At 72.6% G+C, this 44363-nt stretch carries 44 protein-coding genes and 1 pseudogene; 29 read left to right on the top strand and 16 right to left on the bottom strand.

Annotated features, from left to right (window positions below):
- Positions 1-455 precede the first annotated feature (455 nt).
- Positions 456-1385, bottom strand: coding sequence for a mycothiol synthase (mshD, locus tag AC067U_RS14900; protein ID WP_478830059.1), 930 nt, complete (start codon positions 1383-1385; stop codon positions 456-458).
- Positions 1386-1621: 236 nt separating this feature from the next.
- On the opposite strand from mshD, the gene AC067U_RS14895 reads away from it, so the two are divergent.
- On the top strand, positions 1622-3442 hold the full coding sequence (locus tag AC067U_RS14895) for a bifunctional metallophosphatase/5'-nucleotidase (protein ID WP_478830058.1): 1821 nt from the start codon (positions 1622-1624) through the stop codon (positions 3440-3442).
- A 202-nt stretch (positions 3443-3644) separates the two neighbouring features.
- Here the strand turns inward: AC067U_RS14895 and AC067U_RS14890 are convergent, their stop codons facing one another.
- A complete protein-coding gene (locus AC067U_RS14890) occupies positions 3645-4511 on the bottom strand; it encodes an alpha/beta fold hydrolase (protein ID WP_478830057.1) in 867 nt (288 codons plus the stop codon).
- Positions 4512-4720: 209 nt separating this feature from the next.
- Between AC067U_RS14890 and AC067U_RS14885 the strand changes: the two genes are divergently transcribed.
- Positions 4721-5596, top strand: coding sequence for a phosphatidylinositol-specific phospholipase C (locus AC067U_RS14885; protein ID WP_478830056.1), 876 nt, complete (start codon positions 4721-4723; stop codon positions 5594-5596).
- Here AC067U_RS14885 and AC067U_RS14880 read toward each other — a convergent pair.
- The 4 genes from AC067U_RS14880 to AC067U_RS14865 all read right to left on the bottom strand — a co-directional run bounded on the left by AC067U_RS14880 (position 5576) and on the right by AC067U_RS14865 (position 10492).
- Positions 5576-7003, bottom strand: a complete 1428-nt coding sequence (locus tag AC067U_RS14880) for a sensor histidine kinase (RefSeq protein ID WP_478830055.1) — start codon at positions 7001-7003, stop codon at positions 5576-5578. The two genes, AC067U_RS14885 and AC067U_RS14880, sit on opposite strands and share 21 nt — an antisense overlap.
- A gap of 230 nt (positions 7004-7233) precedes the next feature.
- Positions 7234-7965: a response regulator transcription factor gene (locus tag AC067U_RS14875; RefSeq protein ID WP_478830054.1), complete on the bottom strand. Its 732-nt coding sequence runs from the start codon at positions 7963-7965 to the stop codon at positions 7234-7236.
- Positions 7966-8164: 199 nt separating this feature from the next.
- A complete protein-coding gene (locus tag AC067U_RS14870) occupies positions 8165-9382 on the bottom strand; it encodes a S1C family serine protease (protein WP_478830053.1) in 1218 nt (405 codons plus the stop codon).
- 261 nt (positions 9383-9643) lie between these two features.
- On the bottom strand, positions 9644-10492 hold the full coding sequence (locus tag AC067U_RS14865; RefSeq protein WP_478830052.1) for an SDR family oxidoreductase: 849 nt from the start codon (positions 10490-10492) through the stop codon (positions 9644-9646).
- A gap of 130 nt (positions 10493-10622) precedes the next feature.
- On the opposite strand from AC067U_RS14865, the gene AC067U_RS14860 reads away from it, so the two are divergent.
- On the top strand, positions 10623-11801 hold the full coding sequence (locus AC067U_RS14860) for a helix-turn-helix transcriptional regulator (RefSeq protein WP_478830051.1): 1179 nt from the start codon (positions 10623-10625) through the stop codon (positions 11799-11801).
- Between the two features lie 34 nt (positions 11802-11835).
- Here AC067U_RS14860 and AC067U_RS14855 read toward each other — a convergent pair whose 3' ends face one another.
- Together AC067U_RS14855 and AC067U_RS14850 are read right to left on the bottom strand one after the other, a co-directional pair.
- Positions 11836-12858 (bottom strand): LacI family DNA-binding transcriptional regulator, encoded by a 1023-nt coding sequence (locus tag AC067U_RS14855; RefSeq protein WP_478830050.1) that lies wholly within the window; start codon positions 12856-12858, stop codon positions 11836-11838.
- A gap of 288 nt (positions 12859-13146) precedes the next feature.
- Positions 13147-13980 (bottom strand): response regulator transcription factor, encoded by an 834-nt coding sequence (locus AC067U_RS14850; RefSeq protein WP_478830049.1) that lies wholly within the window; start codon positions 13978-13980, stop codon positions 13147-13149.
- Positions 13981-14552: 572 nt separating this feature from the next.
- Here AC067U_RS14850 and AC067U_RS14845 point away from each other — a divergent pair.
- The 10 genes from AC067U_RS14845 to ygfZ all read left to right on the top strand — a co-directional run bounded on the left by AC067U_RS14845 (position 14553) and on the right by ygfZ (position 23145).
- Complete coding sequence (locus AC067U_RS14845; protein ID WP_478830048.1) at positions 14553-14807, top strand: MoaD/ThiS family protein; 255 nt, start codon at positions 14553-14555, stop codon at positions 14805-14807.
- Between the two features lie 583 nt (positions 14808-15390).
- A complete protein-coding gene (locus AC067U_RS14840) occupies positions 15391-16812 on the top strand; it encodes a hypothetical protein (RefSeq protein ID WP_478830127.1) in 1422 nt (473 codons plus the stop codon).
- A gap of 292 nt (positions 16813-17104) precedes the next feature.
- Positions 17105-17806 (top strand): LmeA family phospholipid-binding protein, encoded by a 702-nt coding sequence (locus AC067U_RS14835; RefSeq protein ID WP_478830126.1) that lies wholly within the window; start codon positions 17105-17107, stop codon positions 17804-17806.
- Between the two features lie 925 nt (positions 17807-18731).
- Entirely contained in the window at positions 18732-18815 is an 84-nt protein-coding gene (locus AC067U_RS14830; RefSeq protein ID WP_389475332.1) for a putative leader peptide, read from the top strand.
- Between the two features lie 214 nt (positions 18816-19029).
- Positions 19030-19875 carry a sulfurtransferase gene (locus AC067U_RS14825; protein WP_478830047.1) on the top strand — a complete coding sequence of 282 codons (846 nt, stop codon included), beginning with the start codon at positions 19030-19032 and terminating at the stop codon, positions 19873-19875.
- A 54-nt stretch (positions 19876-19929) separates the two neighbouring features.
- Positions 19930-20220 (top strand): DUF1416 domain-containing protein, encoded by a 291-nt coding sequence (locus AC067U_RS14820; RefSeq protein ID WP_478830046.1) that lies wholly within the window; start codon positions 19930-19932, stop codon positions 20218-20220.
- A gap of 95 nt (positions 20221-20315) precedes the next feature.
- Positions 20316-20591, top strand: coding sequence for a DUF3099 domain-containing protein (locus AC067U_RS14815; protein WP_478830045.1), 276 nt, complete (start codon positions 20316-20318; stop codon positions 20589-20591).
- A 491-nt stretch (positions 20592-21082) separates the two neighbouring features.
- On the top strand, positions 21083-21655 hold the full coding sequence (locus AC067U_RS14810) for a heme-binding beta-barrel domain-containing protein (protein ID WP_478830044.1): 573 nt from the start codon (positions 21083-21085) through the stop codon (positions 21653-21655).
- 77 nt (positions 21656-21732) lie between these two features.
- Complete coding sequence (locus AC067U_RS14805; RefSeq protein WP_478830043.1) at positions 21733-22170, top strand: Fur family transcriptional regulator; 438 nt, start codon at positions 21733-21735, stop codon at positions 22168-22170.
- 9 nt (positions 22171-22179) lie between these two features.
- A complete protein-coding gene (gene ygfZ, locus AC067U_RS14800) occupies positions 22180-23145 on the top strand; it encodes a CAF17-like 4Fe-4S cluster assembly/insertion protein YgfZ (protein WP_478830042.1) in 966 nt (321 codons plus the stop codon).
- 41 nt (positions 23146-23186) lie between these two features.
- Here ygfZ and dtd read toward each other — a convergent pair whose 3' ends face one another.
- Positions 23187-23612 (bottom strand): D-aminoacyl-tRNA deacylase, encoded by a 426-nt coding sequence (dtd, locus tag AC067U_RS14795; RefSeq protein ID WP_478830041.1) that lies wholly within the window; start codon positions 23610-23612, stop codon positions 23187-23189.
- A 132-nt stretch (positions 23613-23744) separates the two neighbouring features.
- Between dtd and AC067U_RS14790 the strand changes: the two genes are divergently transcribed.
- The 3 genes from AC067U_RS14790 to AC067U_RS14780 all read left to right on the top strand — a co-directional run bounded on the left by AC067U_RS14790 (position 23745) and on the right by AC067U_RS14780 (position 26492).
- A complete protein-coding gene (locus tag AC067U_RS14790; protein WP_478830040.1) occupies positions 23745-24320 on the top strand; it encodes an RsiG family protein in 576 nt (191 codons plus the stop codon).
- Between the two features lie 73 nt (positions 24321-24393).
- Positions 24394-25656, top strand: coding sequence for a GNAT family N-acetyltransferase (locus AC067U_RS14785; protein ID WP_478830039.1), 1263 nt, complete (start codon positions 24394-24396; stop codon positions 25654-25656).
- A 65-nt stretch (positions 25657-25721) separates the two neighbouring features.
- Entirely contained in the window at positions 25722-26492 is a 771-nt protein-coding gene (locus AC067U_RS14780) for a putative protein N(5)-glutamine methyltransferase (protein ID WP_478830038.1), read from the top strand.
- Positions 26493-26539: 47 nt separating this feature from the next.
- Here AC067U_RS14780 and AC067U_RS14775 read toward each other — a convergent pair.
- Positions 26540-26992: pseudogene (locus AC067U_RS14775) on the bottom strand (contact-dependent growth inhibition system immunity protein); the annotation flags it as partial.
- Between the two features lie 238 nt (positions 26993-27230).
- Here AC067U_RS14775 and AC067U_RS14770 point away from each other — a divergent pair.
- The 3 genes from AC067U_RS14770 (at position 27231) to AC067U_RS14760 (ending at position 28705) form a co-directional block, all read left to right on the top strand.
- Positions 27231-27617: a helix-turn-helix domain-containing protein gene (locus AC067U_RS14770; protein WP_478830037.1), complete on the top strand. Its 387-nt coding sequence runs from the start codon at positions 27231-27233 to the stop codon at positions 27615-27617.
- A 26-nt stretch (positions 27618-27643) separates the two neighbouring features.
- Entirely contained in the window at positions 27644-28237 is a 594-nt protein-coding gene (locus tag AC067U_RS14765) for a hypothetical protein (RefSeq protein ID WP_478830036.1), read from the top strand.
- A 138-nt stretch (positions 28238-28375) separates the two neighbouring features.
- Entirely contained in the window at positions 28376-28705 is a 330-nt protein-coding gene (locus AC067U_RS14760; RefSeq protein WP_478830035.1) for a DUF2516 family protein, read from the top strand.
- A 50-nt stretch (positions 28706-28755) separates the two neighbouring features.
- Here AC067U_RS14760 and AC067U_RS14755 read toward each other — a convergent pair whose 3' ends face one another.
- The 3 genes from AC067U_RS14755 to AC067U_RS14745 form a co-directional block, all read right to left on the bottom strand.
- The gene (locus AC067U_RS14755) at positions 28756-30156 is read right to left on the bottom strand and encodes a PP2C family protein-serine/threonine phosphatase (protein WP_478830034.1); all 1401 of its coding nucleotides are present in this window, start codon (positions 30154-30156) and stop codon (positions 28756-28758) included.
- 329 nt (positions 30157-30485) lie between these two features.
- Positions 30486-31550: a C40 family peptidase gene (locus AC067U_RS14750; protein WP_478830033.1), complete on the bottom strand. Its 1065-nt coding sequence runs from the start codon at positions 31548-31550 to the stop codon at positions 30486-30488.
- 217 nt (positions 31551-31767) lie between these two features.
- Positions 31768-32577, bottom strand: a complete 810-nt coding sequence (locus AC067U_RS14745; protein WP_478830032.1) for a class I SAM-dependent methyltransferase — start codon at positions 32575-32577, stop codon at positions 31768-31770.
- 191 nt (positions 32578-32768) lie between these two features.
- Between AC067U_RS14745 and mshA the strand changes: the two genes are divergently transcribed.
- From mshA to AC067U_RS14730, 3 genes are all read left to right on the top strand, one after another.
- Positions 32769-34139, top strand: coding sequence for a D-inositol-3-phosphate glycosyltransferase (mshA, locus tag AC067U_RS14740; RefSeq protein WP_478830031.1), 1371 nt, complete (start codon positions 32769-32771; stop codon positions 34137-34139).
- Complete coding sequence (locus AC067U_RS14735) at positions 34132-34707, top strand: type III secretion system chaperone family protein (protein ID WP_478830030.1); 576 nt, start codon at positions 34132-34134, stop codon at positions 34705-34707. Before mshA ends, AC067U_RS14735 begins: the two co-directional genes overlap by 8 nt.
- A 63-nt stretch (positions 34708-34770) precedes the next feature.
- On the top strand, positions 34771-35670 hold the full coding sequence (locus AC067U_RS14730) for a DUF4396 domain-containing protein (RefSeq protein ID WP_478830029.1): 900 nt from the start codon (positions 34771-34773) through the stop codon (positions 35668-35670).
- 658 nt (positions 35671-36328) lie between these two features.
- Here the strand turns inward: AC067U_RS14730 and AC067U_RS14725 are convergent.
- The gene (locus AC067U_RS14725; RefSeq protein ID WP_478830028.1) at positions 36329-37675 is read right to left on the bottom strand and encodes an MDR family MFS transporter; all 1347 of its coding nucleotides are present in this window, start codon (positions 37673-37675) and stop codon (positions 36329-36331) included.
- A gap of 228 nt (positions 37676-37903) precedes the next feature.
- Between AC067U_RS14725 and AC067U_RS14720 the strand changes: the two genes are divergently transcribed.
- From AC067U_RS14720 to AC067U_RS14700, 5 genes are all read left to right on the top strand, one after another.
- Positions 37904-38665, top strand: coding sequence for a phosphoglyceromutase (locus AC067U_RS14720; protein ID WP_478830027.1), 762 nt, complete (start codon positions 37904-37906; stop codon positions 38663-38665).
- A 235-nt stretch (positions 38666-38900) separates the two neighbouring features.
- Positions 38901-39110, top strand: coding sequence for a hypothetical protein (locus tag AC067U_RS14715; protein WP_478830026.1), 210 nt, complete (start codon positions 38901-38903; stop codon positions 39108-39110).
- Positions 39111-39363: 253 nt separating this feature from the next.
- Positions 39364-39807, top strand: a complete 444-nt coding sequence (locus AC067U_RS14710) for a hypothetical protein (RefSeq protein WP_478830025.1) — start codon at positions 39364-39366, stop codon at positions 39805-39807.
- Between the two features lie 167 nt (positions 39808-39974).
- The gene (locus tag AC067U_RS14705; RefSeq protein ID WP_478830024.1) at positions 39975-40442 is read left to right on the top strand and encodes a GNAT family N-acetyltransferase; all 468 of its coding nucleotides are present in this window, start codon (positions 39975-39977) and stop codon (positions 40440-40442) included.
- Positions 40435-40884, top strand: a complete 450-nt coding sequence (locus AC067U_RS14700) for a hypothetical protein (RefSeq protein ID WP_478830023.1) — start codon at positions 40435-40437, stop codon at positions 40882-40884. The genes AC067U_RS14705 and AC067U_RS14700 overlap by 8 nt, the downstream gene beginning before the upstream one ends.
- 138 nt (positions 40885-41022) lie before the next feature.
- Here AC067U_RS14700 and AC067U_RS14695 read toward each other — a convergent pair whose 3' ends face one another.
- Both AC067U_RS14695 and phoU read right to left on the bottom strand, forming a co-directional pair.
- On the bottom strand, positions 41023-41175 hold the full coding sequence (locus AC067U_RS14695) for a hypothetical protein (RefSeq protein ID WP_478830022.1): 153 nt from the start codon (positions 41173-41175) through the stop codon (positions 41023-41025).
- Positions 41176-41304: 129 nt separating this feature from the next.
- On the bottom strand, positions 41305-41982 hold the full coding sequence (gene phoU / locus AC067U_RS14690; RefSeq protein WP_478830021.1) for a phosphate signaling complex protein PhoU: 678 nt from the start codon (positions 41980-41982) through the stop codon (positions 41305-41307).
- Between the two features lie 207 nt (positions 41983-42189).
- On the opposite strand from phoU, the gene phoR reads away from it, so the two are divergent.
- Together phoR and phoP are read left to right on the top strand one after the other, a co-directional pair.
- Positions 42190-43407 carry a two-component system sensor histidine kinase PhoR gene (gene phoR, locus AC067U_RS14685; RefSeq protein ID WP_478830020.1) on the top strand — a complete coding sequence of 406 codons (1218 nt, stop codon included), beginning with the start codon at positions 42190-42192 and terminating at the stop codon, positions 43405-43407.
- A 5-nt stretch (positions 43408-43412) separates the two neighbouring features.
- The gene (phoP, locus tag AC067U_RS14680) at positions 43413-44084 is read left to right on the top strand and encodes a two-component system response regulator PhoP (RefSeq protein ID WP_466527820.1); all 672 of its coding nucleotides are present in this window, start codon (positions 43413-43415) and stop codon (positions 44082-44084) included.
- Positions 44085-44363: the final 279 nt, after the last annotated feature.

Below are 44363 nucleotides of genomic sequence, written 5' to 3'. Positions count from 1 at the left end.
CGTTCCGGGGCTCCGCCCCAGCCGCCGTCCCGGGGCTCCGCCCCAGACCCCGTCTCGGGCCCTGCCCAGCCGCCGTTCCGGGGCTCTGCCCCAGCCCCCGTTCCGGGGCTCCGCCCCCGGCCCCTTCCGGCCCCTTCCGCTCCCGCTCCGGCCCCCCGTCCCGCAGCTCCGCCCCCGGCCCCCTCCCCGGGCTCCGCCCCCGCCACCTCCCCCGCCTCGCCCGGTGCAGTTCGCGGGAACGGGCGGGATGCCCGGCGGTGGCCGGTTCGGATGACGGGTCGGGCGCGGTGCGGCGGTGGTTGGCTCAGGTCGCGGCCGGTTGGGCGCCGGTGGCGAGGGGGCGGCCACTGGGGGTTCGGGATCCGTGACGCCCTGTACGGGTGAGCGGGTGGGCGGGTGGGCAACCGCCGCGCGCAGCGCAAGCCCCCCCCGAGCCGGGCCCGCCCGCTGCCCCGTCAGCTCTCCGTGCGGTACATCAGGTCCACCTCGTGCGTGACGAACCCCAGGCCCTCGTAGACGGCCAGCGCCGCCGTGTTGTCCGCGTCCACGTACAGCATCGCGGTCGGCAGGCCCGCTGCGGCGAGGTGGCGGAGGCCGATCGCCGTCAGGGCCTTGCCGAGGCCGCCGCCCTGGGCGCCGGGGAGGACGCCGACCACGTAGACCTCGCCGAGCCGTTCCGCCTGGTGGACCTTCGTCCAGTGGAAGCCGGCGAGAGTGCCCTCGCGCTCCGCCAGGAAGAAGCCCTTCGGGTCGAACCACGGCTGCGCCATGCGGTCGTCCAGGTCGCGCTGGGTCAGGGCGCCCTGCTCGGGGTGGTGGGCGAAGGCCGCCGCGTTGGCCGCGAGCCAGGCCGCGTCGTCCGCGCCCGGGACGAACGTACGGACCGTTACGCCCTCGGGCAGCGTCGGTTCGGGGAGCTCGGGCGCGTCCGGGCCGAGCGGGCGGCGCAGCTGGCGGAGCTCGCGGAAGAGGGTGAGCCCGAGCACCTGGGCGAGGTGGCGTGCGGCGGACTTGCCGCCGTGGGCCCACACGCGGATCCGCTTGCCGGTCTCGGCCAGCAGGGCCGAGCCGAGGGCGCGGCCGTGGCCGCGGCCGCGCAGCGCGGGGTGTACGACGAGTTCCGCCGCCGGCGCCTCCACCGGGTCGGTGTCCTCGAGTTGGGCGTAACCGGCCAGCCGGCCGCTCTCGGTCAACAGGAAGTGCTTGATGCCGGGGCGGGGGCCGCCCCGGAGCTGGAGCCGGCCCTGCTCCGAGACCGCGGACGTGCCGTCCGCCCGGGCGGCCTCCTCCAGCAGGCCGAGCACCGCTTCGACCTGCTCCTCCGTCAGTTCGTCGCACGTCAGGATCTGCCGTCCCGGCTCAACGGCCGCTGCTGCGTCAGTCATGCGACGAGCCTACGGCGGTGACCTCGTGCAGGGGTGTCGTCCTCGGCCGGGGTTCGCTCGTGCTCGGCGAGCCGCGGCATCGAAATGGATCCCATTGGCATGAATTGGGGTGGACACGACGAGGGATCTACTCGTGCGTAACCACCTCGCAACCCGCTACCCCCTGTCGCGCTACGCGCGTTGACCATAGTCTTCGGGCACCTCCCATACCGTTCGCTGTCCGCAAAGGGGAACTGATGTCAGCGACACCACAACGGCACCGCCGAGCCCGCCGGTTGACCTTCGCCGCTCTCGCCGCCACGGCGGGTGCCGGCGCACTGGTCGCCGTTGCCCTGCCGGCCGGCGCCGCCAGTGGTGGCGGTCAGGGCAGCAGCAGCCGCACCGTCGACGTGCAGCTGCTGTCCTTCAACGACCTCCACGGCACCCTGGAGCCGCCGCAGGGCTCCTCCGGCACCGTGACCGAGCTCCAGGCCGACGGGACCACCAAGGCGATACCCGCCGGTGGCGTCGAGTACCTGGCCACCAGCCTGCGCGAGGCGCGCAAGGACAAGCCGTTCAGCATCACCGCGGCCGCCGGTGACATGATCGGCGGCAGCCCGATGCTGTCCGGTCTGTTCCACGACGAGCCGGCCATCGAGGCCATGAACAAGATGGGGCTCGACGTCACCAGCGTCGGCAACCACGAGTTCGACGAGGGCCGCACCGAGCTGCGCCGCATGCAGTACGGCGGCTGTCACCCCACCGAGGGCTGCTTCGAGTACGGCAAGACCTTCGAGGGCGCCAACTTCCCGTACCTCGCCGCCAACGTGACGGACGTGAAGACCAAGCGTCCGATGCTTTCGCCCACCTTCGTGTGGAAGAAGGACGGCGTCAAGATCGGCTTCATCGGCGTGACCCTGGAGGGCACCCCGGACGTCGTCACCGCCGAGGGCGTCAAGGGCCTGAAGTTCGGCGACGAGGTCGAGACGATCAACAAGTACGCCGCCGAGCTGAACAAGCAGGGCGTGAAGTCGATCGTCGCGCTCATCCACGAGGGCGGCCTGCCCGCCTCCGGCGCCTACAACTACGACTGCAACGTGCCCGGCGCCGGTGCCGGAATCTCCGGTGCCATCGTCGACATCGCGAAGAACGTCGACCCGAAGGTCGACGCCCTCGTGACCGGCCACACCCACCAGGCGTACGCCTGCAACATCCCGGACCCGGCCGGCAACCCGCGGACCGTGACCTCGGCGGCCTCCCTCGGTCGGCTCTTCACCGAGACCACGCTGACGTACGACCGCGCGACCAAGGACATCGTCCGGACCGCGGTGAAGTCGCCGGTCGCGGCCAACCACGTGGTGCACCGCAACCAGCCCAAGGCCACGGACATGACCGACCTGATCGCGCGCTGGAACACGCTGGCCGCGCCGATCGCCAACCGTCCGCAGGGCCACATCTCGGCCGACATCCAGGGCCGCGGCTCCTCGGCGTACGAGAAGCCGCTCGGTGACCTGATCGCCGACGCGCAGCTGGAGGCGCTGGCCCCGGCCGACAAGGGCGGCGCGCAGCTGGCCATCATGAACCCGGGCGGCATCCGCGCGGACCTGGCCTACAAGGCGGCCGGTGACGAGGGCGACGGCGTCGTGACCTACGGCGAGGCGTTCACCGTCCAGCCGTTCACCAACATGATGAACACGGTGGACCTGACCGGCGCCCAGCTGATCACGGCGCTCCAGCAGCAGGTGACGGGCCCGGTCAACGGCCCGAACCCGAAGATCCTGCAGGTCTCGAAGGGCTTCACGTACACCCTCGACATGACCAAGACCGGTGCCGACCGCATCGTCGTGGACTCCGTCAAGCTGAACGGCCAGGCGATCGACCCGGCGAAGACCTACCGCGTCGCGATGAACGAGTTCCTCGCGGGCGGCGGTGACGGCTTCACCGTCCTGAAGGAGCACAAGAACAAGCTGGTGGGCGTGTCCGACCTGGACGTCTTCAACGCCTACCTGGGCAAGCACTCCTCGGCGGCGAACCCGATCGCGCCGCCGGCGGCCGACCGGATCACCGTCATCAAGTAGCGGTTCCGGTTCCCCGGGTGGGGGCGGTCGGTCGCTTCGGCGGCCGGCCGCCCCTTTCGTTTGCCCGGGGTGTGGGGTGTGGGTGTGGGTGTGGGTGTGGGTGTGGGTGTCGGTGTGGCTGGGTCTTTTGGGTGCCGTGCCCAAGGCCTTTTGGGTGCCGGTCCCCTTCGGGTGCCTGGGCCCTGCCGTCTGCCGAGGTCGATCACAGTGTGGCGAGGAAGGCCGTGACCGCGGCCGTGAAGCCCTCGGGGTCGCGGAGCTGGACGAAGTGGTCGGTGTCCAGGGCGGCGTACGAGGTGTGCGGGCGCCGGGCCACCATGGCGTCGGCGTGCAGCGCCGTGAGGACCTGGCTGTCGCGGCCGTGGACGAGCAGGGCGGGGCAGGAGGTCACGAGCCACTGCTGCCAGTGGTCGGCGTGCACGGCGGTCTCGGAGGTGACGGTGTCCTGCGGGTGGAAGGGCAGCCGCCAGCCGCTGCCGTCGGCGAGCGGCCGCAGGGCGGAACCGATCATCGAGGCCAGCGGTCCGCAGGCGGCGAGGAGGTCCTCCCGGGTGGGCGCCGTGTAGGGGAGGCCCAGCAGGAAGGTGAGCGGGCTCTCGCCCTGGCCGGACAGGTCGACGGCGGTGTCGATGTTGACCAGGGCGTCGACGAGACCGGGGTTTTCCGCGGCGAGGTGGTACCCGTTGATCGCGCCGAGGGAGTGGCCGACCACGGTCACCCGGTCCAGGCCGAGGTGGGCCAGGAGGGCGCGGAGGTCGGCGAGATAGCCGGCCCGGCCGTACTCGGGGGCGCGGTCGGAGTCGCCGTGGCCCCGCTGGTCGGGGGCGATGACGCGCCACTCGTCGCCGAGGGCGGCGGCGAGGCCGGCGAAGGAGGCGCCCTCGGAGACGTGGCCGTGCAGGGCGAGCAGGGTGCGCCGGCCGGTGCCGCTCGCGGGCTCCGCCGCCGGGGAGTTCCAGTCCAGGTAGGAGAGGGTGCGGCCGTCGACGGTCAGGGTTCCGCGGGTGGCGGTGCGGGCGGCGGTGGTGGTGGCGGTGCCGGTGGCGGTGCCGGTGGCGGTGCTGGTCATGGCGTGGTGTCCCCTCGTTGCGGCGGTCCGCGCGGTGCTGCGCTGCTTGCCTGCCGGTGAGCCCGACTATACGAGCGTATAGATCGACCGTGCAATACGTTTGTGTAATACGCCCGTATGGACGCGCTCGTGCACTGCCGATGGGTGGTCTTCTTGAGGTGTCCACGCCATAATCCGGCCGACGTCAACGGTGACCGGAGGGCCACGGCATGAGCCTGGATCGGCGTACTTTTCTGGTCGGCGCGATGGCGGCGGCAACGGCCGCCGGACTCGGTGCCGCCACCGCCGCGCCCGCCGGCGCACGGACCCTCGGCACCCAGGACTGGATGGCCGGACTCCCGGACAGCACCCCGCTCCCGCGGATGACCATCCCCGGAACACACGATTCCGGCGCCCGCTACGGCGGCCTCTACGTCGCCTGCCAGAACATCACCGTCGCGCAGCAGCTGGACGCCGGCATCCGCTTCCTGGACGTCCGCTGCCGGGTCACGGGCGGCTCCTTCGCCATCCACCACGGGTCCTTCTACCAGAACCTCATGTTCGGCGACGTCCTCGTCGCCTGCGGGAACTTCCTCGCGGCACACCCCTCCGAGACCGTTCTCATGCGGCTCAAGCAGGAGTACTCCGGCGAGAGCGACGCCACCTTCCGCGCGGTCTTCGACGACTACCTCGACCACCGCGGCTGGCGCCCGCTGTTCCGCATCGACCCCGCGCTGCCGAACCTCGGGCAGGCCCGCGGCAAGGTGGTCCTGCTCGCCGACAACGGCGGCCTGCCCGGCATCCGCTACGGGGACGGCACCTGGTTCGACATCCAGGACGACTGGAACGCCGAGCCCTTCGCCAAACGCGGCCTGATCGAGAACCACTTCCGCAAGGCCGTGTCCCAGCCGGGCAGGCTGTTCGTCAACCACGTCTCCACGGCCGCCTACATGCCCCCGCGCTGGAACGCCGACCGCCTCAACCCGCAGATCCATTCCTTCGTCACGGGCGCAGAGATGGCCGGCCGGACCGGCCTCGGGGTAGTCCCCGTGGACTTCCCCAACACCCGCGGCGGCTTCATCGATTCACTGATCGCCCACAACTGACGGATTCCCCGGCGGCGGCGGAGCCGGTGATCCCTGCGGCGGAGTCGGCGCGCCTGGTGGCGGCGTCGGCGCGCCCGGCACCCGGAGCACCGCCTCCGTGCCCGGGCCGCCGTCGGCCGGGGCCCGCAGTTCGGCCGTACCGCCGGCGCGCTGCACCGTACGGGCCACTATCGACAGCCCCAGGCCGCTGCCGGGCAGCGCACGGGCCGTCGGCGACCGCCAGAACCGGTCGAACACGTGCGGGAGCTCCTCGGCGGGCACGCCCGGCCCGTGGTCCCGTACGGTCAGCTCGCCCGCCCGCAGCGCCACCTCGACCGAGCCGCCCGCCGGGCTGAACTTCACCGCGTTGTCCAGCACGTTCATGACGGCCCGCTCCAGCGCGGCCGCCTCGCCGCGCACGTACCAGGGCCGGATGTCGGAACCGAAGGACAGTTCCGGGCCGCGCAACCGGGCCCGCGACAGCGCCGACTCGGCGATCTCGTGCAGCGGCACCACCTGCAGCGGGCCGGGCAGGGCCGCGTCCGGCCGGGACAGCTCCTGCAGATCGCCGATCAGCGAGGCCAGCTCGGTCATCTGGGCCTTGACCGACTCCAGCAGCTCCCGGCGGTCCTCGGGCGGAATGGCCCGCCCGGTCCGCTCGCTCCGCGCCAGCAGCTCGATGTTCGTACGGAGCGAGGTCAGCGGGGTGCGCAGCTCGTGCCCGGCGTCCGCGATGAGCTGGGCCTGCCGGTCCCGGGAGGAGGCGAGGGCGGCGGTCATCGCGTTGAAGGAACGGGAGAGGCGGGCGATCTCGTCCTCGCCCTCGTCGGGGATGCGGATGGCCAGGTCCTCGGTCCGGGCGACGTGCTCGACGGCCTCGGCCAGCCGGTCCACGGGGGCCAGTCCGGCCCGGGCGACGACCAGGCCGGCCGCCCCCGCCCCGACCACGCCGATGCCGCCGGCCAGCAGCAGCACCCAGGCCAGGGTGGAGAGCGGCTTGTCGATGTCGGCCAGCGGCTTGGCGATGGAGATCGCGAAGTGCGGATTGGTGCCGGACGGGATGGTGTACACCCGCATGGCGGTGCCGTCGCCGGTCGTCGCGTCGTGCAGGACCGCGGTACCGCCGGCCGCGACCTCCCGGTCGGCGGTGGTCACCGGCAGGTCGGTCAGGCCGGCCACCCAGCAGTGGTCGCCGTCGGCGGTGACGATCTGCACGGTCGCGTTCAGGCTGCTCGCGAGCTGCTGGTTGGGCTGCGGCCGGGGCTTCGCGGGCGCGGTGGTGCAGCCTTCGCGCAGCGCGCGCACCACCTGCGCGTTGGGGTTGGTCTCCTGGAGGGAGGTGTCCAGCTGGTCGCGGAGCTGGGCCCGGACCATGAACCAGCAGACGGTGGCCACCGCGGCGACCGCCGCCGCCACGGCCACGGCCACCAGCAGGGCGAGCCGGGAGCGGAGCGGGAGGGCGCGGAACCGGGCGACGGGGCCGGCCGGGCCGGCCCGGCCGGCCGGGCTGCCTGTGGAGGGGCCCGTTGCCGTCCTCGTGTTCGTCGAGGGGCCTGTCGGCGTCCCTGTGTTCGCGGAGGGGCCTGTCGGCGTCCTCGTGTTCGCGGAGGGGTCTGCCCCCGTGCTCGCGGAGGGGCCTGCCCCCGTGCTCGCCGACGTCACTCGGGACCGCCGTTTTCGCCCGCGCGCAGTACGTAGCCCACGCCGCGCACGGTGTGCACCAGGCGGGGCTCCCCGGCGGCTTCGGTCTTCCGGCGCAGGTACATCACGTACACGTCGAGGGAATTGGAGCTGGGCTCGAAGTCGAAGCCCCAGACGGTCTTCAGGATCTGTTCTCGGGTGAGGACCTGGCGGGGGTGCGCGAGGAACATCTCCAGCAGGGTGAACTCGGTGCGGGTCAGCTCCACCGGGCGGCCGGCCCGGGTGACCTCGCGCGTGGTCAGGTCCATCCGGAGATCGCCGAAGGAGAGCACGTCCTCGGGGGCCGCCCGGTCCGGCGCACCGGAGGTGGCGTACGCGCTGCGCCGCAGCAGGGCGCGGACCCGGGCGAACAGCTCGTCCAGCTCGAAGGGCTTGACCAGGTAGTCGTCGGCACCGGCGTCGAGGCCGGTGACGCGGTCGCCGACGGTGTCGCGGGCGGTGAGCATCAGGATCGGGGTGAGGGATCCGGCGGCGCGCAGCCGCCGGGCGGCGGTCAGGCCGTCCATCCGGGGCATCTGGATGTCGAGCACGATCAGGCCCGGCTCGTACACGGCGACCTTGTCGAGGGCGTCGAGGCCGTCGACGGCGGTCTCGGTGCCGTACCCCTCGAAGGCGAGGCTGCGGCGGAGGGCCTCGCGGACGGCGGGCTCGTCGTCGACGATGAGGACGCGGTCGCTCGCGGCGGTCATGACTGGGCCCCCCTGGGGTACGGATCGGATGCTGCCGTGGCCGCGACGGGTTCGGTGCCACTGCGTTCCAGCGTCGCACGCCCCGCCAGGTGCTCCGCCCGGCTCGGCCCGGTCCGGGCCGTGCCCGGGGGCAGGGCCGGCCCGGGACCGGCCGCGGATCGGCCGCGGATCGGCCGCGGCCCCCGCGCGGATGTCGCGGTCAGAACGTGGTGCCGTAGGCGCCGGAGTCGGAGCCCGAGCCGGAGTCGGAGCCCGAGCCCGAGCCGTTGTCGTCGGCCGCCCCGCCCTTGCGGAGCGATGCCAGGTCGGACTTGATCGTGTTCACCGGGATCGCGAAGCCGAGGCCCACGCTGCCCGCCTTGGAGCCGTCGCTCGCCGGTGAGTAGATCGCCGACGGCATGCCCACGATCTCCCCGTTCATGTTGACCAGTGCGCCGCCCGAGTTGCCCGGGTTGAGGGACGCGTCGGTCTGGATCGCCTTGTACGAGGTCGTGTTGGCGCCGGTGTCACCGTTGAACTGCTGCCCGTCGAAGGAGAACGGCCACCCGTCCCCGCCCCGCTGCGGCCGCTGCTGCGGGCTCTCCGACTTCGGCACGTTCACCTCACGGTTCAGTGCCGAGACGATTCCGCTGGTCACGGTCCCGGTCAGCCGGTCCGGCGAGCCGATCGCGACGACCTCCTCGCCCACCTTCAGGCCGTCCGAGTTGCCGAGCTTCGCCGCCCTGAGCCCCTTGGCGCCCTGCAGCTTGATCAGGGCGAGGTCCTTGTCCGGGTCGGTGCCGACGATCTTCGCCTCGTACTTCTTCCCGTCGCTCATCGTGACCTGGATCTGGCTCGCGCCGCTGATCACGTGGTTGTTGGTGACGATCTCGCCGTCCTCCGTGATGACCACTCCGGAGCCGGTGCCCTGGCCGCCGCCGCTGCGGGTGTCGATCCGTACGACGGACGGGCTGACCGCCTCGGCCACACCGGCGACGGTGCCGGCCGAGGACTGGGAGATCGGGCTGCCGGGGAAGACGCTGCCGGTGGTGGACGAGCCACCCAGCAGGTGCTGTACGGCGGTGGCGGTGCCGCCGCCGACCACCGCGGCGGCGAGGGCGACCGCGACGAGCAGCGCGACCGGCCGCTTGGCGCGGACGGCGTGGGCCGGGCCGCCGACGGGGGCGGGGGCGAAGCCCGTGGCGTGTGCGGAAGGGCTTGCGGCGGGCGCCGTGGGCGGCTGCTGGTGCGCCTCGTACCAGCCGGGAGGGGCCGTCGGCGGCTGCTGCGGGGCGTAGGGCGGAGCGGGCGGGTACGCCCCGGTCTCCGGCCCCGCCGCGTCGGCGAAGTGGGCGAAGCGTTCGCGGCCGAACGGCGCGGCCTGGGACGGGCTGTTCTCCTGCGGATACTCGCCTTCGCGGCGGTGGCTCTCGGTCATGGTGATGACTCTGTCCGCGAATCATGAGAGCTTCCTGAGTAGCGGCTGAGAAGCCCGGCAGAAGGCTGTATGCCCGGTATGAGAACGTCTCCCGGCGCGCCTTGAGTGTTTGTCGTGCCCGTCGTGCCCGTCGTGTCCGTCGTGCCCTGAGCGTCTGCCGTGCCTGCCGTGCCTGCCGTGCCTGCCGTGCCTGCCGTGCCTTGAGCGTCTGCCGTGCCCGTCGTGCCCTACGGGCTCGCCGACTCCGCGCCCGCCCCGCGCTCAGCGGAAAGCGGCCGCGTTCCGGGCCGCCCACTGGGCGAACGTCCGTGCCGGCCGCCCCAGCACCCGCTCGACGTCAGTGCTCACCCGCTGCTCCAGATCGGAAGGCCCGCCCAGGATGTCGAGAGTGCCGTCCGCCACCGGCGCCGGCATGAACGCCAGCAGCTGCTCCCGGGCCTGGGCCCGGCTCAGCTCGGTGAACCGCACCTCTTCGCCGATCGCCGCGCCGATCGCCCGGGCCTGCTCCCGAGGAGTGATCGTTTCGGGGCCGGTGAGCTCGTACGTACGGCCGGCGTGGCCTGCCCGGTCCAGCAGTACGGCGGCGGCGACGCCCGCGATGTCCACGGGGTCGACCACCGGCAGCCCGATGTCTCCGAACGGCGCGGCGACCGTGCGTCCCGTGCGGACCGGTTCCGCCCATGCGTAGGCGTTGGAAGCGAAGCCGCCCGGCCGCAGGACGGTCCAGTCGAGCCCGGATTCCCGTACGGCGGCCTCGAAGGCCTTCAGGACGGCGTGCGAGGGGGCGGTGGGCCGGGTGCCGGTGATCTGGGAGGACTGTAGGACGAGGTGCCGGACGCCGGCGGCCTTGGCGGTGCCGATCAGTGCCTCCGGGTCGAGCCCTTCGCCGCCGCCGGCGATCAGTACGTAGAGGGCGTCGGCGCCGTCCAGGGCGGGCCGCAGGCTGTCGGGGACGGCGAGGTCGGCCGCGTGGGGGCGCACGGTGGTGGCGTGGTCGTGCGCGGCGACGGCGGGGCGCCGGGACACGGCGGTCACCTGCTCGCCGGCGGCGGCGAGCGCCTCGACGAGCGGGCGTCCGACGTTCCCGGTGGCTCCGGTGATCACGATCATGGCTGTCTCCATTCGTTGGGCGGGATGGCCCTTCGGGCTGCCTTGGGCTCCTTCTGACGTGACCAAGCCTGGAAGGGAAAGTGGCCATCTTCTGGCCACTTTTCCGGGAAATCGAGAGAAGATCGTTCGCATGCGAGCGGATCGGCTGATGGCGGCCCTGCTGTTCCTGCAGACGCGCGGACGCGTGACGGTGGCCGAGGTGGCGGCGGAGCTGGAGGTCTCCGAGCGGACCGCGCGGCGTGACCTGGAGGCCCTGGCCGCGGCCGGCGTGCCCGTCTACGCGACCCGGGGGCGGGGCGGCGGCTGGGCCCTGGTCGGGGGTGCCCGGACGGATCTGACCGGTTTGACCGAGCCGGAGATCCGGGCGTTGTTCCTGGTCACCGGCCCGTGGTCGGACTCGCCGGAGCTGCGCACAGCGCTGCGCAAGCTGGTTCGGGCATTGCCCGCGCCCTTGCGGTCGGGTGCGGAGGCGGCCTCACGGGCCGGCCACACCGACCCCGTGGACTGGTCGGGCACGCCCGCCGAACCGGCACCGGCTGAGCCGGCACCGGCCGAGCGGGCACCGGCCGAACCGGCTCCCGCGGTGGCGCCGACGCATCGGATGGCTCACCCGGCTCACGCGGCTCACACGAGTCCGACGGCTCCGGCTGCGCCCGGGCTCGCTCCGGGCGTCGTGGGCGTGGTGGGCGTGGTGGGCGTGCTGGAGCGTGCGGTGGTGGACGGCGTACAGGTCCGGCTCGGTTACGCGGCACCCGGCAGGCCGGTCCGGGTGCGTACGGTGCACCCGCTGGGCCTGGTCAGCAAGGCGGGGGCCCGCTATCTGCTGGCGAAGCCCGGCGACGGTGTCGGTGTCGGTGTCGGTGCCGGCGACGGTGCCGGTACCGGTACCGGATCACCGGAGCCCGGTGCCGAGGCTGTCGACCTGCGCATGTACCGGCTGGACCGGGTCACCTCGGCGGAGCCGACCGGTGCGCCGGTGGACCGCCCGGAGGGCTTCGACCTCGCCGCTGCCTGGCGGCAGCTGGCCGCACGGATGGAGGACCGGCTGGCCGCGGCCACCGTCCGGGTGCGCGCGGAACCGGACGCGGAGGGCCTGCTGCGGAGACTGTTCGGCGGGAACCTGAGGGTCACCGCCACCGGCCCGGACGGCCTGTCCGCCGAGGTGGACGGCCCGTCACCGGAGGTCGTGGCCGCCCGGCTGGCCGGCCTGGGAGCCCGCGTGGAGATCCTCTCTCCACCCGCGGCCCGCACCCACCTGTCCCGCCTGGCAGCAGCGCTCACCACCCTCTACGGCCCCCCGCCGCCCTGATCCCAGGGGAGCTCAGGCGCAGCTGCGGCTGTGCCTACGCGCAGCCGCAGCTGCGCCGGACCACCAGGGCCGACGGGAACTGCTTGAGGCGCTCGCGACGGGAGCCGGCCACCCGGACGGAGTCGTCCAGCACCAGGTCCACCGCGGCGCGGGCCATCGCCGGGCGGTCCGAGGCGACCGTCGTCAGCGGCGGGTCGGTCAGGCCGGCTTCCTTGACGTCGTCGAAGCCCGCGACCGCCAGCTCCGTCGGAACGTCGATGCGCAGCTCGCGCGCCGCCCGCAGCACGCCGATGGCCTGGTCGTCCGTCGCGCAGAAGATCGCCGGCGGCCGGTCCGGCCCGGAGAGGACCTCCATGGCCACCCGGTAGGCGTCGTAGCGGTTGTACGGGGCCTCGAAGAGGCGGCCCTCCACGGACCGCCCCGACTCCAGCATGGCGCGCCGCCAGCCCTCCACGTGGTCGGCGACCGGGTCGCCCACCGACGGGGTGTTCTCGACGCCGCCTATGCAGGCGACGTAGGGGTGGCCGTGTTCCAGCAGGTGGCGGGTGGCGAGCTGGGCGCCGCCGATGTCGTCGGTGACGACGGCGACGTCGTCGATGGCCTCGGGGCGCTCGTGCAGCAGCACGACGCGCGCGTCCCAGGCCTCGATCTCCGAGGCGGCCTGCTCGCTCATGCCCTGGCTGACCAGGATCAGGCCGGAGACCCGCATGCCGAGGAAGGCCCGCAGGTAGTGGACCTCGCGCTCGGTGCGGTAGTCGGAGTTGCCGACCAGGACCATCTTTCCGCGCTCGGCGGCGGCCTGCTCGACCGCGTGTGCCATCTCCGCGAAGAACGGCTGGCGGGCATCGGGGACGATCATGCCTATGAGGTCGGTGCGCCGTGAGGCCATCGCCTGGGCGACCCGGTCGGGCCGGTACCCCAGTTCCTTGATCGCAGCGAGGACACGCTCGCGCGTGGCCGGGGCGACCGGCCTGGGTCCGTTGTTGATGACGTACGACACGACAGCGGTGGAAGTACCCGCCAGTCGCGCTACGTCATCCCGCGTCACCTTGGCCACGCGCGAAGTCTACGCGGGGTGACCTGCCTCTGGGCAGGCCGTCCTGCTGAGTGGACCGCGACGGGCCGCCTGGACCACCGTCCGCCGAGCGGGGGACGGCTGTCCAAGCCTTCGCGCCGGGCCTTCGCCATGCCTTCGTCAGGCCTTCGTCAGGCCTTCGTCGGGCCTTCGTCGGGTTTTCGCGCCGAGTCCTCGCGCCGAGTCCTCGCGCCGAGTCCTCGCGCCGAGTCCTCGCGCCGAGTCCTCGCGCCGAGTCCTCGCGCCGAGTCCTCGTGCCGAGTCCTCGAGCTAAGCCTTCGCGGGGGCGGGCTTCCGGGTGGCCTCGGCCGTACGGTCGCCGCCTTCGGTGCGGTCGCTGCCTTCGGTGCGTTCGTTGCGATCCGTGCGATCCGTGCGATCCGTGCGCGAAGTGCGGTCGGCGCGTTCGCTTCGTTCGCCGCGTTCGGACTTCTCCGGCGACGAGACGAAACGGTAGCCGACGTTCCGCACGGTGCCGATCAGGGATTCGTGCTCGGGGCCGAGCTTCGCGCGCAGTCGCCGTACGTGGACGTCCACCGTGCGGGTGCCGCCGAAGTAGTCGTAGCCCCAGACCTCCTGCAGGAGCTGCGCCCGCGTGAACACCCGGCCCGGGTGCTGCGCGAGGTACTTCAGCAGCTCGAACTCCTTGAAGGTCAGGTCCAGCACCCGGCCCTTCAGCTTCGCCGAGTACGTGGCCTCGTCGACGGACAGGTCGCCGTTGCGGATCTCCATGGGGGAGTCGTCCGAGCCCAGCTGCTGCCGGCCGGTGGCCAGCCGGAGCCGCGCCTCCACCTCGGCGGGACCGGCGGTGTCCAGGAGTACGTCGTCGATGCCCCAGTCGGCGGTGACGGCCGCCAGGCCGCCCTCGGTCACGACCAGGATCAGCGGGCACCCGGGCCCGGTGGAGCGGAGGAGCTGGCAGAGGGAGCGGACCTGCGGCAGATCGCGCCGGCCGTCGACGAGGATCACGTCCGCGCCCGGGGTGTCCACCAGGGCCGGCCCCTCGGCGGGCGCCACCCGGACGTTGTGCAGCAGGAGTCCGAGGGCGGGCAGCACCTCGGTGGACGGCTGCAAGGCGTTGGTCAGCAGCAGAAGGGAGCTCATCGCGCCGACCTCCCCGCCCGGGTGATCGCACGTTCGTGCAGGAATGGCTGGCCCATCACGTCGGTTCCTCCTCGGTCCCGTCGAGGACGTGCTCTTGCTCTTGCTCGCTTGCTCTGTACGGCTGCGGGCCCCGCGCCCTGAGGTCCGCATGGATTCCACTGTTCGCACTTCGTTCAACGTGCAGAAAGCACAAAAGGACCCGGGGGGCTACGTTGCCCGGATCCTCTTCCCGCCCAGAATAGCCCGCCGGGGCTCGTCCGGCCGAGGGCGCCCGGGGCACCAGTTCTGTGGTTCGCACCACCCTGAGGGGCCTCGGCGGGGGTTTCCGGCCCTGCCCGTGCCCTGCTCACGGCCTGCCCGTGCCCTGCTCACGGCCTGCTCATGCCCTGCTCATGGCCTGCTCGCGCCCTGCTCGTGCGCGGTTTCACCGGTTCGGCGGGCCGTCCTTCGGGGACGCCTGAGCGGGTCGGCGCACGGGTCGGCGCACGGGGGGCGCGCGGAGGCACACCCGTGCCGGGAGCGTGAGGCGTCATCATGGAGCGGACGGCACGGGGCCGACGAGAGGAGTCGCAGTGGCAGCGGGAACCATCCGCTACTGGGCGGCGGCGAAGGCCGCGGCCGGGATGGCGGAGGAGCCGTACGCGGCACAGACACTGGCCGAGGCGCTCGACGCCGTGCGCGCCGCGCACCCCGGGGAGCTGGCCCAGGTCCTGCGGCGTTGCTCGTTCCTGGTGGACGGGCACCAGGTGGGCAAGCGCAGCCATGACGAGATCCTGCTGACCGAGGGCGGCACCGTCGAGGTCCTGCCGCCGTTCGCGGGTGGGTGACCGGTCCGCGATGAGCAGTCCCGAGAACCACGGCCACTCCGAGCAGTACGGCGGGCCGCAGCAGCCTCAGATGCCGGAGCAGCCTCAGATGCCGGAGCCACCGCAGATGCCGCAGCCGCCGCATCCGGAAGAGCTGCAGCAGCCGCTGCCGCACGACCCCTACGCCACCCAGACATGGCAGAGCCAGACCTGGGACACCACCTACCAGCCGGTGCTGGGCACAGCGCCCGGTCAGGTCCCGGGCCAGGTCCCGGCGCCGGGGGCCGGTCCTGAGCAGGCCCAGTCGCTGGCCGCGCCCGACAGCTGGTTCCGGGAGGAGCCGGCCGGCGGGCGTTACGAGGCGGGGCAGTCGGTCCCGCAGGCGGACCCGTGGTCCGCGCAGCCGTACCGGCCGCAGGCCGCCGGGTCCGACGGGACCCCGCCGTCGTACGACGGAGCCGCGTACCCGGCGCAGGGCCAGGCCCATGGCCAGGCCCATGGCCATGGTCATGAGGCACCGGTACAGCCGGGGCCGCAGCCCCTGGCGCCGGAGGACTGGTTCCGGGACCCCGCACCCGGCGCCTCCCCGGCCGCCGATCCGGCGGTGGCCCAGACCGCTTACCTGCCTCCGGTGCAGGCAGGTCCGGCCCAGGTGCCGCCGCAGGGCCACGTTCCGGGCGGCGGGGACCAGGCCCAGGTCCAGCCCGAGGCTCAGGTCCACCCCCAGGCTCAGGCTCCCGGGTACGCGGATCCGTACTCGGGCGTCGGCGCAGCGTCCGGCATGGACATGGGCATGGGCATGGGCATGGGGCAGGCGCCTTACGGAGCTCCGTACGAGGACCCTTACGCCGTGCAGGGCGGGACGCAGGGTGCCGCCGCTGCCGCCGAGACCGCCTACCTGCCGCCCTACCAGGAGTCGTCGGCCGGTCCGGTGCAGTCGGGGGCGCAGTCCGTGGCCCCCGAGAGCTGGTTCCGGGATCCGGAGCCCGGTACTTCCCCGGCCGCCGATCCGATGGTGGCCCAGACCGCGTACCTGCCTCCGGTGCAGGCCGACGCTGCGGCGGTGCCGCCGCAGGGACAGGGGCCGGGGGGCGAGGTGCCTGCCGCGGCGGAGACCGCGTACCTGCCGCCGTACCCGGGCGACGGGCAGATCGGGGAGGCCGGGCAGGTCCGGCAGGCAGGGGAGGCTGGGCAGGTCGGGCAGGTCGCCGAGGCGGCGGCCGGTGCCGAGGCCTACTCCACGCCCACCCTCGCCGGCACCACGCGTCCCACGCGGGACCCGAGCCAGGCCCGCGCCGAGGGCCGGTCGCCGATCATCGACCCCGGTCCGCAGTCCGCCCTGCTCACCGCCGTGCTCGGGGTGCTGCTCGCCGGCGCCGCCGCGATCGGGGACCTGGCGCTGCTGGTGCCCCTGGTGCTGTTGCAGGGTCTCACCGCGGCCGGCTGGTTCCGGCTGAACGGTATGTGGCCCGCCCGTCAGGGCATCGCCCTCGCCTTCGCGGGAGCGGTCGTCGCCGACATCGCGGTGCTCGCCGTGGGCGGGTCCAACGGACCGGGTGCCGTGATCGGGACCCTGGGCGCCTGGGTGCTGCTCACGCTGGTGCTCCAGCTGCGCAGCCACGCAGACCCCGACGAGCGCATGTACGGCCTGATGGCTTCGGTGGCCTCCGCCGCGCTGGCGATCGTGTGCGCCGGGTTCCTGGCCGCGGACTCCGCCGCGGTGACGGTTGGCGCGACCGCCGTCGCCGTGGCCGTGTTCACCCGCGCGCTGCCGCTGCCGCCGGCACCGTCTGTCGGGATCTCGCTGGCCGCCGCGGCCGGCGCGGGTCTGGCGTTGGGCGGGCTGACGTCGGTCGGCGCCGGTGGTGCCCTGGTCGGCCTGGCCGCAGGGGTGTGCGCGCTGATCGGTTTGCGGGTGGCTGCATACGACTACCCCTCGAAGTTCGTCCATATGACGGCGGGGGTTGCCCTGCCGCTGGCCGCTGCCGCCCCTGCGGTTTACCTGATGGGACGCGTGGTCAACTAGCTACCCGTACGTAAATGATCACGAGGGGGAACGGATGGACACGGCGACACCGGCAGGTACGGCGGCTGGATCGGGTGCTGGATCGGGATCGGGATCGGGCGTGGGTCCGGGTCCGGGTTCGGGTGCGGGTTCGGGTGCGGGTTCGGGTGCGGGTTGGGGTCCGGGTGGGGGAGCTGCGCCTGGGCCGATACCCGGGCCCGGCGGTCCCGGCGTTCCCGGTGCCGGCGGGGCGGGCTACGGGGTCGGTGGCGGGCCGGGGGCCCAGGCTGCGCGGCCGGGGCCACGCAGGGGGCTGCGCGTCGTACGGGCCCTGGTGATCGCCGGGCTGGTGCTCGGCGGGCTGTTCGTCGCCGCCGACCGGCTGGCCGTGGGGTACGCGGAGGACCGGATCGCGGAGAAGATCAATTCCTCCGGTCGCGGCGGGGACGGCGGCACCGAGGTGGAGATCGACGGCTTCCCGTTCCTGACGCAGGCCATGAGCCACCGGCTGGACCGGGTCGATGTCCGCCTCAAGGGCGTCCAGACCACCACGTCCGACGGCCACCGGATGCGGATAGCGCAGCTCGACACCCGCTTCCATGACGTGAAGCTGTCCGACGACTATTCCGGTGGGACCGCGAGCCGGGCCGATGGCACGGCGAGGGTGGTGTACGAGGACCTGACCCGGGCGTCGACGAGCGGGGCCACGGTCGCCTACGGCGGGTCGCCGGGCAAGGTGAAGGTGACCGCGGGGGTGAGCCTGCTGGGCCGGACGATCACGCGCAGCGTGATCTCCACCATCACCCTGGTCGACGGTGACACGGTCCGGGTGCGCGCCGACGCGGTGCCCGGCGAGGGCATTCCGGGGATCGAGGAGATGGTCCGGGAGAAGACCGACTTCGATCGGGAGTTGGAGGGCCTCCCGGCCGGCCTCACCCTCTCGTCCCTGACCTCGGACAAGGACGGTCTCGCCCTGACCCTGACCGGAGCGAAGGTCTCTCTGACTTCTGGGTGATGAGGCGCTGCGTTCCCGCTCCAGTCCCCGCCCCCTGCCTTGGGGGTGGGGGCGGGGGCGGGGGCGGGGACCCGGGACGGGGAGCCGGGGCAGTGCCCCGCTACGGGGCTGGGGTGGCCCCCGGAAAGGGACCGGGGGTGGAGCCCAGGACGGGGCTGGGCCAGAGCCCCGGGACGGGGCCTGGGGCGGAGCCCCGGGACGGTGGCTGGGCAGGGCCCGAGACGGGGTCTGGGGCGGAGCCCCAGTTTCGGGAAGGGGCGGGGTGGGGGAATCGCCCCGCAGGGACCCCGGCCGCGCACACGGAGCCGGGTTCGGCTGGGCGGGAGCGAGGAGCTCCGGGGGCTGCCCGTCAGTCCCAGTGTCATTACGTGCCGGCCGTCGGCGTCAAGGGCGCTCCCGTTGGTCGCGTCGGCAAGCCGATGGCCCTTCGGGCCCCCCTTGACGCCGACGGCCGTCACGCAACGACAAGGACTGTCGGGCCGCCCCCGGGGGATGGCATGGAGGGACCGAGGCCACATTCGCTCCGGCGTTGGCGGGCACGAGCAGCGGCTCCGCTCGGCCAGCCGCCCTCCGGGCGGGCACGGAAGTGAAGTGGATCAGATCTACGCAATTTGGGCCGGTCCGGGCGCACCAACTCGCTACGCGCTCCTGCCGGCCGGCGGATGCGGGCCGTCGGTGGCCGGGCATGGACCGCCGACGATCGCTACGCGCTTCGGGCGGTCGGCGGGTGCGGATTCCGGGCGTGGCGCGGACTGTGGCCGCATAGTGAGACGGGCTGGTCCGATCCGTAGAAGCGTGGGGGGCGGCGGGGAGGTCGCAGCCCCTCCCGGCCTGCCCGGATGAGGCCTGCGTCCCGACATTCGGACAATCCTGTCTCGGTATATGACACGCCGGTGACAGCGCGGGCGTTTCGTCCCTACGATCCATGCCCATGAAGCGAATGCAGGCGGACCTCACGAAGCGGCGGGCAGTAGACCTGTGTCGCGTCGCCGCCATGCTCTGTCGCTGACCGAGCGCGACGCACACCGTCGCTCCCGACGCCGTACGACGTGCGGATGTACGACGTACCCGGCCGGTACGGACGTACCCCGTTCGCAGGCCTTTCTCGCGTGACCGCACGCCTTCTTTCCAGCGCCGCCCCGCGTGGGAACACCCGGGCGCACCCGGATTCACGCAGCACCCGCAGCACAGCCCCGCCGAACACTGCCCCGGAGGAGAACACCATGAGCCGCAGCGACGTCCTCGTCGACGCCGACTGGGTCGAGGCCCACCTGGACGACCCGAAGGTCGTCATCGTGGAGGTGGACGAGGACACGTCCGCCTACGACAAGAACCACATCCGCAACGCCGTCCGGATCGACTGGAAGCAGGACCTCCAGGACCCGGTGCGCCGCGACTTCGTGGACCAGGAGGGCTTCGAGAAGCTCCTCTCCGCCAAGGGCATCGGGAACGACGACACCGTCGTTCTCTACGGCGGCAACAACAACTGGTTCGCCTCCTACGCGTACTGGTACTTCAAGCTCTACGGCCACCAGGACGTCAAGCTCCTCGACGGCGGCCGCAAGAAGTGGGAGCTCGACTCCCGTGACCTGGTCGACGGCGCCGAGGTCCCGCAGCGCGCGGCCACCGAGTACAAGGCCAAGGCGCAGGACACCTCCATCCGTGCCTTCCGCGACGACGTCGTGGCGGCCATCGGCGCCAAGAACCTGGTCGACGTCCGTTCGCCCGACGAGTTCTCCGGCAAGCTGCTCGCCCCGGCGCACCTCCCGCAGGAGCAGTCGCAGCGTCCCGGCCACGTGCCGAGCGCCCGCAACATCCCGTGGTCGAAGAACGCCAACGACGACGGCACCTTCAAGTCCGACGAGGAGCTCACCGCCCTCTACGAGTCCGAGCAGGTGGACCTGGCGAAGGACACCATCGCCTACTGCCGCATCGGTGAGCGCTCCGCGCTGACCTGGTTCGTGCTGCACGAGCTGCTGGGCCAGGAGAACGTCAAGAACTACGACGGCTCGTGGACCGAGTACGGCTCCCTGGTCGGCGTGCCGATCGAGCTCGGCGCCAATAAGTAATTTTTCGGGCAAGCGCGACCCGTAGTACGAACTCTCTAGGACAGGACAGAGAACATGTGTGGAGCTCAGATCGGCGGACCCGACATCACGACGCTCAAGCCGGGCGAGACGGCCATCCAGGGCCAGGTGACCAAGGATGGCGAGCCGGTGACCGGCTACGTCCGGCTGCTGGACTCGACCGGTGAGTTCACCGCCGAGGTCCCGACCTCGGCCACCGGCCAGTTCCGCTTCTACGCCGCGACGGGTAGCTGGACGCTCCGGGCGCTGGTCCCGGGCGCCAAGGCGGACCGTACCGTCGTCGTCGCCGAGGCCGGCGGCGTGACGGACGTCGCCATCGCCGTCTGACCGACGGCACACCGAACGGCCGAAGGGCCGCACCCCCGGGGGTTGGACGCCACTGGACCGGGGTGCGGCCCTTCGTGCCGTTCTACGCTGGAGGCATGTACGCCCGACGCCGACGCGTGTACTTCCTGCTCATGGGCGGATGCCTTCTTCTTTTCGTTTCCGCCTGGGCTTTCGTGCGGCTGTGGTCGGTGGAGGTGGCCGTGGCGATGTGCGTGGTGGCGATGGTCATCCCGCCGGTCGCGGCGATCCTCGCGAACCGGCGCGGTCCGGACGACCGCTGGTGGGACGACCCCTCGGGCGACCCGCAGTCCGATGAGTGGTGGGACGAGCTGGACGGGAAACCGCGGCGCCGGGGGGATGCCGAACCGTGATCCGGGGGCGTACGACCGCCTCCCCTCCGCAGTGGTCATGCGTGTGCGCAGGTGCCTGCGCCTCAAGCCCTGAGTCCTGGCCGAGTACGCGGACACGTCCCGCACCGGAGGCCGTGCGCAGTCCGGGGACGTCAAGGCCCTGGTCCTGCAGACCCGCAAGCGGGGTGAGCCCGCCGCCGTGCCGTTCCACCGGACGGTGATCCTGCAGAACCGGCTGCTCGGCCAGCCGCCACCCGGCGTACGGCCTACCTCGCAGAGTGGGCCGGACCGCGGGCCAGTAGGCTTGTGGACCGGCCCACCGCGCCAACCGAACCGAACCCCTCATCGAGGAGCACCCCGTGCTTGAGGCAGTCTTCACCTCCCTGCTGGTCCTGGTCTGCGTCGGCGTCCTCGCCTTCACCGTGCTGGCCGTGACGAAGCTCTACCAGGGCCAGCGCTGACCCTCGGTCCACCCACCCCTCCCACAGATCGCCTGAGCTGAGCAGCCACCCATGATCCAGATCCCGTCCGACCTGAACCCGGGCCTCGTCCCCCTCGCCTTCCTCCTCGGCACCTGGGAGGGCGCGGGCGTCTTCGACTTCCCCGGCGACGAGAAGTGCAACTTCGGCCAGGAAGTCGTCTTCAGCCACGACGGCCGGGACTTCCTGGAGTACAACTCGCACACCTGGGTGCTCGACACCGAGGGCAACAAGGTGCGCCCGCTGGAGTCGGAGTCCGGCTACTGGCGCATCGACAAGGACCGCCAGATCGAGATCGTGATGGTCCGCGACGCCGGTGTCGTCGAGGTCTGGTACGGCGAGCTCGCCGAGGGCAAGCCGCAGATCGACGTCGTCACCGACGCCGTCGCGCGCACCGAGGCCTCGGGCCCGTACAGCGGCGGCAAGCGGCTCTACGGCTACGTGAAGAGCGACCTGATGTGGGTCGGCGAGAAGGCCACCCCCGAGGTCGAGCTGCGTCCGTACATGTCGGCGCAGCTGCGGAAGGTCGTCACCCCCGAGGAGGTCGCCGAGATGGCGCGCAACCTCCCGGACATGCCGGACGACGGCATCGCCTTCTTCCGCTGAGCCGGAGCGCCAGGAGGGATCACGGGTCCGCCGTGATCCCCCCTCCGCCATGCTCCGCCCGCCCTTACACTGGGCGGGTGGCGAGCACCGACTGGAAGAGTGACCTGCGGCAGCGCGGCTACCGGCTGACCCCTCAGCGCCAGCTCGTGCTGGAGGCCGTCGACACGCTGGAGCACGCCACCCCGGACGAGATCCTCGCCGAGGTGCGCAAGACCGCCTCCGGCGTGAACATCTCCACCGTCTACCGGACCCTGGAGCTCCTGGAGGAGCTCAAGCTGGTCTCGCACGCCCATCTGGGCCACGGCGCGCCCACGTACCACCTCGCCGACCGGCACCACCACATCCACCTGGTGTGCCGCGACTGCGGTGACGTCATCGAGGCCGATCAGCACGTCGCCGACGAGTTCATCGCCAAGCTCCGCGACACCTTCGGCTTCGAGACCGACATGAAGCACTTCGCGATCTTCGGCCGCTGCCGGAAGGACGCCGCCAAGCACCCCGAGGAGCAGTCGTAGGCTTGGCCTATGACCAGCCCTTTGCTTGATCTGCCCGGCGCCGTGGCGGCCGAAGGCCGTGACGAAGGAGTCGCCGCCCATTACGGAGAGCTGTACGGCGAACAGCGTGCCCTCGCCGACGGCCGCGGCTTCGTCGACCTCTCCCACCGCGGTGTCATCACCGTCACCGGACCGGAACGGCTGAGCTGGCTGCACCTGCTGCTCACCCAGCACGTCACCGAGCTGTCGCCCGGGGAAGCCACCGAGGCGCTGATCCTCTCCGCGAACGGGCACATCGAGCACGCCCTCTACCTCGTGGACGACGGGGAGACGACCTGGGCGCACGTGGAGCCCGGCACCCAGGAGGCGCTGACGGCCTATCTGGAGTCGATGAAGTTCTTCTACCGGGTGGAGGTCGCCGACCGCACCGCCGACTTCGCGGTCGTGCACCTGCCGGCCGGTTCCATCGCCGAGCTCGACAAGGAGCTCGTCGTCCGGGAGACCCCGGCCGGCCGGGACGTCTTCCTGCCGCGCGAGCGCCTGCGGGAGTTCGCCGCCGCGCACGGCCCCGCCGCCGGACTGCTCGCCTACGAGGCGCTGCGCGTGGAGGCGCACCGGCCGCGCCTGGGCCTGGAGACCGACCACCGGACCATCCCGCACGAGCTGGGCTGGATCGGCACCGCCGTGCACCTGCAGAAGGGCTGCTACCGGGGTCAGGAGACGGTCGCCCGCGTCCACAACCTGGGGAAGCCGCCGCGCCGGCTGGTGTTCCTGCACCTGGACGGCTCCGAGGTGCTGCTGCCGCCCCACGGGGCGCCCGTACGGCTGGCCGCCGACGGCCCCGAGGGCCGTCAGCTGGGCTTCGTCACCACCGCGGTGCGGCACCACGAGCTCGGGCCGATCGCGCTCGCGCTGGTGAAGCGGAACGTGCCGGTGGACGCGGCGCTGCTCGCTGGGACGACGGCGGCCGCGCAGGAGGTCGTCGTCGCGCCGTAGCCCGGTCCCGCCCCGGCCCGTCGGGTCCGGGGCTTCCGCGGCTACATCTCCAGGAGCACGGTGAACGGGCCGTGGTTCGTCAACGAGACCCGCATGTCCGCGCCGAACCGGCCCGTCTCCACCGTCGCGCCCAGCGCCCGCAGCTGTGCCACCACCTCGTCGACCAGCGGCTCCGCGACCGGGCCGGGCGCGGCGGCGTTCCAGGTGGGCCGACGGCCCTTACGGGCGTCCCCGTAGAGCGTGAACTGGGAGATCACCAGCAGTGGCGCACCGGTGTCGCTACAGGACTTCTCCGCCTCCAGGATCCGCAGCGACCACAGCTTGCGCGCCAGCTGCGCGGCCTTCTCCGGGGTGTCCTCGTGGGTCACCCCGACCAGCACGCACAAGCCCTCGCCGACGATCTCGCCCACGGTCTCACCGGCGACCACGACGCTCGCGCCGTCCACCCTCTGCACCACTGCTCGCATACCACCTGTGTATCAGGCGTGCACCCGTCCGGGGCCGATCGGGTGGAGTGGACCTGCACCGGCACCGCCCTCAGTGGCACGATGCACGAAGGCGGTGCCCCATGCACCGGTCGAGGGGACGGACACGTTCGTATGAATACTTCTGGTACCTCTGCAGCCGCAGGCTCCGTGTCGGCGGTACGGCCGCCCGCGCAGCGCAGCACGGACGCCCAGGCGCCCCCGCAGGCACCCGGTGTGCACGGGCTCGGACTGCCCGAACTGCGGGCGCTGCGCCGGGACGCCCAGCGCGACGAGGCCGATCTCAGCTACATCCGCAGACTCCTGCAGGGCCGCATCGACATCCTCCGGGCCGAACTGGCCCGGCGCACCGACCCGGAGGCCCCGGTGGTCGTGGTGGACCGGCTGTCCGAGATCCTCACGGACGCCCCCTCCACCCGCAGTGCCTCCGCCCGGCACGTCACCCTGGGCACCCCGCACAGCGAGGAGTTCCGGCTGCTGGCGGCGGAGATGCTGGCCGATGTGGAACTGTCCGACCTGGCCGCCCGTACCGACGGCGAACTGCACGACGCGATGGGCCGGCTGGTCGGGTACGAACAGCAGGTCTCGCGGCGCCGGCAGCAGCTGCAACGTACGGCGGACGACTGCAGCGCGGAGATCACCCGGCGCTACCGGGAGGGCGAGGCACAGGTCGACGACCTGCTGACGTGACGGCCGGCGACGGGGATTTCGGCCCGCGAAATTGGCGCGACCGGTCGGGCGATCGGCGTCTAGCGTGGGCCGAATGACCGCTGACATCCGTCGTGTCGCCGATATCCGCACCGTCGCCGAACCCGAACTGGCCGAGTGGCTGCGCTGCGTGCAGACCGCTTTCCTCAACTCGCCCGTCGTGACGGACGGGGACCTCGCCCAGCGTCTCAAGTACAACGATCTGGACCGCACCGTGGGCGCCTTCGACCCGGACACCGGCCGCTGCGTCGGCACCTTCCGGACCTTCGCCCAGGAGCTGACCGTGCCGGGCGGCGCCGTGCTCCCGTCGGCCGCCGTCACCAACGTGACCGTGTTGCCCACGCACCGCCGCCGGGGCCTGCTGACCCGGATGATGGCGGCCGGGCTGGCCGAGGCCAAGGAGCGCGGGGACGCCTTCGCGACCCTGATCGCCGCCGAGTACCCGATCTACGGCCGCTACGGGTTCGGGCCCGCCGCCTGTCTGGCGGAGTGGGAGATCGACGTCCCGCGCACCGGCCTCGACCCGCGCCGGTCCGTCCCCGCGGACGGCGGCCGGATCGACCTGGTGGACGCGGCCGAGGCCGGGCGGGTGGGACCGGTGCTGCACGAACGGCTCCGGAGGTCCGTCGCCGGCATGGTCAGCCGCAACGAGCGCTTCTGGAACCTGGCCCTCGGCCTGGAGGTCCTGGACTCCCGGCCCTACCGGGATCAGTACTTCGCCGTGTACCGGTCGCCGGAGGGCGAGGTCCAGGGCATCGCCGCCTACCGGGCGGACGACCACTGGACGGACGCCAAGGTCCCCCTGAACACGGTCCGGGTCAGCGAGCTGCTCGCGGTCACCCCGGCCGCCGAGCGGGCGCTGTGGCACTACCTGTGCTCGATCGACTGGGTGATGAAGGTCCGCACCGGTTACCGGGCCCCGGACGACCTCGTCCCGCTGCTGCTGCCCGACCCGCGGTCGGCCCGCACGGTGACCGCCGCCGACCAGCTGTGGGTGCGCGTGCTGGACGTCGTACGGGTCCTGGAGGCGCGGACGTACGCGGCGCCGGGGGAGCTCGTGCTGGAGGTCGAGGACCCGGCCGGCCTGGCCGGCGGCCGGTACCGGCTGGACGCGGGCGCGCGCAGCTGTGTCCGCACGGACGCGGAGCCGGACCTGACCCTGGGCGTGTCCGAGCTGGGCAGCCTCTGCCTGGGCGACGAGTCCGTGACGCGGCTGGTGGCGCTGGGCGGTGTGACGGAACACCGGGCGGGCGCCGCGGCCCTCGCCGAACTGGTCTTCCGTACCGCCCGCCGCCCGTGGTGCCCGGACATCTTCTGAGCGTGCGGGCAGGGGAGTCGGAAGTGCGGGCCGGGGAGGCGGAAGTGGAAGGGGAGAGGGACCGAGTGGGCAACGCCTGGGTGGTGGACACCCTGCGCGCGGCGGGCTGCGTGTTCGCCGAGGAAGAGGCCGCTCTGCTGGAGGAGGCGGCCGCGGAAGGCGGCGACCTGCGCGCGCTGGTCGCCCGCAGGGCCGGGGGCGAACCCCTCGAACACGTGGTGGGCTGGGCGGAGTTCTGCGGGCTGCGGATGGCCGTGGGCGAGGGCGCGTTCGTACCGCGCCGCCGCACCGAATTCCTGGTCGAGGAGGCGGCCGCGCTCGTCCGGCCCGGCTCGGTGGTGGTCGACCTGTGCTGCGGGGTCGGCGCGGTGGGCGCGGCCGTGGCGGCCGCCGTGCCCGGCACGGAACTGCACGTCGCGGACATCGACCCGGTCGCGCTCGGCTACGCCCGCCGGAACGTCGCCCCGTACGGCGGCCGCGTCCACCGGGGCGACCTGTACACGGCCCTGCCGGCGGAGCTGCGCGGCCGGATCGCGCTGCTGGTGGTCAACGCCCCGTACGTGCCGACCGGTTCGATCCCGCTGCTGCCGCCGGAGGCCCGGGACCACGAGCCGGTGACCGCCCTGGACGGCGGCCCGGACGGGCTGTCGGTGCAGCGCCGGGTGGCGGCGGAGGCCGCGTCCTGGCTCGCCCCGGGCGGCCGGCTCCTGATCGAGACGAGCGCCCGCCAGGCCCCGGACACCGCCTCCGCCATGACCTCGGGCGGCCTGGCGGTCCGGGCGTCCTCCTCGGAGGAGTGGTCGGCGACCGTGGTGATCGGCACGGCACCGAGCTGACGGGAACCGGTCCGGGCCCCTCCGCCCTACGCCCTCCGCCCTCCGCCTTACGCGTACTCGGCGCGGGGCCCGGCCAGCCGGTCGGCGACGGAGAGCAGCCAGGCGCTCGCCGCGTACGGGGCGGGCGGGTCGACCTCCATGCCGAGTTCGGCCACGCCGACGGCGTAGTCGACCTCCTCGAGCCCGAGGGCGAGTAGCTCGCGCAGCTCTCCGACGAGCCGGGCGACCAGCGTCGGGTGCGCCGTCCGCGCGTAGTCGAGGACGGCCGCGTCGTGGTCCTCGAACTCGTCGGGCATGTCCTGGGAGAACCAGCCGCCGAGGAACTGTCCGAGCTCGGGGAAGCGGGCGTGCCATTCCCAGTGCGTCTCCGGCAGGGCGGCGGGCGGCGGGACCTGCCCCTCCTCGATGCTCCGCCGGATGTGGTCGGCGAGCAGGACCAGCCAGTCCTGGATCTCGGACTCGGGCAGGCCGACGTCCGGTACCGGGTAGAAGTGTCCAGATCCCCGGCGAGCGTCTTGAGTTTGCTGCCGTCCACCGCAAGGTCTGCCGCGGCACCTGGTGTGCCCGCAGTGGCGGCCGAACTCCCCGCATCGGGCGAAGCGTTCACCGTGTCCCTCCCCGGATGTGGTCAGCGGGTGATCACCTTGCCGACGTTAGCAAATGTGTACGACGGTGGGGGTGGGAGATGGCGCAAGCGGTGTGCTTGCAAAAGTTAGCGGGGTGCGGGAGGATCGGGATATGGCATCCCTCAATGTCGGGAATCTCGGCGAGTACCTGCGCGAGCAGCGCAGGCAGGCGCAGCTCTCGCTGCGTCAGCTGGCCGATGCGGCCGGGGTGTCGAATCCGTATCTCAGCCAGATCGAGCGGGGACTGCGGAAGCCGAGCGCGGAGATCCTGCAGCAGCTGGCCAAGGCGCTGCGGATCTCGGCGGAAACGCTGTACGTGCAGGCCGGGATCCTCGACGAGCGGGACCGGGACGAGGTCGAGACGCGTGCCGCGATCCTGGCGGATCCCTCCATAACCGAGCGGCAGAAGCAGGTACTGCTGCAGATCTACGAGTCGTTCCGCAAGGAGAACGCGGCCGACGCGAGCGAGCGCCACGACGAGGTGCCGCCCCCGAACTGAATCGCGATCCCGGAGGATCATCAAGCATGGCCATCGCCGATGACCTGAAGAAGACCCTGACCGACCCGACCCCCCTCTACTTCGCCGCCGGCACGGCCGACCTGGCCGTGCAGCAGGCCAAGAAGGTTCCGGGGCTCATCGAACAGCTGCGGGCCGAGGCCCCGGCGCGCATCGACGCGGTGCGCAACACCGATCCCAAGGCCGTGCAGGAGCGGGCCAAGGAGGACCTGGAGGCGGTCGCCGCCAAGGTCGTCGAGGTGGTCGGTGTGATCGGGACGATCGACCCGAAGAAGCTCGACGCGAGGAAGCTCGGGGAGACCGCCCAGGACCTGGCGCTGCGCGGGGTCGGGGTGGCCGCCGAGTACGCGGTCCGCGCCAAGGAGACGTACGACCGGGTGGCCGAGCACGGCGAGCAGGCCGTCCGCACCTGGCGCGGCGAGGTCGCCGAGGAGATCGTCGTGGTGGCCGCGGCGGTCGAGCCGGACGCCGCCGAGCCCGCTTCCGGTTCCGCCGAGGAGCCCGCCGAGGGCGCTGCGGAGGAGAAGCAGGCGAAGAAGGGCACGGCGCGGAAGCCCGCCGCGAAGAAGACCGCCGCGGCCGCCGAGGGCGCCGAGGGCTGAGGGCCGGCCCGGGCGGGAAGCCGACCGGGCGCGCGACGGGCGGGGCACCTTTCCGGTGACCCGCCCGTTCCCTCTGTAGCGTGGAGGGGAAAGAGGTCAGAGCCGGGATCGTCCGATGTGGTGAGGCGGTAGAGGGGCATGTTGATTCAGGGGTTCGAATCCTTCGTGGGGCTGCTCGGGCTCGCCATGTTGGTGCTGGCCGTCGTCGCCTTCGTGTTCGCGCTGCTGGCCCGTGAGGACGCCTACCGGGCGGCGGACAAGCAGACGAAGACGTTCTGGCTGGTGATCCTCGGCATCACGGTCCTGGTGGACCTGTTCCTGGGGATGCTGTTCCTGCAGATCGCGGGACTCATCGCGACGATCGTGTTCATGGTGGACGTGCGGCCGGCGCTCAAGCAGGTGTCCGGCGGAGGCCGGCGCGGCAGCAGCAGTGACGGGCCGTACGGGCCCTACAACGGCAACCGGTAGGAGCGCGCCGCCTCCGGCGGCCCGGCCGTGGCGGCTCCCGTCCCGGCGGCTCAGACCGCCGAGCGGCCCAGCATGACCACCGCGACGTCATCGGTCAGCTCGCCGCCGTTCAGGCGGCGGGCCTCGGTGACGGCCGCCTCCAGCAGCCCCTCGCCGTGCAGGCCGCGCTCCAGGTGGCGGTTGATCATCTCGACCATGCCGTCCTGTCCGAGCCGCTCCCGGCCCTGGCCGATCCGGCCCTCGATCAGCCCGTCGGTGTAGAGCATCAGGCTCCAGGCGCCGCCCAGCTCCACCTGCCGGCGGGGCCAGCGGGCGCCCGGCAGCAGGCCCAGGGCCGGGCCGCTGTTCTCGTACGGCAGCAGCCGCGCGGGCCGGCCCGGTCCGCCGATCAGCAGCGGCGCCGGGTGGCCGGCCAGACAGAGGCCGGCACGGCGGCCGTCGGGGGAGATGTCGACGGTGCAGAGCGTCGCGAAGATCTCCTCGCAGGGCCGCTCGACCTCCAGCACCTCCTGGAGGGTGGACAGCAGGTCGTCCCCGCACAGGCCGGCCAGGGTCAGCGCCCGCCAGGCGATGCGCAGCTCGACGCCGAGGGCGGCCTCGTCCGGGCCGTGGCCGCAGACGTCGCCGATCATCGCGTGCACCGTGCCGTCCGGGGTGCGTACGGCGTCGTAGAAGTCCCCGCCCAGCAGGGCACGGCTGCGGCCGGGCCGGTAGCGGGCGGCGAACCGCAGGGCGGAGCCCTCCAGCAGCGGGGTGGGGAGCAGGCCGCGTTCCAGGCGGGCGTTCTCCTGGGCGCGCAGCCGGGACTCGGCGAGCTTGTACTGGGCGATGTCGGCCCGCTTGCGTTCCACGGCGTAGCGGATGGCGCGGCTCAGCAGGCGGCCGTCCAGCTCGTCCCGGAACAGGAAGTCCTGGGCGCCGACCCGCACCGCCTCGGCGGCCCGCTCGGCGTCCGCCTCGGCGGTCAGCACGAGCACGGCGTGGCGCGGGGCGAGGCGGAGGACCTCGCGGAGCGCCGCCAGCTCGTCGGTGTCGGTGTCGGGCTCGACGGCGGTTCCGGCGGCGGTCGCGGGGACGGCCCCGTTCCCCGTGCCGGTTGCCGTGGGCAGGGCGGACAGGGCGGGCACGCCCGGAACGGTCCGGGCCGCGTGGCCCGCGTGCCCGGCGTGCTGGCCGTGTACGGCGCGGCCGCCGCCAGGCAGGCTGAGGTCGAGCAGGATGCAGTGCACGTCGTGCGTGAGCAGCCGGGCCGCCTCGGTGAGGTTGCGGGCGGTGCGGATTCGGATGCGCTGGCCGTCGGTGTCGAGGATCTCCGGGACGGTGAGGCCGTCCGAAGGGTCGTCCTGGATCACCAGCAGCGTCATTGTCTGCGTCTGGAGCTGCGGAGGCGGGCCGGGCTGACCGCTTTCGGCGGCCGGAATGTCCCTCTGCCGCGGGACGGGTACGGTCATTTTCTCGGTCCTTCCGTCCCCCGAGGCTGCGCTAACTGCGAGCCGACCCTAGCGGCAGGGGGCGCACGGACGGAATGGCGGTGCCGGCGCGCGCCCCCGGCATATGCCCTCATCGTGTGCGAAGTCCCAGGTCAGGGGATGACATACATCACCCGCCCCGAGTCCCCTCGTCTCGGCTTTCGGACCGCCCCCCGCCCCGTTCCGCAGCGCTGGGTGTCCGCCCGGCCAACCCTCCGTCACCACTCCGGCCCGTGCCCGCAAGGCGCCCCTGACCAGGGGCGCCCTACGGCGCGAGCCTCCGGTCACCCTGCGTGTCGGGCCCGCCCCGGCTACGCGTCCGGGCGGACCACCGCCTTGATCGGCATCGAGCCCGCGCCGGCCATGGTGACCTTCCGGCCCGGACGCGGGGCGTGCACCATCGCGCCGTCCCCCACGTACATGGCGACATGGCTCGCGTCGTCGAAGTAGATGATCAGATCGCCCGGCCGCATCTCCTTCACCGGCACCTTCTTCAGCAGCCGCAGCTGCTCCTGCGAGGTCCGCGGGATGCCCTTGCCCGCCGCCAGCCACGCCTGCGAGGTCAGTCCCGAGCAGTCGAACCCGTTCGGACCCTCGGCACCCCACACGTACGGCTTGCCGATCTGTGCCGTGGCGAACAGGACGGCCTTCTTGCCCGCCTCCGTGGCCGTGCCCTTGGCCTCCTTCAGCGCACCCGAGTTCAGCCACGCCTTCTGCGCCTGGTACTGGGCCTCCTGCTCCAGCTGCAGCAGCCGGGCCTTCTCCTCGGCCTCCAGCTTGCTCTCCAGCTCCTCGGCCGCCTTGATCTTCTTCTCGATCTCGCCCTTCGCGGCCTCCTGCTTGACGCGGTTGGCCTCCAGCGTCTGCCAGTGCGCCGTGGCGTCCTTCGAGTACTGCTCCAAGTCGGCCTGGGTCCGGTTCAGTTCGGCGAGCATGTCGGCCGTGGCCTTCTCGCCCTGGCGCAGCCGGTCGGCGCCGTCCAGGAAGCCGGTCGGGTCCTCGCTCATCGCCAGCCGGGCCGCCGGCGGCAGGCCGCCCGACCGGTACTGGGCGCGGGCGGCAGCGCCCGCCCGGTTCTTCAGGAAGGTGATCCGGTCCTGGCCGGCGGCGATCTGCTTGGCGAGCGCCACGATCTGGTCGGACTGCCGCTTGGCGTCGGCGACCGCCTGGTTGTACGCGTCCGTGGCCGTCCCGGCCTGGCGGTAGAGGTCCTCGATCTCCTTGCGGACCTGCTCGAGGGTCTTCTCGGGCCGGGTCTGGCCCGCCGGCGGCTCCGGCGCGGCGTACGCGGTGCCCGCGAGCCCGGGGGCGCCGAGTATGGCCATGGCGCACACCGCTGTGAGCGTGAGCGTCACTCCGCCGCGTCGTCGGTTCATGGTCGCGTCCCCCCGGAACACCGGCAGATCCGGTGCGGCCGCGGCCACAACAGATCTGACTATCCATCAGTAACTTTGCACTTTCCACGGGATGGTGCCACGGCGCGGGGAAATCCGACACCCCTGTGCATGACGCTCCGATCATGCACGCATCCGCTCCGGAATCCCCCGCGGCAAGGCGTTCCCTGGCCGCAACCGGCCCGTCAACGACCCGATTTCACCCCGCCGGGCGCAACGCGTCCCACCGCACGGTCAGTTCCCCCTGCCGCCACCGGCGCGGCCCGTCCACCAGTGGCCAGTCCCCGGCCAGTGCCCGCGCCGTACTCATCCACCGCTGCCGGGCACCGTACGAGGCGTAGGGCGCGGCCGCCGCCCACGCCCGGTCGAAATCCCGCAGGAATGCGTGCACCGGCTCCCCCGGCACATTGCGGTGGATCAGCGCCTTCGGCAGCCGCTCCGCCAGATCGGAGGGGCGCTCCAGGGAGCCCAGCCGGGTCGCGAAGGTCACCGTGCGCGCCCCCTCGGGCCCCAACGCCACCCACACATGGCGCCGCCCGATCTCGTCGCAGGTCCCCTCCACCAGCAGCCCGCCCGGCGCCAGGCGCGCGCAGAGCCGCGCCCACACCTCGGCGACCTGCTCCTCGTCGTACTGGCGCAGCACGTTCGCCGCCCGGATCAGCGCCGGCCGCTCCCCGCCGTCCAGCGGCACCTCGAAGCCGCCGTGCCGGAAACTCAGCCCCTCCCGTTCGTACGGCTTGGCGCCCGCCACCCGGGCCGGCTCGATCTCGATGCCCACCACCCGCACCCGCGGATCGGCCGTCCGCAGCCGCTCCAACAGCTCCACCGCGGTCCACGGCGCCGCCCCGTACCCCAGGTCGACGGCGACCGGAGGCGCGTCCGAGCGGCGCAGCACCGGCCCCTGCACCGCCGCGATCCAGCGGTCCATCCGGCGCAGCCGGTTCGGATTGGTCGTCCCGCGGGTCACCGTGCCCACGGGGCGGCTCGGCGGGGGAGTACGCGGGGTCATGCACCGAGAGTAAGCGGAGCGGCCCTGTCGGCTAAAAATCCGGCAAACCCGCTGGACGGGTCTGCCCGGCGCGGAATGCAGGGCAGCGGTCATCGGTTTGCACCCCTTGAAGGGCGCACCCCGCGCTCTCCGCGGACCGGCACCCCCACCCGCCCGCGACGCCTGCCGAGCCCCACCGAGAGGACTGCTCCTTGAGCCAGTACGCATCCCGGCGAGGCGGCAGGCGCGCCGCCGGCCGCCTGACCCGCCACGACGTGCCCCGGCTCCGGCTGCCCGAGTTCGGCCACCACCGCAAGCCCCGCCGGGTGGCCATGCTCAGCGTGCACACCTCCCCGCTGCACCAGCCGGGCACCGGCGACGCCGGCGGCATGAACGTGTACATCGTCGAGCTGGCCAAGCGGCTCGCCGCCATCGACATCGAGGTCGAGATCTTCACCCGGTCCACCGAGGGCGGCCTCCCGCCCGCCGTGGAGCTCGCCCCGGGCGTGCTGGTCCGGCACGTGGACGCCGGCCCGTACGAGGGCCTGGCCAAGGAGGAGCTGCCCGCCCAGCTCTGCGCCTTCACCCACGGCGTGATGCAGGCCTGGGCCGGCCACCGGCCCGGTCACTACGACCTCGTCCACTCCCACTACTGGCTCTCCGGACACGTCGGCTGGCTCGCCGCCGAACGCTGGGGCGTGCCCCTGGTCCACGCGATGCACACCATGGCCAAGGTCAAGAACGCGAGCCTGGCCGAGGGCGACACCCCGGAACCGGCCGCCCGCGTCATCGGCGAGACGCAGATCGTGGCCGCCGCCGACCGGCTGATCGCGAACACCTCCGAGGAGGCCGAGGAGCTGGTCCGGCACTACGACGCCGACCCCGGCAAGGTCGCGGTGGTCCACCCCGGCGTGAACCTCGAACGCTTCACCGTCGGCGACGGCCGGGCCGCCGCCCGCGCCCGGCTCGGCCTGCCCCAGGACGCGCTGATCCCGCTGTTCGCCGGCCGCATCCAGCCCCTCAAGGCCCCCGACGTCCTGCTCCGCGCCGTCGCCGTGCTCGTCGACCGCGACCCCGCGCTGCGGTCCCGGCTGTTCGTCCCCGTCGTCGGCGGCCCCAGCGGCAGCGGCCTCGCCAAGCCCGAAGGGCTGCAGAAGCTCGCCGCCCGGCTGGGCATCGCCGACCTGGTGCACTTCCACCCGCCGGTCGCACAGGACCGCCTGGCGGACTGGTTCCGGGCCGCGTCGGTGCTGGTCATGCCCTCCTACAGCGAGTCCTTCGGCCTCGTCGCGATCGAGGCCCAGGCCACCGGCACGCCCGTGCTCGCGGCCGAGGTGGGCGGCCTGCCCGTCGCCGTCAACCACGGGGCGACGGGCATCCTCGTACCCGGCCACGACCCCGCGGACTACGCCGCGCAGCTGCGCCGCTTCCTGGACGACCCGGCACTGACGGAACGCATGGGCCGCGAGGCGGCACGACACGCCCAGTTCTTCGGCTGGGACACGGCGGCGAGCGGCACGGCCGACGTCTACACGGCGGCCATGCACGATCACCGCCGTCGCGTACGCTCCCACCATGGCTGATCACGCGGCGATCATCGAGCGCACCCTGGCCGACGCCGAACTGGAGTGGGAATCCCCCGAACCCGGTTCCTACGTCGTCAAACTGCCCGGCACACGCAAGTTGTCCACCACCTGCTCGCTGCTCGTCGGCCGGCACTCGCTGTCGGTCAACGCGTTCGTCATCCGCCATCCGGACGAGAACGACGCCGCCGTCCACCGCTGGCTCCTGGAACGCAACCTGAAGCTGTACGGCGGCCTCGCCTACGCCGTGGACGGCCTCGGCGACGTCTACCTCTCGGGCCGGCTGCCACTGTCGGTGATCAGCCCGGAGGAACTGGACCGGCTCTTCGGCTCGGTCCTTGAGGCGGCCGACGGCGCCTTCAACACCCTCCTGGAGCTCGGCTTCGCCAGCGCCATCCGGCGCGAGTACGAATGGCGGGTCTCCCGCGGCGAGTCCACGTACAACCTGGACGCCTTCCGGCACCTCACGCGGCCGCAGGGCGAACGGGCGGAGTCCGAGGGCGGACGCGCGGAGTCCGAGGGCGGACGCGCGGAGTCCGAGGGCGGGCCGGGCAAGCCGAACGGCTGACGCGGCCCGCGGAAAGGGGTGTCGGGCCGCCCGGCGGGGCCGCCCCGCCCGCACCGTTGCGGAATGAGCGGGACCACAGCAGACGCACTCATGTACGCCTGGTTCGCCCTGGCCCTCCTGTCCACCGCCTACGTCGCCCACGACGCGTACACCAAGAACCCCGAACTCACGGTGATGAAGTGGGGCTGGGTGCTGGTGACCCTCTACATCGGCCCGGTCGGTGCCGCCCTCTACGTGCTCTCCTGCAAGGAGCCGAGGCCCGGCACCCACGAGCGGTTCACGGCACCCCTGTGGAAGCAGGCGTTCGGCTCCACCATCCACTGCGTGGCCGGCGATGCCACCGGCATCATGGTCGCGGCCGTGGCCGCGTCCCTGATCGGCCTGGCCCCGTGGGCCGACGCGCTGCTGGAGTACGCCGTGGGCTTCGGCTTTGGACTGCTGGTCTTCCAGGCGCTGTTCATGCGGGACATGCTCGGCGGGAGCTATGTGCGGGCGGTCCGGTCGACGGTGTTCGCGGAATGGCTGTCGATGAACTGCGTGATGGGCGCGATGGTGGCGGTCAACGTGATCATCCGCAGCCATGTGCCGGGCGCGCGGGACGTCGCCGACGTGCGCTTCTGGGCGACCTTCTCGCTGGCCGTGCTCGCGGGGCTGGCCTTCGCGTATCCGGTGAACGTGTGGCTGGTGGCGAACCACCTGAAGCACGGCATGGGCACGGTACGCGCGCTGGGCGAGGGCGGCGAACCACTCCCGGCGGCGCCCGTGCCGACCATGGCGCCACCATGGCCGGCCTCCGGGGCCGCCGGGACTCCCGGGGCCGCAGCCCCGCCCCACGCCGGCATGGCGATGGGCGCCGGGGACGACGAGGTCACGGTGGAACAGAAGGCCGCCATGGCAACCCTGACGATCCTCTTTCTCGCCGCCGGCGTCCTCCTCTCCGCGATCTACGGCCACCTGGCCTGACCCCGACCCCGCCGGCCGTTGCCACGGCCGTGTGGGCATTCGTGTCGGCCCCCTCGCCGCCGCCGTGCGGGGCGGGCGCGGACCCGTCCGGCGGCCGTGTGGGCAGTCGTGCCGCTGGGGCGGCACGGGTGGGCACACGGCACCCCGGTCTCGCGAGGGCTCGCGCAGCCACCCCGCGCCCCGGTCCGGCTACGGTTCGGGCCCCGTTCGGGCGGAGCTCCGCTCCGGGCGGTGCCGGGTCCGGCGAAGCCACCGCCCTGGCCGGGCGGCGCTGCGGCTGCGGCGGAGCCGAGGCAACGCTTCGGTGGGGCGGGAGCGCAGCCCGCTGGGCGGCGTTCCGGTGTGCCCACCCTCCCCCAAGCTCTCGACTTCGCTCGAGCAGGGGGACCCCCATCGCCCTGCGGAACGCCTGCCCACACCTCCGGCGGAGGTGCCTGCCCACACCTCGGCGGAGGCCGCCCACACCTCGGCGGAGGCCGCCCACACCTCGGCGGAGGTGCCTGCCCACACCTCGGCGGGGGCCGCCGGCACCTCGGCGGAGGCCGCCCGCATCTCCGGCGGAGGCCGCTCGTACCTCCGGCGGAGGCGGTGCCGCCACCGGGCTGGGTGGGCATGGCCCTGCGGAACGGCTGCCCACACCTCGGGATGTCCGGCGGGGTCAGCCCGTCGGGGCCGGGGCCGGGGCCTCGGAAGACTTCGGCGCGGCCGCAGCCGCGGCCGCAGCGGCGGCGGCGCCCGCAGCCAACGGCTTCGGCGGCGCCGCGGCCGCAGGCATCGCCTTCGGCGCCACAGCGGCAGCCACAGGCGGAAGCCCCCGCATCAGGAGCCAGTAGCCCAGCGCGGCCACCGTCCCCAGCACCCCCGTCGCCCCCCACAGCCACCCCGCGCCGTACGCGTCGATCACGTGCCCCGCCATCAGCGGTGCGACCAGCGCCGCCACCGACCAGGACATCGAGTACACGCCCTGATAGCGGCCCCGCCCGTGTACCGGCGAGAGCCGGACGACCAGGCTCATCTGGGTCGGGGAGTTCACGATCTCCGCCAGCGTCCACACGCACACCGTCAGCGCGTACACCGCGATCGACCCGGCCAACGCCGTCATCGCGAAGCCGTAGCCGGCCAGCAGCGCCGAGATCACCAGCAGCCGCTGCGGGTCCCGGTGCTCGATGAACCGGGTGACGGGGATCTGGAGCAGCACGATCAGCACCCCGTTCACCGCGATGACCAGCCCGTAGTCCCCCGGGGAGAAGCCCGCCGCGCCCATCGCCACCGGCAGGCCGACCGAACCCTGCGTGAAGATCAGCGAGATGAGGAAGGACAGGCCGACCACGCCCATGAACCGCCGGTCGCGCAGGACGGTCCCCAGGCCGGCGTCCGGCTCCGCTCCGCCCGCCCCGCCCGCGGCCCGCTCCGGCCGGGACTCCGGCAGCTTGACGTAGACCAGCACCGCGCAGACCAGGGTGAGCGCCGCCTCGCCGAGAAATCCGGCCAGGTAGCTGTACTCGGCGACGACCCCGGCCGCCACGGCGCTGACCGCGAAGCCCAGGTTGATCGCCCAGTAGTTCAGCGCGAAGGCACGGACCCGGTCCTCCGGCCGCACGATGTCCGCCATCATCGCCTGCACCGCCGGACGCGAGGCGTTCGAAGTCATGCCGACCAGCAGCGCGACCGCCGCGATCGCCACCGGATGCTCCATGAAGCCGAGCAGGGCCACCGAGAAGGCCGTCGACGCCTGCGCCGCGAGCAGCGTCGGCCGGCGCCCCAGGCGGTCCGTCATCACGCCAGCGACCAGAGTGGAGATCACCCCGCCCAGACCGTGCAGGGCGGCCACGAGTCCCGCGAAGGAGGCCGAATAGCCCCGCTGCTGGGTCAGGTACAAGGCCATGAACGTGGCGACGAAGGCCCCGAGCCGGTTCACCAGGGTGCTCGTCCAGAGCCACCAGAACGCGCGCGGCAGTCCGGACACGCTCTCCCGCGCGGCTCGTCTCAGCGTGGCAACGGACATCAGGAATCCCCCCGGCGGCGGCGATGGAAGAGGCGCGCAAGAGCCGTGTAACAGGCGCTCAATCGCTCGGCACATTACGTTCGAGGGGTTCTCCAGCGCCACTGGATTGATGCCGCGTGTCAATCGACCGGACCCCGGCGGAGGTTCTGTCAGAGCCCCCCGCCCGGGCCCGGACGGCACTCACGGAGGCGCACGACGCGCCACCTGGCGTCCATTAGGCTCGTACGCATGGCCGACGCACCGTACAAGCTGATCCTCCTCCGCCACGGCGAGAGCGAGTGGAACGCGAAGAACCTGTTCACCGGCTGGGTGGACGTCAATCTCAACGAGAAGGGCGAGAAGGAGGCGGTCCGCGGCGGTGAGCTGCTCAAGGACGCCGGCCTGCTGCCCGACGTGGTCCACACGTCCCTCCAGAAGCGCGCGATCCGCACCGCCCAGCTCGCGCTGGAGGCCGCCGACCGCCACTGGATCCCGGTGCACCGCTCCTGGCGCCTGAACGAGCGCCACTACGGTGCGCTCCAGGGCAAGGACAAGGCGCAGACCCTCGCCGAGTTCGGCGAGGAGCAGTTCATGCTGTGGCGCCGCTCCTACGACACCCCGCCGCCGGCCCTCGCGGACGGCTCGGAGTTCTCCCAGGCCGACGACCCGCGCTACGCGGCGATCCCGCCGGAGCTGCGCCCGAAGACGGAGTGCCTGAAGGACGTCGTCCACCGCATGCTGCCGTACTGGTACGACGGCATCGTCCCGGACCTGCTGGCCGGCCGCACCGTCCTGGTCGCCGCCCACGGCAACTCGCTGCGCGCCCTGGTCAAGCACCTCGACGGCATCTCCGACGCCGACATCGCAGGCCTGAACATCCCCACCGGCATCCCGCTCTCCTACGAGCTGGACGCCGAGTTCAAGCCCCTGAACCCGGGCGGCACCTACCTCGACCCGGAGGCCGCCGCGGCCGCCATCGAGGCCGTCAAGAACCAGGGCAAGAAGAAGTAGGAAACGCGATCACGCCCCCGACCTGCACGTATGGTGCGGGTCGGGGGCTTTCGTCTGCTACGGGCCCACTATTCGCCCTCAGTGCCCCGGCCAGGGCCTGGCCGACGGGTCGCGTCACCCACCCCGCACCCGACAGCGCTGTCACCCGAATGGCCCAGCATGACGTGCCACCCACATGGGTGAAGATCAAGCTGGCTAGTGCCCCAACCGAGGCAATCCGCGAAAGGGAGACCACATGCGCATTCGACGAATCCTCGCCGCCGTCATCGCCACGGCAGCCTTCGCCGGACTCGGCCTCACAGGCGCCGCCACCGCCGCCGCCGCACAGGGTGCCCCATCCGTCGTCACTCCTTCCGAGTGCAGGCAGGGCGGCGGAACGCCCGCGATCAATGAGGACGGCAACTACTGCAAGGGCGGTACGCACAACGGGGAGCAGGTCGACTAGACCTCGATCAAACCCCACAGGGCGCCCTGCGGCAACGCGCCGCGGGGCGCTCCCGCGCGAGCGAACCGAACTTCTGCACTCTGCTCCGATCAAGCTCCCTACCTGCGGTTACTCCGCGGGCAGGGGGCTTGATGCGTTGTCAAGCCACGACATTCAGGGGCAAGACACACGCGGGGCCGCCGGGGCTTACTCGAAGCATGGGATCACGCAGAAAGGGTGACCCACTTCCCACTCCCTCACCGAGGAGATTGCCATGTCCCGCGCCTCCCGTACCCTGCGTCTCACCCTGCTGACCGCCTCGACCTCGCTGGTGGTGGGAGGCGTACTGCTCCCCACCGGTGCGTTCGCCGCCCCCGCGACGCCGCATACCGTCACCGCCCCGGCCGACGAAGACGGGTTCGGATCCCTCGGGATCTTCGGCGACGATGACGAGAGCCCCCAGGACGAGAGCCCCCAGGACGAGAGTCCGCGGGACGAGAGCACCCAGGACGACAGCCCTCAGGACGACAGCCCTTCGGAGCCGACGGACTCCGACGACGGTGTGGTTCCGGAGTCGTACTGCAACGACCCGAAGGCGCTCCCGGGCGTGTGCGTCAACGGGAAGCCGCTGCCGAAGGGCGACGGCACCGTCGTGGTTCCCCAGGCGCCGTACGTACCGAGCCCCACGGGCAGTTCCACCGTCGAACTGGCGGTGTGACCGGGTCGAGCCACAGCACATGCGGAAGGACGCGGCTCCCGCAGGAGCCCGCAGGAGCCGCGTCCTTCCGCAATGCCCGCGAACCCCAACCGGCAGCCGGGCGGCGGGGGTCCGGCCGTGTTCGATATTCCGTGGGCAGGACCGACGGGCGTTGTTACCGTGCGCGGATGAGTCTGCGTCTTGAGAAGATCACGCCCGCCAACGTCGAAGCCGGCATGGGCATCCGGATACGGCCCGAGCAGGAGAAGAACGTGGAACCTGTCGCGCATTCGCTCGCCGAGGCGTACGCGTGGGGGGACACGGCCTGGCCGCGGCTGATCGTCGACGGGGACGACACCGTCGGGTTCCTCATGGCCTTCCTCGACATCCAGTGGAACCCGGAGAAGGACCCCGAGGACCGGCGCAGCGGGCTGTGGCGGCTGAACATCGACGCCGGCGCGCAGGGACGCGGCTACGGGCGGTTCGCGGTGCGGGAAGTGGCCGCGGAGATCCGCCGCCGCGGCGGGCAGCAGTTGTTCACGACCTGGGAGCCCGGCGCCGACGGGCCCGGGGAGTTCTACCTGAAGCTCGGCTTCCGGCTCACCGGCGAGACCAGCGGCGGCCAGACCGTCGGTGTGCTCGACCTCGATGCCTGAGGACGGAAAAGCCGGAGCCGACGCGGGGGACCTGGGAGCCGAGGACTACGCGTCGCTGCTCGCGGCCGCCGCGGCGGCCGGACCGGCGTTCTCGACCGTGAACGAAGCCCTGGCCCGCTGGCGGCTGGTGGTCGTCGACATCGAGGCCGGCTTCGACCTGGAGTTCGTGTGGGAGTACGGCCACGAGCTGCGCTGCCGGGACTGGCTGCGCGCCGCCTGGCCGCTGCTCACCGAACGGGTGCGGGCGCTGCGGCAGCCCGTGCTCGACCGCTGGGACGACCGGTTCTTCGCCGCCACTCTGCCGATGGCCGTGGACGGCGCCGGCATGGGCGAGCGCGAGGGCGCGTGGTGGACGCGCCGGTTCCCGGCCCGCTGTCTGCGCGGGGAAGGGCAGGAGCTGCCCGCGCACTGGTCGCCGCCGCCCGTCGTCGAGACGTATTGACGTACGAACGCCTGCGTACGAACGCCAGCGTACGAACGCCTGCGTACGTGCGCCTGCGTGCGCGCACCGACGGGGCCCCATCCGGGATCGGACGGGGCCCCGTCGGTGTGCGTACGAGGGTGTGCGGTGGCGCGGCGCTCAGCCGCCGCACTGGCACGGGGCGCCGGACTGGCATCCGCAGCCGCAGCCCGAACCGCAGCCGCAGGCCGCGAGCAGCGGGAGACGGATCACGTCGGGCTGCTGCGGCGGCTGCTCGTGCTCGGGTGTGATGGGGACGGGGGAATCGGGCATGGATCCTCCTCGCAGGCGTACGTACGTCGTACGGGATTCGGTCGTACTGCCTTTCGCCTCATTCATGCCCGGCACGGGCGGCGCGTCAACGGCGCACCGGTGCAGAGCCCCGTGTTCACGCGCCCTCGGTCACACGCCCTCGACCACCGTCGGCGGCTGCAGTTCGTCGGCGTGCTCGCCGGTCACCAGATAGACCACGCGCTTGGCCACCGACACCGCGTGGTCCGCGAACCGCTCGTAGTAGCGGCCCAGCAGGGTCACGTCCACCGCGGTCTCGATGCCGTGCTTCCAGCGGTCGTCCATCAGGTGCTGGAACAGCGTCCGGTGCAGCTGGTCCATCTCGTCGTCGTCCGTCTCCAGCTGCATGGCGAGGTCGACGTCCTTGGTGATGATCACCTCGGCGGCCTTCGCCATCAGGCGCTGCGCCAGCTGCCCCATCTCCAGGATGGTCGCGTGCAGGTCGCGCGGGACCGCCGAGTCCGGGAAGCGCAGCCGGGCCAGCTTCGCCACGTGCTGGGCCAGGTCACCGGAGCGCTCCAGGTCGGCGCTCATCCGGAGCGAGGTGACCACGATGCGCAGGTCCGTGGCGACCGGCTGCTGGCGGGCCAGCAGGGCGATGGCGCGGGCCTCCAGGTCGTGCTGCAGGTCGTCGACCTTCTGGTCGGCGGCGATCACGCTCTCGGCGAGCTTGAGGTCGGCGTCGAGCATGGCGGTCGTGGCCCGCCCGATCGCGGAACCGACGAGCCGGGCCATCTCGACCAGGCTGTCTCCGATCGAGTCCAGTTCCTCGTGGTACGCGTCCCGCATGGGTGTTCCCTCTCTTACGTCAGCCGGGGAGCCGGGGGGATCCGTTCGGTTCCGGCCCCCACGCTCTCACGGTGCGCGGGCTACGCGTCGGACTCCGGCACCACAAGTGAATCAACACAGTCGTCACGGTGAACTCTGGGCGACGACTGTTCGAGGCGCCACCCGAACGGCTGTGGAACTGTCGTGGCGCCTGCTTAACCTGGATGCATGGACGTGAACGCGGCGGTCGCCGCAGTGGCTGCGATCGCCGGGTTGTTGACCGGCGTGATCGCCATGCTGGCGTTCCGCTGGAGCGAGCGCGACCAGGCCCGCCCCACCCGGAGCGCCATGCGCCCTGACATCAACGCCGTGCTTCCCCCGGGTGTGGACACCGTCCTCTCCGTGCTCCGCTCCTCGGCCGTCGTCCTCGATGAGGGCGATGCCGTCGTCAAGGCGAGTTCCGCCGCGTACGCCCTCGGGCTGGTGCGCGGCGGCAAGCTGGCGGTGGAGCCGATGCTCCACATGGCCCGCGACACCCGCCGGGACGGGGAGATACGGCAGGTCGAGCTGGACCTGCCCCGGCGCGGCACCGGCCGCGGAGAGGCCCTCGCGGTGTCCGCGCGGGTCGCCCCGCTCGGTTCCCGGCTGGTCCTGCTGCTCGTCGAGGACCTCACCGAGGCCCGGCGGATCGAAGCGGTCCGGCGGGACTTCGTGGCGAACGTCTCCCATGAGCTGAAGACGCCCGTGGGAGCGCTCTCCCTGCTGTCGGAGGCCGTCATGGACGCCTCCGACGACCCCGAGGCGGTCATGCGCTTCGCGGGCCGGATGCAGATCGAGGCCACCCGGCTGACCAACCTGGTGCAGGAGCTCATCGACCTCTCCCGGGTCCAGAACGACGAACGGCTGGAGGACGCCGAACCCGTTCGGGTGGACACGCTGGTGGCCGAGGCCATCGACCGCTGCCGCCACACGGCGTCCGCCAAGCAGATCACCATGGCCGCCGGCGGCACCGCCGACCTGCGCGTCTGGGGACACCGCGGCCAGCTCGCCGCTGCCCTGGGCAACCTGGTGGAGAACGCCGTCAACTACAGCCCGGCCCGGACCAGGGTCGGCATAGCCGGGCGCCGCGTCTCCGCGCCCGGCGGAGACTTCATCGAGATCGCCGTGACCGACCAGGGCATCGGCATCCCGGAGAAGGACCGCGAGCGCATCTTCGAGCGGTTCTACCGCGTCGATCCGGCCCGCTCCCGCGCCACGGGGGGCACCGGCCTCGGCCTCGCGATCGTCAAACACGTGGCCGCCTCCCATGGCGGGGAGGTCACCGTGTGGAGCTCCGAGGGCCAGGGCTCCACCTTCACCCTGAGACTTCCGGAGGCCGCCACCGCCCGGACATCCGTGCCCGACCGAGAACCAGCCACCACCCCTGCCCCGGAGGTCCTTCCGTGACCCGAGTGCTCGTCGTCGAGGATGAGGAATCCTTCAGCGACGCCCTGTCCTACATGCTGCGCAAGGAGGGCTTCGAGGTCGCGATCGCCGCGACCGGGCCCGACGGCCTGGACGAGTTCGAGCGCAACGGCGCCGACCTCGTGCTGCTCGACCTGATGCTCCCCGGCCTGCCCGGCACCGAGGTCTGCCGACAGCTGCGCGGCCGGTCCAACGTGCCCGTGATCATGGTGACGGCCAAGGACAGCGAGATCGACAAGGTCGTCGGGCTGGAGATAGGAGCCGATGACTACGTCACCAAGCCCTTCTCCTCGCGGGAGCTGGTCGCCCGCATCCGCGCGGTCCTGCGCCGCCGCGGTGAGCCGGAGGAGGTCACCCCGGCGGCCCTGGAGGCCGGCCCGGTCCGGATGGACGTCGACCGTCACGTGGTGACGGTCGCGGGCGCGAAGGTCGACCTCCCGCTCAAGGAGTTCGACCTGCTGGAGATGCTGCTCCGCAACGCGGGCCGGGTCCTCACCCGCATGCAGCTGATCGACCGGGTCTGGGGCGCCGACTACGTCGGCGACACCAAGACCCTCGACGTCCACGTCAAGCGCCTCCGCGCCAAGATCGAGCCGGACCCCGGTGCCCCGCGGTACCTGGTGACGGTGCGGGGCCTGGGCTACAAGTTCGAGCCGTAAGCCGGTCGGCGGCGGGTGTCCGGCCGTGCCGGCCGGAGGCCGGCGCAGCGTGCCGAAGCCGGGGAGGCCCTCTGGGGCCGAGTCGTGCGAGGGGCGCACGGGGAAGGGTGTTCGAGCCGGGCCCCGGTGCCCCGCGCTGCCTGGTGACGGTGCGGGGCCTGGGCTACAAGTTCGAGCCGTAAGCCGGTCGGCGGCGGGTGTCCGGCCGTGCCGGCCGGAGGCCGGCGCAGCGTGCCGAAGCCGGGGAGGCCCTCTGGGGCCGAGTCGTGCGAGGGGCGC

The organism is Streptomyces sp. NPDC043853, from assembly GCF_056436025.1.
Note: the sequence above shows the minus strand (reverse complement) of the source record. Positions and strands in the feature narration are given on the sequence as shown.

What these genes read in the sequence shown, in the direction of transcription:
- mshD (WP_478830059.1), bottom strand. Translation starts at nt 1,385, where the DNA reads ATGACTGACGCAGCAGCGGCCGTTGAGCCGGGACGGCAGATCCTGACG.
- AC067U_RS14895 (WP_478830058.1), top strand. Translation starts at nt 1,622, where the DNA reads ATGTCAGCGACACCACAACGGCACCGCCGAGCCCGCCGGTTGACCTTC.
- AC067U_RS14890 (WP_478830057.1), bottom strand. Translation starts at nt 4,511, where the DNA reads ATGACCAGCACCGCCACCGGCACCGCCACCGGCACCGCCACCACCACC.
- AC067U_RS14885 (WP_478830056.1), top strand. Translation starts at nt 4,721, where the DNA reads ATGAGCCTGGATCGGCGTACTTTTCTGGTCGGCGCGATGGCGGCGGCA.
- AC067U_RS14875 (WP_478830054.1), bottom strand. Translation starts at nt 7,965, where the DNA reads ATGACCGCCGCGAGCGACCGCGTCCTCATCGTCGACGACGAGCCCGCC.
- AC067U_RS14870 (WP_478830053.1), bottom strand. Translation starts at nt 9,382, where the DNA reads ATGACCGAGAGCCACCGCCGCGAAGGCGAGTATCCGCAGGAGAACAGC.
- AC067U_RS14865 (WP_478830052.1), bottom strand. Translation starts at nt 10,492, where the DNA reads ATGATCGTGATCACCGGAGCCACCGGGAACGTCGGACGCCCGCTCGTC.
- AC067U_RS14860 (WP_478830051.1), top strand. Translation starts at nt 10,623, where the DNA reads ATGCGAGCGGATCGGCTGATGGCGGCCCTGCTGTTCCTGCAGACGCGC.
- AC067U_RS14850 (WP_478830049.1), bottom strand. Translation starts at nt 13,980, where the DNA reads ATGAGCTCCCTTCTGCTGCTGACCAACGCCTTGCAGCCGTCCACCGAG.
- AC067U_RS14830 (WP_389475332.1), top strand. Translation starts at nt 18,732, where the DNA reads ATGCCCATGAAGCGAATGCAGGCGGACCTCACGAAGCGGCGGGCAGTA.
- AC067U_RS14825 (WP_478830047.1), top strand. Translation starts at nt 19,030, where the DNA reads ATGAGCCGCAGCGACGTCCTCGTCGACGCCGACTGGGTCGAGGCCCAC.
- AC067U_RS14820 (WP_478830046.1), top strand. Translation starts at nt 19,930, where the DNA reads ATGTGTGGAGCTCAGATCGGCGGACCCGACATCACGACGCTCAAGCCG.
- AC067U_RS14815 (WP_478830045.1), top strand. Translation starts at nt 20,316, where the DNA reads ATGTACGCCCGACGCCGACGCGTGTACTTCCTGCTCATGGGCGGATGC.
- AC067U_RS14810 (WP_478830044.1), top strand. Translation starts at nt 21,083, where the DNA reads ATGATCCAGATCCCGTCCGACCTGAACCCGGGCCTCGTCCCCCTCGCC.
- ygfZ (WP_478830042.1), top strand. Translation starts at nt 22,180, where the DNA reads ATGACCAGCCCTTTGCTTGATCTGCCCGGCGCCGTGGCGGCCGAAGGC.
- dtd (WP_478830041.1), bottom strand. Translation starts at nt 23,612, where the DNA reads ATGCGAGCAGTGGTGCAGAGGGTGGACGGCGCGAGCGTCGTGGTCGCC.
- AC067U_RS14790 (WP_478830040.1), top strand. Translation starts at nt 23,745, where the DNA reads ATGAATACTTCTGGTACCTCTGCAGCCGCAGGCTCCGTGTCGGCGGTA.
- AC067U_RS14785 (WP_478830039.1), top strand. Translation starts at nt 24,394, where the DNA reads ATGACCGCTGACATCCGTCGTGTCGCCGATATCCGCACCGTCGCCGAA.
- AC067U_RS14770 (WP_478830037.1), top strand. Translation starts at nt 27,231, where the DNA reads ATGGCATCCCTCAATGTCGGGAATCTCGGCGAGTACCTGCGCGAGCAG.
- AC067U_RS14765 (WP_478830036.1), top strand. Translation starts at nt 27,644, where the DNA reads ATGGCCATCGCCGATGACCTGAAGAAGACCCTGACCGACCCGACCCCC.
- AC067U_RS14760 (WP_478830035.1), top strand. Translation starts at nt 28,376, where the DNA reads ATGTTGATTCAGGGGTTCGAATCCTTCGTGGGGCTGCTCGGGCTCGCC.
- AC067U_RS14755 (WP_478830034.1), bottom strand. Translation starts at nt 30,156, where the DNA reads ATGACCGTACCCGTCCCGCGGCAGAGGGACATTCCGGCCGCCGAAAGC.
- AC067U_RS14750 (WP_478830033.1), bottom strand. Translation starts at nt 31,550, where the DNA reads ATGAACCGACGACGCGGCGGAGTGACGCTCACGCTCACAGCGGTGTGC.
- AC067U_RS14745 (WP_478830032.1), bottom strand. Translation starts at nt 32,577, where the DNA reads ATGACCCCGCGTACTCCCCCGCCGAGCCGCCCCGTGGGCACGGTGACC.
- AC067U_RS14735 (WP_478830030.1), top strand. Translation starts at nt 34,132, where the DNA reads ATGGCTGATCACGCGGCGATCATCGAGCGCACCCTGGCCGACGCCGAA.
- AC067U_RS14730 (WP_478830029.1), top strand. Translation starts at nt 34,771, where the DNA reads ATGAGCGGGACCACAGCAGACGCACTCATGTACGCCTGGTTCGCCCTG.
- AC067U_RS14725 (WP_478830028.1), bottom strand. Translation starts at nt 37,675, where the DNA reads ATGTCCGTTGCCACGCTGAGACGAGCCGCGCGGGAGAGCGTGTCCGGA.
- AC067U_RS14720 (WP_478830027.1), top strand. Translation starts at nt 37,904, where the DNA reads ATGGCCGACGCACCGTACAAGCTGATCCTCCTCCGCCACGGCGAGAGC.
- AC067U_RS14715 (WP_478830026.1), top strand. Translation starts at nt 38,901, where the DNA reads ATGCGCATTCGACGAATCCTCGCCGCCGTCATCGCCACGGCAGCCTTC.
- AC067U_RS14710 (WP_478830025.1), top strand. Translation starts at nt 39,364, where the DNA reads ATGTCCCGCGCCTCCCGTACCCTGCGTCTCACCCTGCTGACCGCCTCG.
- AC067U_RS14705 (WP_478830024.1), top strand. Translation starts at nt 39,975, where the DNA reads ATGAGTCTGCGTCTTGAGAAGATCACGCCCGCCAACGTCGAAGCCGGC.
- AC067U_RS14700 (WP_478830023.1), top strand. Translation starts at nt 40,435, where the DNA reads ATGCCTGAGGACGGAAAAGCCGGAGCCGACGCGGGGGACCTGGGAGCC.
- AC067U_RS14695 (WP_478830022.1), bottom strand. Translation starts at nt 41,175, where the DNA reads ATGCCCGATTCCCCCGTCCCCATCACACCCGAGCACGAGCAGCCGCCG.
- phoU (WP_478830021.1), bottom strand. Translation starts at nt 41,982, where the DNA reads ATGCGGGACGCGTACCACGAGGAACTGGACTCGATCGGAGACAGCCTG.
- phoR (WP_478830020.1), top strand. Translation starts at nt 42,190, where the DNA reads ATGGACGTGAACGCGGCGGTCGCCGCAGTGGCTGCGATCGCCGGGTTG.